Source organism: Curtobacterium uvaldense (assembly GCF_028307415.1).
In the GTDB taxonomy this organism is placed as follows: Bacteria; Actinomycetota; Actinomycetes; order Actinomycetales; family Microbacteriaceae; genus Curtobacterium.
In genome coordinates this window covers 1-56,410 of record NZ_JAQMHU010000007.1, presented here as the reverse complement: position 1 = coordinate 56,410, position 56,410 = coordinate 1, and the positions used below count along the sequence as shown (strand labels likewise).

The following is a 56,410-nucleotide window of genomic DNA, read 5'->3' as shown; positions in this document are numbered from 1 at the left end:
GCTGCACCGGTCCGATCCGGCCCGAACACGGGAGACCTCATGTCAGCGTTCCGCACGACCCGCACCACGGGTCGGCGCGCGCTCGTGGACATACGGTCGACCGCCCCCTGCGTGCACCATCACGCCCCTGTCTGACGAGAGCACTGCCCATCCGGGTGGTGCTCTTCGTGGTTCAGGGCGTGGTCACAGGTCGCGGTCCCCTGTCGACGTCGATCGACCCGACGCACCCGCAGCGCCTGGAAGCCGTCCAGGCACCGTCGGAAGGGAACCCATGCGCACTCTCGTCCTCAACGCCGGTTACGAGCCCCTCGCGGTGATCTCGGACCGACGGGCCCTCGTGCTGGTCATGAACCAGAAGGCCGCCGTCATCGCCGCCGACCTCGACCACCCGGTCTCGGGGTCCTCCGCGAGCTTCGATCGTCCGTCCGTCATCATCCTGACCCGCTACGTGCGGATCCCGCACGCGAGACTCGTGCCGGTCTCGCGACGCGGGGTCCTGCGGCGTGACGCCAACCGCTGTGCCTACTGCGACCGGCACGCCACCACGATCGACCACGTGCAGCCCCGGTCGCGCGGCGGCCAGGACTCGTGGGAGAACCTCGTCGCCTGCTGCCTGGCCTGCAACAACACGAAGGGCGACCGCACCCCGCAGGAGATGGGGTGGCGGCTGCGCTTCCGGCCGAAGGCGCCGCACGGTGCGTCCTGGGTGGTGCGGGGGATCGAGCGCCCGCAGTCGGAGTGGGACGAGTACCTGGTGGCCGCGTAGCGCCGGCCCGGCGTCGCGACGGACGGGAGGCGCGTGGCGGGGCCGCCCCGTGCCTCCCGTCCGTCGCGTAGTCTGGCCGCAGTGATCCGCTCATCGCTGTGACCCAGCTGCTTCGTCGCCTCGTCCAGGAGGCGGTGGTCGCGTGTGCCCTGCGGGTGGACTCCTCGGGAGTCCCCGCCGTCGCCACCTCCACCTCGACACACTGGACGACCACCGATGACCTCTTCCTCGTTCCCCGGACCCGACCGCGCCGACCTGCGCGCCGACTGCGGGTCCTGCGCGGCCCTCTGCTGCGCCGCGTTCGGCTTCACGCGGTCCGCTGACTTCCCCGTCGACAAGGCGCCGGGCGACCCGTGCCGGAACCTCGCCGACGACTTCTCGTGCACCGTCCACGAGTCACTCCGGCCACGCGGGTACCGCGGCTGCACCGTCTTCGACTGCGCCGGTGCCGGACAGCGCGTCACCGGACAGCTCTACGGTGGCGTGGACCGGCACCAGCGCCAGGACGTGCGGGTCGAGATGTTCGCCGTCTTCCGTGTCGTCCGACAGCTCCACGACCTCCTCTGGTACCTGGCCGAGGGCGCGGTCCGCAGGTTCCAGCCCGAGGCGTCGGCAGCGTTGGTGGAGCGGATCGAGGACGCGATCGGGCAGGGGCCGACCGTGGTCCTCGGGCTCGACCTGGTCGGGCTGCACGAGGAGGTCCGCGCGGTCCTGGTCGAGGTGAGCGCCGAGGTGCGGGGCGGGTACGCGACGGTCCTGCCCGCGGTCCTGTCGCCCGGGGCCGACCTGATGGGTCGGCGCTTCCACGGCGTCAGCCTGTGCGGAGCGGACCTCCGCGGCGCGTACCTGATCGGCGCTGACCTCTCGGGGGCCGACCTCGACGGAGTCGACCTGCTCGGCGCGGACCTGCGTGGTGCGCGCGTGCACGGGGCGGACCTCTCGGGCTCCCTCTTCCTGACCCAGATGCAGGTCAACGCGGCGCAGGGCGACGAGCGCACGCGGCTCCCAGTTGACGTCGTCCGCCCGTCGCACTGGGGCAGCGGCGGCGCGTAGCGTGCGAGCCATGAGCGAGACTCCCGTGATCGACGACGCCACGATCGGGGACCTCCGTGTCCGACTCCGCGCCACCCGCTGGCCGGACGCGCCCGCCGGCACCGGGTGGTCGCTCGGCGTCGACGTGGACGAGCTCCGGCCGCTGGGCGAGTACTGGGCCGACGGGTTCGACTTCGACGGGCACCGGGAGCAGCTCGCCGCGCTGCCGTCCGAGCGGCACGTCGTCGACGGCGTCCGAGTGCACGTGCTCCATGCGCGATCCGGCCGTCCCGACGCCCTCCCGCTGCTGCTCGCCCACGGCTGGCCGGACTCCGGATGGCGGTACCGCAAGGTCCTGCCGATGCTCGTCGAGGCCGGGTTCGACGTCGTCGTGCCGGACATGCCCGGGTACGGGTTCTCGGACGCGCCGCCGCGCGTGCTCGACGCCCGCGAGGTGGCCGGCATGTGGGCGACACTGATGACCGTCCTCGGGTACGACCGGTTCGCGGCCTCCGGCGGGGACATCGGGACGCACGTCGTCCGGTACCTCGCACTCGACCACCCCGACCGTGTGGTCGCCGTGCACCGGATCGACGGCGGGCTGGCGTGGCCCGGGATCGACACCACGGAGCTGTCCCCGGCGGAGCGGGCCTTCGTGCAGGCGACCGAGCGGTGGCGGACCGCCGAGGGCGCCTACGCGGTGATGCACCGCACGAAGCCCCAGACCGCCGCCGTCGGGCTGACCGACTCACCCGCGGGTCTCGCTGCGTGGATCGTCGAGAAGCTCCGGTCGTGGAGCGACTGCGGCGGCGACCTGTGGTCGGTGTACACGCGGGACGAGGTCCTGGCGCTGCTGACCGAGTACTGGGCGACGGCGACGATCGGGTCCTCCATGCGGATGTACCACGCGAACGCGGCGATCCCCGCTACGCAACTGCGTCGACGGGTGGAGGTGCCGTCGGGGTTCTCGGTGTTCCCGGGCGACATCGTGCGGGCTCCGCGGGAGTGGCTCGAGCGCACGACGAACCTCGTGCACCACCACGAACTCGACCGGGGCGGGCACTTCGCGCCGTTCGAGCAGCCGGAGCTGTTCGTGGACGAAGTCTGCGCGTTCCTGGAGCCGTACCGCCGCTAGAGTGGACGGGCCAGCCTCTGTAGCTCAATGGAAGAGCAGTTCCGTCCTAAGGAAACGGTTGGGGGTTCGAGTCCCTCCAGGGGCACCACGTCGAGATCGATTGCTGGGTTTCGCTAGAACCTTGAAAGCGGACGGGACGATCGGGCGAGCAGCAGCCATGCTTCATGGGAACTGTGATCAACATCCAGCGCATCACTCATGCGACATGAGCGCGGCCTTGTTTACTGAGCCATACTGGCCGTCTGACTAAGGGGGAGTTTTGACGAGCATTGACAACCACCGCCAAACCATTGCGGCAGCTGTGTTTCAGGTGCGACTGGGCGATTTCAAGGCGAGCGAAGTAGCGCTGACAGCCGCTATCGAAGACGTTGTGCGAAGTGTCCTCGCCGGGCATGCTCCAGCAGGTGCAGCTTCCGCTGAGTTCCGCGCAAGCGCCGAGAAGCACTTTGTGTTCTTCACGTCTGATAGAAGTTCCCTCGAATATGACGATGAGAACCTGATGTGGCAACTTGAAGCGGACATCGAGCACTTGCTCGGTCAGGAGATGTACGGCCGCCTGCGAGGAGCAAGCGTCGCGTTGTGAGCTGACTGACTCACTTCGTGGCGGTGCCGTCGTCAGGAGTCAGATGAAGCAGGCCCTGTGGCCTCGCGGGCAGCCGTCGCAGTCAATTCTCCACAACCGTCGCCCTGGACGGTAGCCCGGGCCCAGCGCCCCGTACGATTGACCCCGTGTCCAAGGTCCTGAGCAGTCTCCCCGTCGGCGAACGAGTCGGCATCGCGTTCTCCGGAGGTCTCGACACCTCCTGCGCGGTCGCCTGGATGCGCGAGAAGGGAGCGGTGCCCTGCACGTACACGGCCGACATCGGCCAGTACGACGAGCCGGACATCGACGCCGTCCCGGGTCGCGCGAAGGAGTACGGCGCCGAGATCGCCCGCATCGTCGACGCGAAGAGCGCCCTGGTCGAAGAGGGCCTCGTCGCCCTGCAGACCGGTGCCTTCCACATCCGCTCCGGCGGCAAGACCTACTTCAACACGACGCCGCTCGGCCGCGCGGTGACGGGCACGATGCTCGTCCGCGCCATGAAGGAGGACGGCGTCGACATCTGGGGCGACGGCTCCACCTACAAGGGCAACGACATCGAGCGGTTCTACCGCTACGGCCTGATGGCCAACCCGCGGCTGCGCGTCTACAAGCCGTGGCTCGACACCGAGTTCGTCGAGGAGCTCGGCGGTCGCAAGGAGATGAGCGAGTGGCTCGTCGCCCGTGGCTTCCCGTACCGCGACTCCACCGAGAAGGCCTACTCGACCGACGCGAACATCTGGGGAGCAACGCACGAGGCGAAGAGCCTCGAGGAGCTCTCGAGTGGACTGGACATCGTCGAGCCGATCATGGGCGTCGCCGCCTGGCGTGACGACGTCGTGGTCGCCACCGAAGAGGTCTCGGTCCGCTTCGAGGCCGGCCGCCCGGTCGCCATCAACGGCGTCGAGTACGCCGACGCCGTCGCGCTCGTGTACGAGGCGAACGCCATCGGTGGTCGCCACGGCCTCGGCGCGAGCGACCAGATCGAGAACCGCATCATCGAGGCCAAGAGCCGCGGCATCTACGAGGCGCCGGGCATGGCCCTGCTGCACATCGCCTACGAGCGTCTGCTCAACGCGATCCACAACGAGGACACCGTCGCGGCGTACCACAACGAGGGTCGTCGTCTCGGACGTCTGATGTACGAGGGCCGGTGGCTCGACCCGCAGTCCCTCATGCTGCGCGAGTCGCTGCAGCGCTGGGTCGCCTCCGCCGTCACCGGTGAGGTCACGCTGCGCCTGCGGCGTGGTGACGACTACACGATCCTCGACACCACGGGTCCGGCGCTGTCGTACCACCCGGACAAGCTCTCGATGGAGCGTGTCGGCGACGCAGCGTTCGGTCCGGACGACCGCATCGGGCAGCTCACGATGCGCAACCTCGACATCGCGGACTCGCGCTCGCGCCTCGAGCAGTACGCGGCGGCCGGGCTGATCGGCGGCGCGACGGGCGAACTCGTCGGCGAGCTGCAGTCGGGCGAGGCCGAGGAGATCCTCGGCGGAGCCGTCGTGTCCAGCGAGGACGAGGCACTCGGTCGCGCGACGGACGCCGCGTCCGAGGGCGCCGCCTTCGACTCCGGTACCGACTGACACACACCGCACCGACACGAACGGGAGCCCCTGCCGCGCGCAGGGGCTCCCGTTCGTCGTCCGTGGCGTGCGTCGGGAGAGGGCGTGTGGCTCTTCCGAGCCGCGTGCACACGCGTACTTCGACGTTGCGCGCGTCGAACGACGTGCGCGGTGTCGTCCTGTGCGCCTGCATCGGTCGCGGGTGCATCGGCCGACATCGCGCGGGTCGATCGACAGGTGCTTCGGCGCGGGACGTCCCGTGCATCGGGAGTAGGGGTGGGGTCGTGCGACATCACCGTCGTCGTGCGACAGCGGCGGTGTCGTTTCGGCCGATCCGGCTCGAGCAAGGTCGATTCGTGCGACATCACCGTCGTCGTGCGACAGCGGCCGCGTCGTACGACAGCGCCGCGCTGCCGCGACCAGCCGCCGACGCGCCCACACGACGGACGGGAGGCGCGGTACCGACCGGCACCGCGCCTCCCGTCCGTCCCGTGGGACCCGCTACCGCCGCTCGGCGGTCTCCGGCCGCTTCTGGCGCCACGGCTCCGCCGGCCGGTCCGGACCGCCCCACACCTGCACGGCGCCCCAGGCCGCCGCGAGGAGCGGCACCGAGATGATCGCGCCGGTGATGCCCGCGAGTACGGTGCCCGCGGTCAGGCCGATCAGGATCACCAGGCCGTGCAGCTTGAGCGTCTTGCCCATCAGCACCGGCTGCAGCAGGTTGCCCTCGAGCTGGTTGACGAGCACCACGATGCCCACGACGATCAGCGCGGCCACGGGGCCGTTCGCGACGAGGGCGACGAGCGCGGCGAGGATGCCCGCGGCGGTGGCGCCGACGATCGGGATGAACGCGGTGATGAACACGACGACGGCGAGGGGGAGCGCGAGCGGCACCCCGACGATCGCCAGCCCGACGCCGATGCCGATCGCGTCGACCGCCGCGACGCTCGCCGTGCCGCGGACGTAGCCGCCGAGGGTCTGCACGACGCGGTCACCGACGCGGCGTGCACGCTCGTACCGGGCGCCGGTGAACGGACGGAGCAGGAACTCCCAGATCGCCGGCCCGTCCTTGAGGAAGAAGAACAGCACGACGATCATCAGCACCAGGCCGGTCAGGAAGTTCGCGGTGGCCGACGCCCCGGCCAGGGCGCCCGACCCGAACTGCGAGCTGGTCAGGAAGTCCTGGACGCCGTTCACCACCTGGTCGACCTGCTGGTCGGAGATCGAGAACGGCAGGTGCGCGACGGTGTCCTGCAGCTGCTGGAAACCGCTGATCGCCGACTTCTGCAGGTCGGGCCACTGCGAGATGACCGCGACGACGATCAGCCAACCGACGAGGCCGAGCACGACGAGGACGCCGAGCAGGACCGCGAGGGTCGCGAGCACCGAGGGCACCTTGTGCCGTCGGAGCCAGGACACGACCGGGTGCATGGCGGACGCGATGATCAGGGCGAGGAGCACCGGGATCGTCACGACGCTCAGGGTCGCGGCGGCGTACACGATGCCGATCGCGATCACGAGCACGACGATCACCTGCAGGCACCGGGTCGCGAGACTGCCGAACCCGTCGGTCCACTTGCGGGCGAGTGGTCCCGGTGTCGCGTCGGACGTGGCGGGGTGGTTGCCGAACAGGGGCATGAGGCTCCTCGGTGGTGGTGCGGAGCCTCCACGCTACCGACGCAGCCGACCCGCGGTCCCGACGCAGCCGAGCCGCGGTCCCGACGCAGCCGACCCGCGGTCCCGACGCAGCCGACCCGCGGCCGGGGACGTCCGGGGACGCCGCTAAGCGCATCGACCTGGACGCGCTCCTGTCCCGCTTCTACGCTGGGGTCACCGGGTTCACTCACAGGGTCCCGTCGTCACGATGCCCTCGCGGTCCGCGGGGTCTGGCACAGCGGGACGGCCCGGTCGGATCCGAGGTGAGCAACACCTCGATGAAGGGCTGGTCCTCATGACCGCCACGTACCCGTGCTGCACGCACCTCGACTTCCCGGCGGGGCACACCCGCACCCCCGTCTCCACCTTCGCCGCCACGACCCTGCAGGTGCTCTCGTGACGCCCCGTCCCGTCGAGGACTGGCACCGTCACGGCATGCGCTCGCCCGAGGAGGTCGCCGAGCTGATCGCCGACCGCGTCGGTGGCACCTCGGATGCCTCCGTGCCCGCCGGTCCCGAGCACGACGAACCCTCGTACGCGGACTTCCTCGGCGAGCAGGTCTGACGCGGCCCCCGGACGGGGGCTCGCGCCGTCCTGCCTGCGCGCGGATGATCCTCGGCAGGGGCCGTGTGGCCCGTCCCGTCTCACCAGCGGGACCCGGATCAGGGAGGACCCGACGTGCACGACCACGACACCCATCCGTTCGACCGTCACGTCGGCCCGCCGCACGTCGAACGCTTCCGGCTCACCCGGACCGACGAGATGCTCCGTGTGGTCTGCACGTGCGCGATCGGTGCCGACCACGACAACACCATCCGGCACCCCGCCGCCCCGACGGTCGCCTGAGTCGAACGGGTGAACACCAGCCGCGTGCCTCCGGTGAATCCGGTCGCGCGCGACGGTGCGGCGGGATACTGGTCGGGTGCGTGAACTCCAAGCCACCATCGCTGCGGACCTCGACGTCCAGCCGACCATCGACCCCGAGCAGGAGGTCGCCCGCCGTGTCGCGTTCCTGCGTGACTACCTGACCACGACCGGCGCGAAGGGGTTCGTCCTCGCCGTCAGCGGCGGGCAGGACTCCACGCTCGCGGGACGGCTCACCCAGCTCGCCGTCGAGTCCCTCCGCGCCGAGGGACGCGAGGCCGAGTTCGTCACCGTCCGCATGCCGTACCGGGTGCAGGCCGACGAGGACGACGCGCAGCTCGCGCTGCAGTTCATCGCCGCCGACCCCGGCATCGTGGTGAACATCGAGCACGGCGTCGACGGCGTGGTGCAGGACACCGCGGCGTCCGGCGTCGCGCTCAGCGACTTCGTGAAGGGCAACGTCAAGGCGCGCATGCGCATGGTCGCCCAGTACGCCGTGGCCGGGCAGCGCGGACTGCTGGTCGTCGGCACGGACCACGCGGCCGAGGCCGTGACGGGCTTCTTCACGAAGTACGGCGACGGCGGCGTCGACCTCACCCCGCTGACCGGGCTGACGAAGAGCCAGGGGCGGCAGCTCCTCGAGCACCTGGGGGCGCCGGCTCGCCTGTACGAGAAGGCGCCGACCGCGGACCTGCTCGACGACCTGCCCGGGCAGACCGACGAGGCTAACCTCGGCCTGACCTACGTCGAGATCGACGCGTACCTGCAGGGGCACGACGTCCCCGACGAGGTCGCCGAGGCGATCGAGTCGCGCTACCGAGCGACCGAGCACAAGCGTCGCGTGCCCGCGACGCCCTTCGACAGCTGGTGGCAGCAGGGCGCGTAGCGCCACAGCGCTGGACCGGACGGGAGGCGCGGTGCAGGTCCCGACCTGCACCGCGCCTCCCGTCGTGCGTGCGACCGTGTCGCGTGGCCGGTCGGTCCTGGTGGCCGTCCGGTTCTCCACAGCTCCGGTCGCCGTCCTGCCGCTGCGGTCCCCGCGCTCCTAGGATGGGCGCAACGGAACAACAGATGCGGAATCCCGGTCACGACCGACCGTGCCGGGGCCGCTGGGGGGAATCATGGAAGTCCTGCTCGCACTCGGCGCCGTCCCGCTCGTCATCGTGGGGATCATCGTCCTCGCCGTGATCGCGCTCGTGTACGCCAAGCTCGTCTACCGCAACGCCGGTGCGGACGAGGCGATCATCATCACCGGGAAGCGGTCGCGGAAGGTCAAGAACCCCGACGGCACCGAGACCGTCGAGTCCGGCATCAAGGTCGTCCTCGGTGCGGGTGTGCTCGTCCGACCGTTCTTCGAGCGGGTGGCGAAGATCTCGCTGTCCTCGCGTGCGATCGACATCAACGTGAACGCGCAGGACTCCCGCGGCGTTACGATCGACGTCGAGGCCGTGGCGCTCGTCAAGGTGGGCGAGGCCGATGCGTCGATCCGTGCTGCTGCGCAGCGCTTCCTCGGCCAGGAGAAGAAGATCGACGACTTCGCGCGCGAGGTCCTGTCCGGTTCGCTCCGCGCGTCGATCGGCGCGACCGACGTGTCGACGATCATCCGCAACCGCGACCAGCTCACGGTGGCGGTCCTCGACGTCGCCAAGGACGCCCTGCACAGCCAGGGTCTCGACGTCGACTCGTTCGAGATCAAGGGCATCTCGGACCGCAACGACTACATCAGCGACCTCGGTCGTGCCGAGCGCGCCCGCGTCCGGCTCGAGGCGGAGAACGCCGAGGCCCAGGCCGACCGCGAGGCACGCGAGGCCCGGGCCACCGCCGACCAGGCGATCGCCGAGGCCGAGAACACCCTCGCCATCCGTCGTGCGGCGCTGCAGCTCGACGCCGACCGGGCTTCGGCCGAGGCCGCAGCGGCTGGTCCGCTCGCGCAGGCTCGCGCGTCGCAGGGCGTCGTCGAACAGGAGCAGATCACGGCGCAGAAGCGCGCCGAGCTCCGTCGTGCCGAGCTCGAGTCCGAGGTGAGCGCGGTCGCCGAGGCGAACGCGCGCAAGACCCGGGTGGAGGCCGAGGCTGCTGCGGCTGCCCAGGTCGAGACGGCCCGTGCGCAGGCCGAGGCCCGACGCATCTCGGCCGAGGCGGTCGCCGCCGAGGCCCAGGCCGAGGCTGCCGCCCGCAAGCTCGCCGCCGACGCCTCACGTGCGGAGGGTGAGGCCGCGGCCGACGCCATCCGTGCCAAGGGTCAGGCCGAGGCCGACGCGACGAAGGCCCAGGCCGACGCGCTCGCACAGCACTCCGAGGCCGTGCTCCGGGTGAAGGCGCTCGAGACGCTGCCGAGCATCGCCCGCGAGCTCGCGGCGCCGATGGGCAACATCGACAAGCTGACGGTCGTGTCCTCGGACGGCGCAGGCGCCCTGTCGAAGAGCGTCGTGAGCCAGTTCAGCGAGGTCGACGCGCTGCTCGGCACCACGGCCGGCTTCACGCTGAGCGACATCGTGAAGAGCACGACGACCGGCCAGGCCGCTGCCCGGGCGGTCGCGCGTGAACAGGACGCCGCGCCGGTCGACTGACGGACACTGTCGTGCGCACGGGCGCGGTCGGGTCAGCCCCGGTCGCGCCCGTCGTCGTCCCGGTGTCGCTGCTGGCCGCCAGCGTCCTCGCGCTGGTCCTCAACCGGGTCGCTGTCGGTGGCCGGGTCGCCGTCGGTGACCGGGTCGCCGTCGGTCGACTCCTGCGGCTGTCCCTGCAGCGCGTCCCGCTCGGCGGCCAGACGCTGCTGCCAGACGACGCTGCGAGCGGCGCCCTCGAGCACGTCCTCGACCTGCCCGCCGGTCTTCGCTGCGAGTGCGCCGCTCAGGCCCGCGGTGAGGGTGCCGCCAGCGGCAGCGAGGCGTTCCATGACCTCCTCCTGCCGGGGCGTGAGGGGTTCGTCGACCATGCTGTCCACGGTCTCGCGGATGTTCGCCTCGCTGGCGTCAAGCGAGGCGTCGTCCCCGGCGTGCAGTGCGGCGGCCTCGCCGACGACGACGAGTCCGAGCCGTGCGGCGTCGTCCTCGGGACGGGGGCGTTCGTTCTCGTCGGTCATGGCGGGGACGCTACGCCCCGGCCGATGTACGGCCGTCAGCACCCTGTCCCCCCTGCTCGGGGTCGACCGGTCGCACGGGACGACGAAGGACCCCGGACCGTCACGGTCCGGGGTCCTTCGTGGTGCCGCTCCGACACCCCCACGTCGGTCAGTGGCGCCTGCCGGTGGTCAGCGGCGCGCGCCGCGACCCGCGAAGCGCGTGTAGAGGAACAGCACGATGACGGCACCGATGATCGAGCCGATGATGCCGGCCGGCTGGAAGAAGCCGTCCATCGGGTCGTGCTGGAAGATGAGGAACCCGAGGAAGCCGCCGACGAACGAGCCGATGATGCCGAGCACGATCGTCATGAGGATCGACATGTGCTGCTTGCCGGGGATGATCAGCCGGGCGAGGGCGCCGGCGATGAGGCCGATGATGATGAGGCTGATGATGAGACCGAGCACGGTGTCCTCCTTGGGTCAGACCTGTCGCGGTCCGGGGGTGTCCGCGATCTGGGTCGGCCCCGATTGAACACCGCTCTTCCCCAGCATGTTCACAGCCTGCATGGAGGCGCAGGTACAGGCGAGGGTCACACCGCTCCGGACGACTCCAGCTCCGCCTGCAGCTCGGTGTCCGAGGGCTCCACGAAGTGCTTGCCGTTCGGCAGCACCACGACGGGGATGTTCTTGCGGCCGCTGATGGCCTCGGCCCGGTCGGCGGCGGACAGGTCCGCCTCGACGTCCACGTAGTCGTAGTCGACCCCGAGGCGGTCGAGGAGCGCCTTCGAGCGTCGGCAGTCGCGGCACCAGTCCGCGCCGAACATCGTCACCTTGTCGAACGTCGCATCAGTCATGTCCTCACAGTACGTCCGACGGCCGCGGGACATTCCCGCGTCACCGCCCACGCCCCGACGACGTGTGACCGCGTGACCGCGTGACCGTCAGCCCGCGCGACTCCGCGCCGACCCGCACGCCCTACGATGGCCCCATGCCGCAGCGACCCGACCCCGAGCGGGCCGCATGGGCCGCGGCAGCCGTCCGACGCTTCGCCGCGGCGACCAACCTCCTCGTCGCCGGCCGCACCGTCCGTGTGCTCGGCGGCGACCCGCGTGACGCCGCGGCGCTCGTCGCACTGCTCACCGGGCTCGGTGCACGCACCGCGGCGGACCCCGCCCCCGCGGACCACGAGCCGGTCGACGACGAGCCGATCGACCAGCTCTGGTGCCTCGGCGACCCGGACGAGTCGACCGCTGCCGTCGAGCGCGAGACCGACCGGCCCCGCGGCGCCACCCTCGTGGTGGTGGACGCCGGCCGGTACGCCCCCGCGGTCGACGAGGACGCCTTCGGCCCGGTCGCCCCGGCCCGCCCCGGGGTGCTCGCCGTCCCGACGCTCTCCGACGACGTGTTCCTCGTCTCCACCGGTCGGGAGCCCGAGGACGACCCCGCCGCCGAGGACCGCATCCGCTGGGCGCGCAGGTCGATGCCGGTCGCCCGTGCCGTCGCCGCGGAGCTCCGCGACGGCGGGCTGCTCCGCGGTACCCGGATCGGCGTCGCGATGGTGCTCGAGCCGAAGACGGCCGTGCTCAGCCTGCTCCTGCGCGACGCGGGCGCCGAGGTCGTCGTGTACGCGCACGCCGACGAGACGGACGACGCGGTCGCGGACGTGCTCCGCCGCGCCGGGATGCCGGTCCACGCGGACAGCACGGCCTCGCTCGCCGAGCAGCACCGTCTCGCCCTGGCGATGCTCGACACGCGTCCGCACGTGCTCCTCGACGACGGCTCGCACCTGATCCGCCTCGCGCACCAGGAGCGGCCCGAGCTGCTGCCGACCATGCTCGGCGCCGCGGAGGAGACGACGAGCGGCCTCCGACCCCTCCGCGTCATGGCCGAGCGCGGCGAGCTCGGCATCCCCGTGGTCGCCGTGAACGACGCCCGCGCCAAGACCTGCTTCGACAACCGCTTCGGCACCGGCCAGTCCACGGTGTTCGCGACGCTCGACCTGGTCGACCCGCTCCCGTCCGCCGTGCACCGGGTCCGGCCGGGAGGCACGGTGGTCGTCGCCGGCTTCGGTCCCGTCGGCGAGGGGGTCGCCCAGGTCCTCGTCGCGCTCGGCTTCCGGGTCACGGTCGCCGAGGTCGACCCGGTCCGCGCCCTGCAGGCGCGCTTCGCCGGGCACGCGGTCGCACCGTTCGTCGACGCGGTGCGCGACGCCGACCTCGTGGTGAGTGCCTCCGGGGTGGCGGACACCGTGGACCACACGGTCCTGCGCGCGTGCGCGGTCGGTGCGGTCGTGTCCGTCGCGGGGGGCGTCGACGACGAGGTCGCCCTGTCCGCGGCGGCCGCCGCCGGTGCGGTCCGGACGGCCGTGGCGCAGCACGTGGAGCGCCTGACCTGGCCGGACGGCCACCAGGTGCTCGTCCTCGCCGGGGGCAACGGGGTGAACACGAGCGCCGCCGAGGGCAACCCCGTCGAGATCATGGACCTGTCCTTCGCGGTGCAGCTCGGCGCCCTCCGGATGCTGCTCGAGCGCGGCGACGAACTCCCGCGCGCCGTCGTGCCGGTCGACCCCGCGGTGGACGAGGCGACCGCCCGCGTCGCGCTCGCCGCGTGGGGGAGCCGGGTCGCTCCTCCCGTCCGGATCGCCGAGCAGCCCGCCGACCGCGAGCCAGACGTGCGGACGCACCGGTTCGGGACACCCCGGTGACCGCGTCGCCGGTCGTGGTGCACTCGGCGCGCGTCGTCGTGCCGATGACGGCACCGCCGATCGCCGACGGGGCGGTCGCGGTGCAGGACGGACGGATCCTGCACGTCGGCGACCGGTCGTGGGTGGTCGACCAGCTCGACGCCGCCGGGCGCACGTGCACGGAGCGGCGCTGGCGGGGCGCGCTCCTGCCGGGTCTCGTCAACGCGCACACGCACCTGCAGTACACCGGCATGTCCGGTGTCGGTCAACGGCAGTACGCGGGTTTCGAGGACTGGGCGGCTGCGTTCAACGTGGACTACGCGCTCCCGCACGACTGGCGGGCGGAGGCGTCCGCGGGCGCCGTCGCATCGATCGCGGCGGGCGTCACGAGCATCGCGGACGTGGTGACCGACATCGAGGCGGCCGACGTCCTGGAGCAGCACCGCCTCGGCGGGATCGCCTACTGGGAGGTCATGGACTGGGAGAACGCGGCGTGGGAGTCCCACGGGCGCGACCAGGTGCTCGACGAGCTCGCACGGATCCCGACCACGCCCGGGGCGGGGCTGTCGCCGCACGCGCCGTACTCCCTCGACGTGGCACCGCTGCTCGAACTGCCGGACATCGTGCGCCAGCGGGGGCTCCGGCTGCACCTGCACCTGGGCGAGGCGGCGTTCGAGGGGGAGCGGGTCTCGCTCGGGCCGGTCCCGGGGCTCGAGGGCGTCGACGGCGTCGGGCACACCGCGGACTGGCACCTGGCGAACGTGCCGTCCTTCCGGGCCATGCGGGCGCTCGGCTTCGGCGCCAGTGCCACCGCGTTCGTCGACCGGCTGGGCGTGCTGGGCCCCGACTGCCACATCGCGCACGGCGTGTACGTGACCGCGTCCGACCGAGCCCTCCTGCGGGCACGCGGGACCACGGTCGCGCTCTGCCCCCGGTCGAACGCCGTCATCGGCCTCGACCCGCCGCCCGTCGCGGACTACCTGCGCGAGGGCAGCCCGATCGCGATCGGCACCGACTCCCTGTCGTCGTCGCCGTCCCTCGACCCGATGGCCGACGTCACCGCACTGCACCGCATCGCCCGCGCCCAGGGGTACGCGCACCGCGACCTGCACGAGCGGCTGCTGGCGGCGGCGACCCTCGGTGGCGCGCACGCGATGGGGACGGCGGTCGGGCCGGACCGCGTCGGACACCTCGCCGTCGGGGCACGAGCCGACCTGGCCGTGTTCGACGTCGACGCCCGGACCGTGCCCGACGCGTTCGCCGAACTCGTCGAGGACGGGGCCGGCCGCGCCGTCGCGACGATCGTCCGCGGCGTCGTGCGGGCCACCGACGGCACCGTGCACCCGCTCGACCCTGAGACCGCCCCCACCCGGGGCCCCGGTTCCGGGGACACCCGGGACCCCGTCCCCCACCACGTCCGTCCCCAGGAGGAACGATGACCGACACCGCACCCCGCCCCGGCATGGTCGCCCGCCGCACCGTCGGCGGCGAGCTGATCGAGTGGCTCGACGTCCCGCAGCGCGCGGCCGCCCTCGGCATGGAGCCGCACCCGGAGGGCGGTTGGTACGTCCGCACGTGGACCTCGCCCTCGACCGTCGAGACCCCCGCCGGCGAGCGCCCCGCAGCGACCCTCATCCACTTCCTGCTGCCCCCGGGCGAGGCCTCCGCCTGGCACCGTGTCGCGAGCGACGAGATCTGGATGTGGCACGGGCCGGACACCGTCGTGCTCGAGCTCGGCGGGTCCGGCGACCGCCCCGAGCCCGGGGACCGGATCACCCTCGGCCCGGACGCCGGCCGGCACCGGCTGCACGACGCCCAGGCCTTCGTGCGCGGTGGGGTCTGGCAGCGCACCCTGCCCGGCGACGGCGAGGTGCTCCTCAGCTGCATGGTGTCGCCCGGGTTCTCGTTCGACGACTTCACGATGGCGGGCGACACCGACGGCGACGCCGCGACCGCGTAGTCGACGGTCATCCGCGTCGCGGTGGTATCCCACGCGCCGGTACACTGCCTCCTGCCCGCTCCACCCCGCTCTGTCCCGCTGACGAAGGCCCTCCCGTGACCCGCACCCGCCGTCTGTCCCTCGCCGTCGCCACCGCCACGGTCGCCGCCCTCGCGCTCGCCGCCTGCTCCGCCGGTGGGAGCAGCGCCGGGAGCGACGGCACCGTCACGGACGGCAAGCTCACGATCGCGACCGGCCAGCCGGCCTACTCGCCCTGGGTGGAGGACGACGACCCGCAGTCCGGCAAGGGCTTCGAGTCCGCCGTGGCCTACGCGGTCGCGAAGGAGATGGGCTACGCGAAGGGCGACGTCGTCTGGAAGCGCAGCACCTTCGACAGCGCCATCGCCCCCGGCCCGAAGGACTGGGACCTCAACGTCCAGCAGTTCTCGATCGACGCGAAGCGCAAGAAGGCCGTCGACATGTCCACGCCGTACTACACGACCACGCAGGCCGTCGTGACGACGTCGGGGTCGAAGGCTGCGAAGGACACCACCGTCGCCGCACTGAAGGGCGACACGATCGGTGTCGCCTCGGGCTCCACGAGCATCAGCTCCGTGAAGGACGTGCTCGGCGTCACCCCGCAGGTGTTCAACTCGAACGACGACGCCGTGCTGGCGCTGAAGTCGGGGCAGATCGACGCGATCGTGACCGACCTGCCGACGGCGTTCTACATGGCCGCCGCACAGCTCGACGACGGCACGGTCTCGGCGCAGTTCCCCGAGGACGGCTCCGGCGACCAGTTCGGCTTCGTGCTGCCGAAGGGCTCCGCGCTGACGAGCAAGGTCGACAAGGCTCTCGAGGCCCTGGAGAGCGACGGCACGCTCGCCGACCTGCAGACGAAGTGGCTCTCCTCGGAGACGAACACCCCCGTCCTGAAGTAGTCCGGTGACCGCCCCAGCAGGTGCCGGCACCCCGGTGACCGCTCCAGCGCCGAGCCAGGTCGAGCTCGAACGACGGCTCTACCGTCGGCAGCGCGGCCGCCGCTCGGTCGTCGTCTCGGTCGTCTCGACGCTCGTCGTGATCGCGGTCGTCTGGCTCGGCGTCGTGAACACGCCCGGCTGGGCCGCGGTGCAGCAGTCGTTCTTCGACCCGCAGACGGCGATCGACACCTTCCCGGCCGTCCTGCTCGGGCTGTGGCTGAACATCCGGATCCTGTTCTTCAGCGCGATCGGCGTCGCCGTGCTCGGCACCCTGCTCGCCGTCGTGCGGGGGCTGCGGAACCCGGTGTTCTTCCCACTGCGGATGCTCGCCACCGCGTACACCGACCTGTTCCGGGGTCTGCCGCTCATCATCGTGCTCTACCTGGTCGGCTTCGGCATCCCGGGGCTCGGCATCTTCCCGCGGCAACCCCCGGAGGTCTGGGGCACCATCGCGATCGTGCTCACGTACTCGTCCTACGTCGCCGAGGTGCTCCGCGCCGGCATGGAGGCCGTGCACCCGTCCCAGCGCCTCGCAGCCCGGTCGCTCGGCCTGTCCCACGCCGGGACGCTGCGGCTGGTCGTGCTGCCCCAGGCGATCCGCAAGGTCACCCCGGCGCTCATGAACGACTTCGTCTCGATGCAGAAGGACGTCGGCCTGGTGTCGATCCTCGGCGCCGTCGACGCGGTGCGGAGCGCCCAGATCGCACAGGCCGAGACCTACAACTTCACGCCGTACCTCGTCGCGGGGCTGCTGTTCGTCGTGATCAGCCTCCCGCTCATCCGGGTGACGGATGCCATCGCTCGACGGCAGCAGCGTCGCGAGCAGATCGGGGGGACGGTGTGAGCGAGTCGGTGGTCCTGGAACTGCGCGGACTGCGCAAGACGTTCGGCGAGCACGAGGTCCTGCGGGGGATCGACCTGACCGTGCACCGCCACGAGGTCATCTGCGTCATCGGGGCGTCCGGCTCCGGCAAGTCGACACTGCTGAAGACGGTGAACCTGCTCGAGGGCATCGACGACGGCGAGATCCTGCTCCAGGGGACGGACATCGCCGACCCCCGCACCGACGTCGACGCCACCCGCGCCCGGATCGGCGTGGTCTTCCAGCAGTTCAACCTGTTCCCGCACATGCGGGTGCTCGACAACGTCACGCTCGCGTCCCGTCGGGTGCACGGCATCGCCCGGGCCGAGGCGGAGGCGACCGCCCGCCGACTGCTCGACCGGATCGGCCTGGGCGACTTCGCCGGGGCGTACCCGGACCGGCTCTCGGGCGGGCAGCAGCAGCGTGTCGCCGTGGTGCGGGCGATCGCGACGTCGCCGGAGCTGCTCCTGCTCGACGAGGTGACGAGTGCCCTCGACCCGCAGCTCGTCGGCGAGGTGCTCGACCTCGTCCGCGAGCTCAAGGAGCAGGGCGCCACGATCCTGATGACCACGCACGAGATGTCGTTCGCCCGGAACGTCGCCGACCGCATCGTGTTCCTGCACCAGGGCGAGGTGGTCGAGCAGGGCGCACCGGCGGACGTGCTCGACCGACCGCAGCACCCGGCGCTCGTCGAGTTCCTGTCCCGCGTCCACGCCTGACCCCGCGTCCACGCCTGACCCGGGTCACACGGCGAGCAGCACCTTGCCGATGACCTCGCCGTCGCGGACCCGGCGGTGTGCCTCCGCTGCCTCGGCGAGCGGGACCACCGAGTCGACGATCGGTCGGAGGCTGCCGTCGGCGACGAGCGGCCAGACGTGCTCGCGGACGGCGGCCACGATCGCGGCCTTCTCGTCGAGCGGCCGGGCTCGGAGCGTCGTCGCGCTGATGGTCGCGCGCTTCCGCATCATCGCGCCGAAGTCGAGTTCGCCCTTCTGCCCGCTGCCGGCGGCGATCACGGCGATGTGCCCGTTCGGGGCGAGCACCTCGAGGTGCTTCGCGAGGTAGTCCGCCCCGACGACGTCCAGCACGACGTCGACCCCGCGGCCGTCGGTGAAGTCGAGGGCGCGCTCGACGAAGTCCTCGGTGCGGTGGTCCACCACGAGATCGGCGCCGAGCTCCCTCGAAGCACGCACCTTCCGCTCCCCGCCGCTCGTCGCGATCACCCGGGCACCGAGCGCCTTCGCCCAGACGACCGCGTGCGATCCCATGCCGCCCGTGCCGCCGTGCACCAGCAGGGTCTGCCCGGGCCGGAGCCCCGCGAGCATCCCCACGTTCGAGTACACCGTGCACGCGGCCTCGGGCAGTCCCGCGGCCTCGACCAGGTCCACGCCGTCGGGCACCGGCAGCACCTGGGCCGCGGGCACGGCCACGAGGGTCGCGTAGCCGCCACCCGACAGCAGCGCGCACACCCGGTCACCCACCGCGAACCCGTCCACGCCGTCGCCGAGCGCGCGGACCGTCCCGGAGACCTCGAGGCCCAGGACCTCGGACGCGCCGGGCGGCGGCGGGTAGTTGCCCGCCACCTGCTGCAGGTCGGCGTTGTTCACCCCGGCCGCTGCCACCTCGACGAGGACCTCGCCCGGCCCGGCGACCGGGTCCGGGTGCTCGTCGAGTCGGAGTCCGCCGTCGTGTGCCGTGATCGCCTGCATGCCCTCGACCGTACGCCCCGCGGCAGGGCAGACCGGCACGGCTCGTGGCACGGCAGGCCCGACGGACGCCGTGTACCGTCGGTGCCGATCCGCGCCGCTCCGTCGCGCGGGCACGACCAGGGGGGACGTCCATGTCCAGGAAGACCATCGCCGTCGCGACCGCGGCACTCGCCGTCGCACTGCTCGCCGGCTGCTCGAACGGGGGCTCCGGGAACGGCGGCGCCGAGGGCTCCGGTTCGTCGGCCTCCTCGGCCCCGAGCTCTGCGGCGCCGCAGGCCGCGTCCCAGAGCAAGGCCGAGGCGTGCAACGCGTTCCAGTCGAAGGTCGAGGACGCCGCGAAGGGCCTGCAGTCGCAGGTCACCGAGCTGCAGTCGGACCCGCAGGCAGCCGTCGCGAAGCTCGAGGAGTTCGACCAGTCGCTGTCCGACGGCGTCGACGCGGTGCAGAACGCCGACGTCAAGCCGAAGGCCGAGGCGTTCCGGTCGGCGTACACCGACATGCTGACGCAGATCAAGGCGATCACGGCGGACCCGCAGTCGGCGGACCTGTCGGCGTTCTCGGACACCACGCAGAAGGTCCAGGACGCGGGGACCGAGTTCCAGCAGGCCTGCACGTCCTGACCGCCGCAGCACGACGACGCCCCGTCCACCGATCGGTGGACGGGGCGTCGTCGTGCGGGTGCTCCGGCCCGTCAGGCCGCCGGTCGAGCAGCGTCGAGCCGGGCGACGTCCTCGTCGCGGAGCTTCACCGTCGCCGCGACGACCGAGTCCAGGATCGACTGCGGCCGCGACGCACCCGGGATCGGGATCACCACGTCGCTCTTCTGCAGCTCCCACGCCAGCGCCACGACCTGCGGCGACACGTCGCGCTCGCGGGCGATGACGGCGAAGTCCTCGTACGCGGTCCCCAGGTCGGCGGCCTTCGCGATGCCACCGAGGGGGCTCCACGGCAGGAACGCGATGCCGAGCTCGTCGCACAGCTCGAGCTCCGGCTCGCTCGACCGGAACGCCGGTGAGAACTGGTTCTGCACCGAGACGAGGCGGCCGCCCAGGACCTCGTTCGCCTCACGGATCTGGTCGGGGTCGGCGTTCGAGATGCCCGCCATGCGGATGACGCCCTCGTCGAGGAGCTCCGCGAGTGCCCCGATCGAGTCCGCGTAGGGCACCGACGGGTCCGGCCGGTGGAACTGGTACAGGCCGACGGCGTCGACACCGAGGCGCTTCGCCGAGGCCTTCGCGGCCTCCTTGAGGTACTCCGGTCGGCCGTCCTGCGCCCACGCGCCCGGTTCCGGCCGCAGGTGGCCGCCCTTCGTGGCGACGAGCACCGCGTCGGTGTCGCCGTGGAACTCGCGGATCGCCTTCGCGATGAGCTCCTCGTTGTGCCCGACCTCGTCCTTGGCCGCCTGGTGGTAGGCGTCCGCGGTGTCGATGAGGGTGACGCCCGCCTCGAGGGCGGCGTGGATGGTCGCGATCGCCTGTCGCTCGTCGGGCCGCCCCTCGATCGACATGGGCATCCCGCCCAGTCCGATCGCGCTGACCGACACGTCTCCGATGACTCGTTGCTTCATGCGCCCAGCTTGCGCCGGTCGACCGGGGCGACGCCCAGCGTGCGCGGACGGGACAGGCCGACGGGACCGCCGGACGGGAGGCCCGTGGCGGCCCCGCCACGCGCCTCCCGTCCGGCGGACGCCGCGCTAGGGGAGCTGCAGTGCGGTCACCTGGCCGGCCCCCGTCGCCGGGTCGGTCGCCTGCGCGAACACGACCCCGCCCCCGGTGACGACCACGATCGCCAGGACGAACCCGAGCGCGGCGATCCACCACGACGAACGACGACGCACCCAGGCGCCGACCGCGAGCACGACCGTCGCGACCCCGATGACGAAGGACCCGCCGACCGCGATCGCGGCGCCGCCGAGGAAGCGGCCCGGCGAGCACCCCGTGGCCGCGTCGCAGCCCGCGGTGGCCGAGACGACCGCGATGATCCCGACCACCAGGGTGAGGAGCGTCAGGAGGGCACCGGCTGCGAGCAGGAGGACGGTCGACACCCGGTCGGCGACCCGGCCCGCGGGGAACAGCGTCGTGCCGCCACGCGCCCACGCGGCGCGTTCGGTGCTGCCCGGGCCGGACTGGGACGGACCCGAGGGTGAGGACTGCGGCGGACCGCCGGACGGGTGCGACCAGGTCATGCGACCGGTCTACCGTGCCTCGACGCCGAACGCCCGGGCGAGCCGCTGGATCTTCTGCGCGCGGCCGAGTCGCGGCAGGTCGGAGCCGTCGCGGATGACCTGCCCGCGGGCGTCGAAGTCGTCGAGGAAGTCCTGCGCCCAGGCGACGTCGGTCGGCGTGGGGGAGATGACCTCGTTGATGACCGGCAGCTGCTCGGTGTCCAGGCAGAGCTTGCCGGTCAGGCCGAGCGACACCGCCACCTGGGACTGCTCGCGGAGGATCGCGTGCGCCGAGCCGACCGTCGGGCCGTCGATCGGACCCGGCAGGTCGCCCACGCGCGAGGCGACGACGAGCCGGGAGCGCGGGTAGGCCATGGCGAGCGTGTCGGCCGAGGTGCCGGTGTCGCGGCGGTAGTCACCCGAGCCGAAGGCCAGGCGGAAGGCGCCCTGTGCCTTCGCGATCGACGTCGCCTCCTCGATGCCGAGCGCCGACTCGACCAGGGCGATCACCGGGGTGTGGCCGCCGAGCCGGTGCCACGTGTCGGTGACCTGCGCGGGGGACTCGGTCTTCGCGAGCATCACGCCCTGCAGGCCCGGGAGGCCGCGGAGCTCCTCGACGTCGTCCGCCCAGAAGTCCGTCGTGACGTCGTTGATCCGGACCCAGGCCTCACCGCCGCCCGCGAGCCACGAGGCCACGGTCGTGCGGGCACCCGGCTTCGCGGCGGGGTCGACGGCGTCCTCGACGTCGAGGATGATCTGGTCGGCGCGCGACCGCTGTGCCCGCTCGAACCGGTCGGCGGCGGTGCCGGGCACGAGGAGCCACGACCGGGAGATCTCGGCGGGGACCGACCGACGCCGGTCCGGCCGGGCCGACGAGGGTGCGGGGGCGGACGGGGCGGTGCGGTCGTCGATGGCCATGCCACGTTGCTACCACACCGGCCCGTCGGACCCCGTACCGGGCCCGCACGGAAAGCCGGAAACGTCGGGTCATTGCCAGGGAGGCCGCCCGCTTCCGCCTACAGTGTCGGATGTGTGGCGAGACAGGGTGACCGACGGCGCGGACGACGCGGATGACGACGTCCCCGTCCAGGGTGCCGACGCGCCCGAGGACGGGCGCGAGCAGCGGGAGGGCGACCGGAGCGACGAGCCGGACCGCACCCTGCGGCCGGAACTGCAGCTCACGAGCCCGCAGGCGATCAGCCTGGGCGACCCGCGCCTCCAGGCCGGCAACGCCGCCGAGCCCACGTGGGACGCCTGGCGGACGCAGCTGACCGGTGTCGGCGGGACGAGCCCCCTCACGCACTTCAGCGACCACCCGCGTGCCCGGATCGAGCTGTCCACCACGCACCCCGGCGGACTCGCGCAGTTCATCACCGGCAAGACGACGCTGCTCTCGAGCCTGATCCGCGACGAGGTTGCGCTGCGCGCCGCGCGTGTCGCGGCCGCCCAGGTCGAGGCGAAGGGAACCGAGCTCGCGACCGTGCGCGGGATCGACGCCGTGAAGCTCGGCATCGGCATGGCCGACTGGCAGCACGGCGACGAGCACTTCCGCGGCCCGGTGCTGCTCCGCCCGCTCGCGATCCGTCGGCACGGCCGTGACTTCGAGGTGCGCCTGCTCGGCGAGCCGGTGCTCAACCCCGGGCTGGCCGACGCGCTGCACGAGCAGTACGGCGTCATCCTCGACGCCCAGTCCTTCGTCGCGCTCGCGCAGCAGGACGGTTCGTTCACCCCGAACCCCGTCATCGACCGGCTCCGCGGGCTGACCGCGCACATCCCCGGCTTCTCGGTGCACGCGCGCCTGGTCGTCTCGACCTTCGCCGAGGTCGCCAGCGGCATGGTCGAGGACACCGGCGACCTGTCCCACCCGGTGCTCGACGCGCTCGCCGGCAACCCGAGCGCGAAGTGGCAGGTCGAGCAGTCCTACCACCCGGTCGAGCAGACCCCGTCGGACGAGCGCAGCCCGGAGACCGACACGCTGCTGCTCGACGCCGACGACGAGCAGGAGAACGTGATCGCGCAGATCACGGCGGGCAACTCGATCGTCGTGAAGACCCTGCCGGGCACCGGCGGGACGCAGACGATCGTCAACGCGCTCGGCGGCCTCGTCGCGGCGAACAAGCGCGTCCTCGTCGTGAGCCCGCGGCGGGCGACCCTGCGGGGCATCGCCGCACGCTTCGCCGAGGTCCAGCTGCCGGGCGTCGCCGTCACGCCGGGCACCCTGCGCCGTGACGTCGTCCGGGGCATCGCGCGCAACGAGAAGGCCGCGCGTCCGAACCTCCGCGAGGTCGACGACGCCCTGGTCCGGCTCCGCAAGGTCCTCACCGACTACCGCGGCTCGCTGACCCGCGTCGACCCGGACTTCGGCGTCTCGGTGCTCGACTGCCTGGTCGAGCTGTCCCGGCTGTCGCTCCTGCCGGTGCCGCCGTCGACGACCGCCCGACTGTCGAAGCGGTCCGTGACGAGCATGGTCGAGGGCCGTTCGCGCGTCGCCGAGACCATGGTCAGCGCGGCAAACCTCGGCGAGTTCCGCTACGGCCCGGACGACTCGCCCTGGTACGGCGCCAAGTTCGGTTCGAGCGACGGCGCGCAGCGGGCGCACAAGACCGCGAAGGACCTCGACGCCGACGGCCTGCCGACGCTGCTGCGCCGTGCGCACGACCTCGTGGCGTCGACCCACATGCGGCAGTTCACGACGATCAACGAGCTCGGCATCTACCTCCGCCTGCTCACCGAGATCCGGGACACCCTCGACCGCTTCCTGCCCGTCGTCTTCGACCGGTCGGTCTCGGAGCTCGTCGCCGCGACGGCCCCTCGTGGCGAGGGCGCCCCGATGTCGTCGACCAACCGTCGTCGGCTGAAGAAGCTCGCGCGTGAGTACGTCCGACCGGGCGTGCACGTGTCCGACCTGCACGAGGCGCTGACCCGTGTGCAGCAGCAGCGCGTGCTCTGGCAGCGCTACGTCGCGGCCGGCGTGAACCCCGAGGTGCCCACGGGCATCGGGGACGTGCAGGTGCTCTTCTCGAACGTCGTGCAGGACCTCGCCCGACTCGACGAGCCCCTCGGCCGGACCGAGCGGGACCGCCAGCTCGCGAACCTGCCGATCGACGAGCTCGTCCCGACGGTCGCCCGCCTGGCCGAGGAGTCCGACGTCCTGCACAACCTGCAGGAGCGCACCGAGCTCATGCAGACCCTGCGGGACCTGCAGCTCGAGCCGCTCATCACCGACCTGGCACACCGCCACGTGCCGGACACCCAGGTGCCGGCCGAGCTCGAGCTCGCCTGGTGGCAGTCCGCGCTCGAGACGATGCTCGAGTCCGACCGGGCGCTGCTCGGCGGCAACACCGACATGCTCGACCGGGTCGAGGCCGACTTCCGGCTCGTCGACGACGCCCACGCGGCCGGGGTCTCCCAGGGCCTGGCGTGGCAGCTCGCCGAGAACTGGAAGGTCGGACTGGTCGACTGGCCGGACGAGGCGACGTCGCTGAAGACGCAGCTCAAGGAGGGCGCGATCACCTCGCGCCTGCTGCAGGACTCCGCGCCGCACCTGTCCCGGTCGATCGCGCCGGTCTGGCTCGCCTCGCCGTACGAGGTCCCCGAGATCGCCGACACGATGCCGTTCGACACGGTGATCCTCGTCGACGCCGGTGCCGTCACCATCGCCGAGACCGTCGGCGCCGTCCGTCGCGCTCGCCAGACCGTCGTGTTCGGCGACCCGGTGACGCAGACCCCGTCGCCGTTCCGGATCGCGGTCGACCCCGACCACCGGGCACTGCAGGTGGACGAGGGCACGCTCGACGCCCTGCACGCCGACTCCGCGCTCGCGAAGCTGTCGACGCTCCTGCCGACCCTGTCGCTCACGCGGTCGTACCGCGCCGGCGGCGAGGACCTCGCCGAGCTCGTCAACCGCCGCTTCTACGGCGGCCGCATCGAGTCGCTGCCGTGGGCCGGTTCGTTCCTCGGCCACGGCTCCATCGCGATCGACTACGTCAGCGACGGCAAGGCCGTGCCGGACCCCGAGTCCGGGGCGGTCGAGAGCGTCGACGCCGAGGTGGACCGCGTGGTCCGGCTCGTCACCGAGCACGCCCGCACCCGCCCGACCGAGTCGCTCATGGTGATCACGGCGTCGGCGAAGCACGCGGTGCGCGTCGAGCAGGCCGTCCTGACCGCGGCGCAGGGCCACAAGGACCTCACCGAGTTCGTCATCGGCGACCGCGCCGAGCCGTTCATCGTCGCGACGCTCGAGCAGTCCGTGGCACAGAGCCGCGACCGCGTCGTGTTCTCGATCGGGTACGGCCGGACCCCGCACGGCCGCGTGCTGCGCGACTTCGGTCCGCTCGGCAAGCCCGGCGGGGAGCGTCTGCTCGCCGTCGCGATGACCCGAGCGCGCCGGTCGATGGTCATCGTCACGTGCTTCCAGCCGTCGGACATCGAGGCCGAGCGGATGGGCCACGGCACCGTCGCGCTGGCCGAGATCCTCGCCGAGGTCCGCGCGCGCACCGCCGCCGAGTACGTGCCCGACGACTCCGACCCGCTGCTCGTCGACCTCGCCCGACGACTCGAGATGCGCGGCATCCCCGTCGCACTCGGTCACCGGGGCAAGCTCGGCCTGGTCGCGGCGCACGGCGGCGTCTGCGTCACGATCGAGACCGACGCGTCGCTCGTCCGAGGTTCGCTCCGCGAGTCGCTGCGGCTCCGTCCCGAGGTGCTCCGCCGACTCGGGTGGCACTACGTGCGCGTGCACGCGTTCCAGCTGTTCTCCGACCCGGACCGCGTCGCGGACACCGTGGCGTCGGTGCTCGGCGTCGACCGTGGAGCGACGCAGGAGATCTCGATCCCTCCGATCCCCGCACGCCGATGACCCGGTCGGAGACGCATCCCCGCGTGCCCGCTCCGGGCCCCGCTCGCCGGTGAGCGGGTCCCGGCGCGCGTCCCGCGCGGCCGGTCCGGTGACGGCGGGGACGGACCAGCTGGTGGGCTCGTGGACGCGGGCCGACGACGTGACGGAGGTCGAGCCTCCCGTCCGTTCCGCAGATGACGGTGGCGGAACCGGCACCGACACGACCGACCGGCCGGGAGGCTCTCCCCGCCGCACCAGGCGCGTCACCACCGCGCCGGTGCCGGGCTACGACCCGGCCGCGCCGCCGGAACCGGCCCGCCACCGCGACGGGGAGAACGACGCCCAGCTGCTGCGCGACGTGCCCCCACACTGGTGACGGGTAGCCTGGGGTCGATGACTGACACCGCGCGACGGCGACCCGACTGGCAGACGTGGCCGAACCTGATCACGCTGGTGCGCTTCCTGCTCATCCCGGTGTTCATCGGCTTCGTCGTGGCCGGCCACCCCGGCTGGGCGCTCGTCACGCTCGTCGTCCTCGGTGTCAGCGACTGGGCGGACGGCTTCATCGCGCGTCGGTTCGACCAGGGCTCGAAGCTCGGCAAGGCGCTCGACCCGATCGCCGACCGCCTGGCGATCATCGCCATCGTGCTGTCGCTCGTGCTCGTCGGCCTGCTGCCGTGGCCGAGCGTCGCGATCATCGTCCTCGTGGACGCGGTGCTCGCGCTGCTGTCCGGCCTGTGGTTCCGCGGCAACCCGGACCTCGACGTCACGTGGACCGGCAAGGTCCGATCCGCGCTGCTCTTCGTCGGTCTGCCGCTGCTGCTGTTCTCGTCGACGTCGTGGGCATCGCAGCACGACTGGATCCGGGTGCTCGCGCTCGTCTTCGTCTGGGCGGGCACGATCGGCCACGTCGTCGCCGGCGTGCAGTACGCCCGGGCCCTCGCCGCGAAGCACCGCGCGACGGCCCGCACCGCCTGACGCGGACGCGCGCGGCGCGGGCGTCCGGCCCGCGCCGTCCGGCCCCGTCGAACCAGGAAACCGACGTCGAACCGGCCCCGGAGGCTGGTTCGACGTCGGTTCCGTGGTTCGGGACGCCCGCGGCTAGAGCTTCGTCGAGCCGCTGATCCCCGGTCCCTCGGGAGCGGTCGACGGGGCGACGTGCGCACCGCCGCCCGACGCCACCGCGTCGCCGTTCTGCGTGCGGAGCAGGTCGCGGATCTCGAGCAGCACCTCGACGTCGGTCGGCGGGACGTCCTGCGGCGTCTGCTGCTCGTCGTTCTTCACCCGCTCGAAGGCGAGCTTCTTGAGCCGGTTGACCGGGACCACCAGGGCGAAGTACACCACCGCCGCGACGATGACGAAGTTCAGGACCGCGCCGATGATCGCGCCGAACAGGATGTCCGCCGAGTCCCCGGAGACGGTGGGGATCGACACGACGAGTGCCTTGTCCAGGCTCGACGCGTTGAAGACCGCGCCGATCAGGGGGTTGATGAGCGAGTTCACGATCGCGGTGACGATCGCGGTGAACGCCGCACCGATGACGACCGCGACGGCCAGGTCGATGACGTTCCCGCGGAGCAGGAACTCCTTGAAGCCCTTCACGTGAGCCTCCTTCCGTGTCGAGGAGACCCCACCGTACCGACGGAGACGAGCCCTCGTCAGGAGGCGCTGGGCGCGGCCGGCTTCGACTCGGTCTTCTTCGGCTCCGCCTTCGCCGGCGTGCTCGACGACGGCGAGGACGACGAGGACGACCCCGACGACCCCTCGGCCTTCGGCGTCGACCGCGAGTCGGTGCGGTAGAAGCCGCCGCCGTTGAAGGTGACGCCGACCGGCGAGAACACCTTGCGCAGCGCACCGCCGCAGACGGGGCACTCGGTCAGGGTGGCGTCGGAGAACGACTGCTTGACGTCGAAGGCGTTGTCGCACTCGGTGCAGCGGTACGAGTAGGTGGGCACCCTAGCTCCGGAAGGTGATGATGCGCGACGGCGTGATGATGCCGTCGACGGGTTCGTCGTGGGCCTCGCGCGGGACCTCGTCGAGGTACTCCGCGTCGAAGATCACAGCATAGACGGGCGGCCGGTTCGCCATCGACCCGAGCGTCTTGTCGTAGTAGCCGCGGCCCCAGCCCATCCGGCATCCGTCGTGCCCGACCGCCGCCGCCGGGGTGAGGATCGCGTCGACGTCCCCGAGCGCGAGCGGGGAGAGCACCTCGCCGACGACCTCGGGCATGCCGTGCAGGCCCTCGTGTTCGGAGACCCCGTCGTCGACTGCCCAGTCCAGCAGGCCGTCCTCGCGGGTGATCGGGAGCAGCACCCGGACGCCGTGCTCCTGCGCCCAGCGCAGGAAGGGTCGGACGTCCGGCTCGTCGGGCGCCGACAGGTAGAGCGCGAGCGAGCGCAGCTGCCGTTCCTCCACGAAGCGCTGCAGCGTCGACGTCAGGGCGGTCGTGTCGGTGTCGCGCTCCGTCGTGGTCCGGGTGCGCCGCCGCTGCCGGAGCTCGGCTCGCAGGGCGCGCTTCTCGTTCCCGAGGTCGGCGGTCATGGCGGGGAGTCTACCGAGCGCGGGTTTGCGGCTTCCCGCCGTGGGGCGCGGGATGCCGTGTCCTCCGAAGTGCCCATGCCGGGACCCAGTGGGCGTCCGGTACGTTCGCTGACATGGGCTTCCAGATTTCGAAGGCGGTGATCCCGGCCGCAGGCCTGGGCACGCGCTTCCTCCCCGCGACCAAGGCGATGCCGAAGGAGATGCTCCCGGTCGTCGACAAGCCGGCGATCCAGTACGTGGTCGAGGAGGCCGTGGGCGCCGGGCTGACCGACGTGCTCATGATCACCGGGCGCAACAAGAACGCGCTCGAGAACCACTTCGACCACGTGGCCGAGCTCGAGGAGACCCTCAAGAAGAAGGGCGACCACGAGAAGCTGCAGAAGGTCAACCAGTCGACCGACCTCGCCGACATGCACTACGTCCGTCAGGGCGACCCGCTCGGCCTCGGCCACGCCGTGCTCCGCGCGAAGATGCACGTCGGCCGCGAGCCGTTCGCCGTGCTGCTCGGCGACGACATCATCGACGCCCGCGACCCGCTGCTCAAGCGCATGATCGAGGTCCAGGGCGAGAAGAACGCCACGGTCGTCGCCCTGCTCGAGGTCCCCGAGTCGCAGACCCACATGTACGGCATCGCCACGGTCGAGGAGACCGACACCGACGACGTCGTGAAGATCACCGGCCTGGTCGAGAAGCCCCCGCAGGGCGAAGCCCCCTCGAACCTGGCCATCATCGGTCGCTACGTCATCCGCCCCGAGGTCTTCGACGTCCTCGAGAAGCAGGAGCCGGGCAAGGGTGGCGAGATCCAGCTCACCGACGCGCTCATGAAGATGGCGGGCGCCGAGGAGTGGACCGGCGGCGTGTACGGCGTCGTGTTCCGTGGACGCCGGTACGACACCGGTGACAAGCTGGACTACATCAAGGCGATCGTGCAGCTCGCCTCGGACCGCGACGACCTCGGCCCCGACCTCAAGGCCTGGCTGAAGGACTTCAACGCGGGAGAGTAGCCACCCCGTCACGAACGGGTCCGGGGTCCGCCCCGGGCCCGTTCGTGCGTCCACCCGGTCGAGCGCCGGGCACCGGAGGAACCACAGCGATGACGACGATCCCGACCCTGTCCCACGGGCGGGTCACGATCCGGCCCCTCCGGCTCCGCGACACCCGTGACCTCGACGTCGCCCTCGCCACGAACCGCTCGTGGCTGCGGACGTGGGAGGCCACCAACCCCTCCGGACACGTCTCCACCGACGTCCGCGGCAGCATCCGGGCACTGCAGGCCAACGCCCGCGCCGGGCTCGGTCTGCCGTTCGCGATGGAGCTCGACGGTCGCTTCGTCGGCCAGCTCAACGTGTCCGGCATCACCTACGGCTCGCTCGCCAGTGCGTCCATCGGCTACTGGGTCGTCGAGGGGGCGGCCGGGCACAACGTCACGCCGATCGCGGTCGCGATGGCGGTCGACCACTGCTTCCGGGTCGTCGGCATCCACCGCATCGAGATCTGCATCCGTCCGGAGAACGCGCCGAGCCTGCGGGTCGTCGAGAAGCTCGGCTTCCGGTTCGAGGGCCTGCGCCGCCGGTACATCCACATCAACGGCGACTGGCGCGACCACTTCTGCTTCGCCCTCGTCGCCGAAGAGGTGCGCGAGGGCGTCCTCGACCGCTGGGTCGCCGGTCGCGTCCCGCACGGGGCGGGCAGCGTCCCGGCCTCCGCCCGTGAGGAGGCGGCGACCCCGCTCGACACCCGACCGCGCATCTGACGGTCGTCCCGTCGTCCTGTCACGTCGGCCTGGAGGCGCGACCCGCGTCCCACGGATTCGGTCGCGACTCGCGCAACACGCGTCCGGCAATGGGCGGTCCGGGGAACGCGCACCCCTACCGTGTCCCCATGGCAGGTATCGGCTCCTGGGGCGGCGGCATCGTCCTGCTCATCGCGGCCGTGCTCTGGGTCGTCTACCTCATGCCGTCGTGGGCGGCTCGTCGGCAGTACCTCGCCACCGAGCGGAACGCGATCCGGCTGCAGCAGACGCTGCGCATCCTCGCGCAGACCGCCGAGCTCCCCGACGAGGTCCGGGTCGAGATGAACGCGAAGTCCCTGGCCGAGGCGCAGCGCGTCGCCCGGTCGGAGGAGGCGAAGCGGGCCGCGATCGTCCGAGCGCACGAGGCCGCGCGGCAGCGTGAGATCACCCGGCGCCTCGCGGAGCAGCAGCCCCAGCTCGAGCGGGTGTCGTCCGTCCCCGCACTCACGGCCATGCGGATGCGCCGCTCCCGGCTCGGTGCGACCCTCTTCGGCGCGCTCGGTGTCCTCGTCGCGGCGGTCGTCTTCGTCGCGGCCCCGGGCGCCTGGCTCGTCGGTGTCGCCGGGCTCGTCGCCGCCGGTGGGTCCGCGGCGGTCCTGGCGCAGCTGCACCAGGTCGCCCAGGCGCGGAAGGCGCGTGCCGCGGCGGGCGCTGCGGCGGTGACCCGTGCCTCCCGGCCGTCGACCGCGTGGACGGACCCGGCACCGCCGCTGTCCACCGAGCAGCCCGCCGAGCCGACGCGCGACCGGAGCTGGACGCCGGCCAGCGTGCCGAAGCCCCTGTACGTCGAGCGCCCCGCGGCGCCCGCGCCGTCGCCGGAGTCGTCCGCCGAGCTCGCTGCCCGGCTGCGCGAGCGCGTGGCCGAGGCGAAGGCCGAGGCCGAGGCCGAGGCGGCTGCCATCCGGGCGGGGGAGACCGACCCGACGCTCGCGCGGGTGTCCCGGATGCGGTCCGACGTCGAGGAGGCCGCCGCCTCACTCTCCGCCCACGACCAGGGCCGTCTCGCCGAGCGACTCGGGCTCCGTGCCCCGGCCGGGGAGGCGGCGCCGTCCCGCCCCGCCGGATCGCCTGCCGCCGGATCGCCTACCGCCGAGCCCGCCGTCGCCGCCGAGCCCGAGCAGCCGGCGACGCAGAGCCGCTGGGCCGGCATGGGGGTCATCGACGACGAGGCGTACCGGCAGACCGACCTCGACGCGGTCATGCGTCGACGCCGCGCGGTCTGACACCGTCCACGCGCGGCACGCCCGGGCGTGGCGGGCCGATTTCGGTTCGCGCTCCCGGTGGTGCTAGTGTGGTGGAGCACTTGGGGCTATGGCGCAGTTGGTAGCGCGTCTCGTTCGCAATGAGAAGGTCAGGGGTTCGAATCCCCTTAGCTCCACCAAGCAGCAGCGAAGGGCCACCCGATCGGGTGGCCCTTCGTCGTTCCTCCGCGAGCGCGTCAGCTCGGCACGCTGTCCGTCAGGACGCCGGCCTGCGCGAGCGACGCGTGGATCGCGTTCGCGGCCTGCTCGAACGCCCGGTTGCCGCGGGCCACGCCGAGTGCGCCGCCCTTGACCGCGGACCGGCCCGAGCCGCGGAGCAGTCGCGCGACGGTCCGGCCGTCGGGCGCGACCATCAGCTGCACGTCGAGCCGGGTGTGGAACGTCCGGTCGTTCAGGAAGCCGCCGACGAGCAGGGTGAGGCCCAGGCTGCCGCGGGTGCCCAGCAGCGTGCCCTGGTCGCCGTCGGTGATCGTGTAGCCCTCGCGGACGAGGGCGTCACGGACGATCGTGCGGGTGGACTCGGGGTCGGCGGCGACGAAGAAGTCGTGGCTCTCGGGCATGTGCGGGTCGATCCTTCCGGTGGATGGTGTGCTGCCAGCGATCCTGCCGTACCGTCGCCTACCCTGGTCCGGTCATGACTGCCTCGTTCACGCGCCGTTCCCTGCTGTCGCTCGCCGGCGTCGCCGGCATCGGGGTCGCCGTCGCGGCCTGCTCCCGCGCCGACGACGCGTCGTCGGGCGCGACCACCCGCGCCGGCGACGGGCCGAGCGGCGCGTCGCCCGGGTCGTCGTCCTCCGGCTCGTCGAGCGCCCGCCCCGCGGCGACCGCGGTCGAGCCCGCGCAGGTGCCGCTCGCCGGTGGTGTCACGGTGACGGTCACGGGGACCGGCCTCGCCGCGGTGCAGGGGGTCACGGTCGGCGGGGTCGCGGCGCGGGACGTGCAGGCCTCGGCGACGACCGTGACCTTCACGGCGCCGCACCAGGCGATGTACACGGCGGGGTCGGCTGACGTCGCGCTCTTCACGTCGGCGATCGAGCCGAGCCCGTCGGCGAACCGGTCGTCGGACGGCAACGGCAGTGCCGCCAACGACGGGCAGGCCGGCGCCACGCAGGACCAGGCCACCGCGACGCCGACCCCGACGGCCGCGCCGGTCCCGGACGCCTCGACCGCGGTCGCGACGACCTCGGTGGCCTACGCGGCACTGACGGACGTCGACCGGCAGCTCGAGTACGCGATGCGGTACTGGGCGGACTACAACCTCGCCGAGTACGGCACGATGAACCCGATCGGCGGGGACTGCGCGAACTACGTCAGCCAGACGCTGATCGCCCGTGGGTGGGAACAGCGCGACGACTGGTACAGCCGGTCCGGCGGTGCGCAGCACAGCGCCACGTGGACGTACTGCCCGGCGATGGACCCGTGGATGACGGCGAACGCGGCGACCTTCGGGTTGACGCGACGCTCCCTCGACGAGCGCAGCAAGGTCAAGGTCGGCGACATCGTGTTCTACGACTGGAACGACAACCGATCGCCCGACCACGTGACGATCGTGTCCGAGGTGTTCACGGAGCCCGACGGCACGATCCGCATCAAGTCGGCGAGCCACAACCAGGACGGGCCCTACCGCGACCTGGACGAGATGATCACCGTGCAGCACCCCGGCGGCACGGCCTGGTTCCACACGTTCGACGCGTAGCGGCGACGCGGCGCGGTCACCCGCCCTGCCGCCCCGTCGGCGCCGGTCGGCGCCGGTCCCGCGGGCCGATCGCGTTGCGCCGGCGCCGGTCATGCCGGCCGATCGCGTCGCGCCGGCGCCGGTCGTGCGCACAACCGGGAGCACCTCGCGCCACGTGATCACGTGGCGCGAGGTGCTCGCCGTTGTGCGGCGGCACCCGACACCGCGTTCCGACGGGCCGCCGCGACGCGACGTGACGCGGCGCCGCGCCCTGGCCGCTGCCGCCGCGCCCCGGCCGCCGACGCTCAGGGGTACCCGAGGAACCAGAGCAGCACGATCGCGACGGGCTGCAGGCACACGCCGACGACCAGCCACACGGTCGTCCGTCGCCGCGTTCCCGTGAACACGTCGGCCCCGAGCAGCGGTGCCGTCGGCATCAGCAGGCGCGGCAGGCTCTGCTGCGGCAGGAACACGGCCACCAGGTACAGCGCGTACGCCGCGGTGAACGACACGACGTCGACGCCGAGCGCCCGTGCGCCCGGTCGGGTCCAGGACCACACCGCCCCGGCGAGGACCACGACCACGAGCACGACGCCGAGCGGGCCGAGCCACGTGGAGGCCATCGTGAACCACGGCGTGAGCGGCGCGAAGTGCTGCCGACCGACGAACCCGACCCACCACGACAGCTCGGTCGCGAGGTACGCGTCCGGCCGTCCGGTCGCCGCCGACGCCACGACGGGCCACGCCAGCCCCGCCGCCGCGACCCCGAGCCCCGCGAGGACGATCGCCACGGCATCCCGCACCGGCAGCGCCCGGCGTTCCTGCACGAGCCGGACGACCAGGTGCACCGCGAGGGCCACGGCGAGCGCGAGCACCCCCGGCTTCGTGAACGCGGCGACGAGACCGAGCGGCAGCACGAGCCAGTACCGCCGACGCACCAGGGCGAGCAGTGCGCCGAAGAGCAGGAGCAGGAACGTGCTCTCGGCGTACGCCACCTGCAGCAGGAACCCGGTCGGCGCGAACGCGAAGAGCGCCGTCGCCCGGGTCGCCCGCCGCTCGTCGGTCACCGCGCGCACCAGGCGCCAGAGCACGATGCACGTGCCGGCGCCCGCGAGCGTGGCGACGAGCACGCCTGCGGCCCAGAAGGACCCGCCGACGAGCGGCTGGACGAACCGTGCGAGCGCCGGGAACACCGGCAGGAAGGCCCACGGGTTCGGCAGCACGTGACCCGCCGCGTCGGTGGGCAGCGTCGTCGGGTAGCCGTGCTCGGCGATGGTCCGGTAGAACGACGCGTCCCACGACCCGAGGAACGCCGTGAACGTCCCCTCGCGTCGGACCGACGCGAACCGCCACCCGTGCGCGGTGGCGAGCAGCCAGACCGTGAGCAGCAGGACGGTGCTGACCACGCGGGAAGCCAGCCACACGACGAGCGGAGCGGTCCACCCGCCGTGCCGTCCCTCCAGGCCGACCGTGAGCACACGACGGACGCGGGACGGCAGCCCCGGCCGGGAGGCACGGGTCGTCTCCGCCAGGTCGGTCACCGCCCGAGTCTCCCACCTCCGCAGCCGCCGCCCGTTGTCCGGTCACCGCACCTCCAGGATCCGTCCGGGCGACGGGCGTTGCATCGAGCACGTTCCCTGGAAACCACCAACAGGAGGAAGCATGCCCTTCGTCACCGTCGGCGCCGAGAACGGCCACGACATCGAGCTCCACTACGACGACCTCGGCGCGGGCGACCCGGTCGTCCTGATCCACGGCTGGCCGCTGTCCGGCCGCTCGTGGGAGGGCCAGGTCCCGGCACTCGTCGAGGCCGGCCACCGCGTCATCGCCTACGACCGCCGCGGGTTCGGGCAGTCGTCGCAGCCGTGGGGCGGCTACGACTACGACACGTTCGCCGCGGACCTCGACAAGCTCATCACCGAGCTCGACCTGACGAACGTCACCCTCATCGGGTTCTCGATGGGCGGCGGCGAGCTCGCGCGCTACGTCTCGACCTACGGCACCGCGAAGATCAAGAAGCTCGTCTTCGCCAGCGCGGTGCCGCCGTACCTGTGGAAGTCGGACGACAACCCGGACGGCGCGGTCGACCAGGACCTCGCCGACTGGTTCGCGAACGGCATCACGGGCGACCGTCCGGCGTTCCTGCACCAGTTCGTCGACATGTTCTACACGCCGGGCGGCGAGCCGGGCCTGCTCAAGAAGCCGCTCGTCAGCGAGGACCAGCGCGCCTACGACCTGGCGATCGCCGAGCTCGCCTCGCCGAAGGGCACGCTCGACTGCACGGTCGCCTTCGCGACGACGGACTTCCGCGACGACCTGACGAAGGTCGACGTCCCGACGCTCGTCATCCACGGCGACTCGGACGGGATCGTGCCGTTCGAGGCGTCCGGTCAGCGCACCGCGGCGGCCATCCCGAACGCGCAGACGCACGTCATCGAGGGTGGCCCGCACGGTGTGCTCGCCTCGCACAAGGACGAGTGGAACGAGGCGGTCCTGCGCTTCCTGGCGTCCTGACCCCTCCCCCTTCCGCAAAACGCAACGTGGGCGGTTCCTCGCAGCGGTGTACCGCTGCGCAGGACCGCCCACGTTGCGTTCCGCGGGTCGCGGGGTGCCGACCGCGGCGTCAGCGCCCGGTGACCGCGGCGCGGATGCGCTCGATCGGGACCTTCGCGGTGCGGTCGGCGTTGAGCAGGCCGTTCGTCTCCTGCATCGTGTCCGTCAGCTGCGTCCAGCACGAACCGGCCAGGAACGAGCTCGCCCGGACCCCGTCGTAGAGCGCCGTGATCCGCGCCACCCAGTCGTCGCCGTCGACGGCCGAGGTGTAGCCCCACCCGTCCTCGCGCTTCGCCCCGGGCTGGAAGTCCACGCCGCCGAACTCCGTCAGCATGACCGGCTGCCCCTGGTCCGTCGCGCCGCCCACCAGGATCCGACGATCAGCGGGCCCGCGCCCACCGAGCAGTGCCGTCCGTGCGGCGTCGTCGGTGTAGGTCGCGGCGAGCCGGGGGCCGTCGCCCTCGTAGTCGTGCACGGTGACGATGTCGGAGTTCGTGTGCTCCCAGCCGTCGTTCGAGACCACCGGCCGGGTGGGGTCGAGCGCCCGGGTGACGTCGGCGAGTGATCGGGCGTATGCCTGCTGCGCCGGGTCCGTCGCGATGTGCTGCACGCCCCAGCTCTCGTTCGCCGGCACCCAGGTGACGATGGACGGGTGCGAGGCGTCGCGTTCGACGGCGTCCATCCACTCCCGCACGAGCCGCTGCACGGCGAGCGGGGAGAACGCGTACGCGCCGGGTGCCTCGCCCCAGACGAGCAGCCCCAGCCGGTCCGCCCAGTACAGGAACCGCGGGTCCTCGATCTTCTGGTGGTTCCGCGCGGCGGTGAAGCCGAGCTCCTTGATGAGCTCGACCTCGCGGCGCAGGGCCTGCCGTGACGGTGCTGCGAGGTGCGACTCCGGCCAGTAGCCCTGGTTGAGGACACTGCGGACGTCGTAGGCGCGGCCGTTCAGCAGGAAGGCGCCGCCGTCGATGCCCACGGTGCGGACGCCGAAGTACGACGACACGGCGTCCAGGGGCACGTCGCCCTCGGCCGGCAGCAGCGTGACGACCGCGTCGACCAGGCGCGGGGTCTCGGGGGACCACACCAGCTCGTCCTCGGCCTGACCGTTCTGCTGCCGGGCGACGGGCACGACGACCTCGACCTCGTGCGCGGTCACGGGCAGGACCGTCTCGACGGTCGCCAGGTCCTCGTCGCCCCCGGACCAGTGCGCCGCGACGCGGACCCGCGCGCCGGCGGGGCGCTCTCCGGCGAGCCGGACGGTCAGCCGCACCGTCGCGTGGTCGACGTTCGTCCAGCGCAGGGCCCCGATCGACGCGGTCGGCACGGCCTCGAGCCAGACGGTCTGCCAGATCCCGGTCGTGCGGCGGTACCAGATGGCGTGCGGGTGCTCGTGCCAGTCCTGCTTGCCGCGCGGCTGGGTGACGTCGTGGGGGTCGTCCTCGGCGCGGACGACCAGGGTGTGCGTCACGTCCGGCTCGGTGCCGAGCGCCTCGGTCACGTCGAGCGTGAAGGGGGTGTGTCCGCCCTCGTGCTCACCGATGAACTGCCCGTCGACCCAGACCCGCGCGCGGTGGTCGACGGCGCCGAAGTGCAGCAGGAGCCGGGGTGCCGCGTCGCCGTACCCGGCGGCGTCGAGCTCGGCGCGCGTGATCGTCCGGGCGTACCAGACCACGGGGTGGAACCCGGGCTCGTCGATGCCCGATGCCGGCGACTCGGGTGGGAACGGCACCGTGATGTCCCGGGCGTCCGGGAACCCGGAGCGCCAGGTCGGGTCGTCGCCCGTGTTCCGGAACGACCACGTCCCGTCGAGGTCGGCCCACGCGCCGCGCAGCATCTGCGGTCGGGGGTACGAGCCGTCCTGGTCGGAGGCGCGAGGGAGCTGGGGCAGGAGGGCGGCGACGGTGCCGTCGAGCGAGGTCATGCAGCCATGCTGGTCGCTCCGTACATCGTTGTAAAGCGGCGCGCGCCAACCGGTGCGCGCCGACCGGTGCGCCACGACTCGGGGCGCGCCCCGGGACCGGCGCGTACCGTTCGCTGCATGAGCGCCGAGGCACCCGAGCACGTCGACGACCGCACGCTGGAGGGCTGGATCGCACGCCAGCGCTGGTACGCCGCGAAGGGTGGGACCCCGGCGCTGAACACCATCGCCGAGACCGACGGCACGCGGTTGGTCCTCGACGACGCCGCGACCGGGCCCGTCCTCTACCAGGTACCGGTCGTCGCGGGCCCTGGCGGGGGAGCCGTCGACCCGGTCGACGCCACCACCGACACCGTCTGGGTGCAGCAGCTCGCGGCGCGCATCGACGCCGACCCCTCGAGCCTCCGGCCGATCGGCGAGGTCACCGCGTCCCGGGTGCTGTCCGGCGAGCAGTCGAACACCTCGGTCATCTGCGACACCGCGTCCGGCGACCGGGTCATCACCAAGGTCTTCCGGGTGCTCCACCATGGTGACAACCCCGACGTCACCACGCAGCTCGCACTCTCCGCCGCGGGCAGCTCCCGCGTGCCGACCGTGTACGGCGCCCAGCAGGCGAGCTGGCCCGACCCCGGCCGTCCCGACGGCACGGCCACCGGACACCTCGCGTTCGCCCAGGAGTTCCTGCCCGGCCTCGAGGACGCCTGGCGCGTGGCCCTCCGCGACGCCAGGACCGGCACCCCGTGGGACGAGCAGGCCGCCGCGCTCGGCGAGGCGCTCGCCGAGGTGCACCGCACGCTCGCCACCGCCCTGCCGACCGAGCCCGCCGACGATGCACGACGGGACGCTGCGGCAGCGACGATGCGCGGCCGGCTCGACGCCGCCGTGCGCGAGGCCCCGACCGTCGAGCCCCACGTCGACGCGATCCGTGCCGTGTACGACCGTGCCGCCGCGTCGCACTGGCCGGACCTGCAGCGCATCCACGGTGACCTGCACCTCGGGCAGGTGCTCGCCGCGCCCGAGCCCCGCGGGTGGGTGTTCCTCGACTTCGAGGGCGAGCCGCTCCGCCCGCTCGCCGAGCGGTCGCTGCCCGACTCGACGCTCCGCGACGTCGCCGGGATGCTCCGGTCCTTCGACTACGTCGCCGGCGCGCTCGCGCACGACGCCGAGTTCGTCGACGCGGGTGCCTGGGCGCAGGCGGCACGGCAGGCGTTCCTCGACGGGTACCGCCGGGGGACCGGTGACGACCTGACCGACCACCGCGCACTGCTCGACGCGTTCGAGCTCGACAAGGCCGTGTACGAGGTGGTCTACGAGACGCGGAACCGGCCCGACTGGGCCGGCATCCCGCTGGCTGCGGTCGCGCGGCTGGCGGCGGACGGCGCGGCCTGATCCTCCGACCCCCGGCGTGACCCGCTGACGGACGGGAGGCGCGGTGCCGGCCGACACCGCGCCTCCCGTCCGTCACGTGGTGACGACGACCGTCGTCGTCAGTTGACGGGGCCCGTGTACTTCTCGCCCGGCCCCTTGCCCGGCGCGTCCGGGATGCTCGACGCCTCGCGGAACGCGAGCTGGACCGAGCGCAGTCCGTCGCGGAGCGGACGGGCGTGGTGGTCGCCGATCTCGGTGGCCGCCGCCGTCACGAGCCCGGCGAGGGCCGTGATGAGCTTCCGCGCCTCGTCGAGGTCGGTCTGCTCCTGCGGGTCGTCGGCGAGCCCCACCTTCACGGCGGCTGCGCTGAGCAGGTGCACGGCGACGGTGTTGATGAGCTCGACCGCGGGCACCTCGGCGATGTCGCGGGCCTCGCCGCCGGCTGCGGTCTCGTCCTGCGTGACCTGCGGGGTGTCGTTCTCGGGGGTGTCGGGCACGGTGCTCCTCTGCTAGACTCATCGGCGGCAGATGCTGCCCGTGTGCCCAGATCGTCTCCACAGGAGTCGGACCGAGCCCCGGACGGCGTCGTAGAAGAGGAGTCTCTCCCACCCGCGGCCGTGCACCACAGGCTACCGGGTCCCAACCGCTCCGTCGGGTCAGCAGTGCGATCGTCAGACCGCACCGCGTCCCGGCAGGCCAGCCCCGCGGGGCCGGTGTCGGGCGGCTGCCGAACGGGTTCCGATCCGTGCGTCAGATCTCCTCTCTCGTGCCGTCGTCCAGCGCAGCAGCGCCGGACGGCCACCACTTGATTGAAGGAGCTCCGCATCACCGATCCCCGCACCAACGACCGAATCCGCGTTCCCGAGGTCCGACTCGTCGGCCCCCAGGGTGAGCAGGTCGGCGTTGTCCCGATCGCCATGGCTCTGCGTCTCGCGCAGGAAGCCGAACTGGATCTGGTCGAGGTCGCCCCGAACTCGAAGCCGCCCGTGGCCAAGATCATGGACTACGGCAAGTTCAAGTACGAGGCAGCGCAGAAGGCCGAGGAAGCGCGCCGCAACCAGGTGAACACCGACCTCAAGGAGGTCCGGTTCCGCCTGAAGATCGACGTGCACGACTACGAGACCAAGCGCAAGCGCGCCGAGGGCTTCCTCCTCGGCGGCGACAAGGTGAAGGCGATGATCCTCTTCCGTGGGCGCGAGCAGTCGCGTCCGGAGCAGGGTGTCCGTCTCCTCCAGAAGTTCGCCGAGGAGATCGCCGAGTTCGGCGTCGTCGAGTCGCGTCCGACCCAGGACGGCCGCAACATGACGATGATCATCGCCCCCCTCAAGAACAAGTCCGACGTCAAGGGCGAGCAGAACGCGAAGCGTGCTGCGCAGAAGGCCGAGCGTCGTGCGTCGGAGCACGCGGCGAAGGGCAAGGAGGCCGACGAGGCCACCGAGTCCGCGCCGGCCGAGGCTCCCGCCGAATAGGTCCTCCCCGGACCACCCCGCGACGACGCGGCTCCCCACCCACCCCACGGAAAGGCACCACGATGCCCAAGCAGAAGACCCACTCCGGGTCGAAGAAGCGCTTCAAGGTCACCGGCAGCGGCAAGATCATGAAGCAGCAGGCCGGTATGCGTCACAACCTCGAGGTCAAGAGCGCCAAGCGCAAGGCCCGCCTCAACGAGGACCAGGTCCTCGCGAAGGCCGACGCCAAGAACGTCAAGAAGCTTCTCGGCCACTGAGCCGGCGGAACGTAAAGGAACAGATCAATGGCACGTGTCAAGAGAGCGGTCAACGCCGCCAAGAAGCGTCGCGTCATCCTCGAGCGCGCCGAGGGCTACCGCGGCCAGCGTTCGCGCCTGTACCGCAAGGCGAAGGAGCAGGTCACCCACTCCCTCGTCTACGCGTACCGTGACCGTCACGCGAAGAAGGGCGAGTTCCGTCGCCTGTGGATCCAGCGCATCAACGCCGCGTCGCGTGCGAACGGCCTGACCTACAACCGCCTCATCCAGGGCCTCTCCCTGGCCGGCGTCGAGGTCGACCGTCGCATCCTCGCGGACCTCGCGGTGAACAACCCCGAGACGTTCGCGGCGCTCGTCGAGACCGCCAAGAAGGCCCTGCCGGCCGACACCTCGGCCCCCAAGGCCGCGTAGTCACGCCAGCTCCCGAAGCCCCGATCCGTCCACGGAGCGGGGGCTTCGTGCATGCTGCGACACTTGACGCGTGAGCGATCTCCTCGAGAACCCGAAGTCCGGACGCGTCAAGGCCGTCGCGGCACTCGCCAAGAAGGACGTCCGTGCCGACACCGGACTCTTCCTGCTCGAGGGCCCGCAGGCCGTGCGCGAGGCGATCGAGTACCGCCCGGAGCTGCTCCGCGAGCTCTACGTGACGCCGACCGCCGCCGCACGGTACGGGCTCGACGACGCACCGGTCGACACGTGGTTCGTCACCGAGCAGGTGCTCGACACGATGGCGGACACCGTCACGCCGCAGGGGGTCGTCGCGGTGTGCCAGCAGTTCCCGACGTCGGTGAAGGACGTCTTCCCGGACGCCGGACCCGGCCTGGAGGCGCAGGGCGCGTCCGCCACGGACGGCACGCTGCCCGGGCTGGTCGCGATCCTCGAGCAGGTCCGGGACCCGGGGAACGCCGGCACGATCATCCGCGCCGCCGACGCGGCGGGCGCTGACGCGGTCGTGCTGACCGGTCGTTCGGTCGACCCCTACAACCCGAAGGTGGTGCGGTCCACCACGGGCTCGCTGTTCCACGTGCCGGTCTCGGTGGGCGTGACGCTCGCCGACGCCGTCACACGCGCGAAGGCCCTCGGGTACACGGTCCTCGCGGCCGACGTCTCCGGCGACGACCTGCCGGACGTCCGGGCCGACGGCATGCTCGACGGGCCGACCGCGTGGGTCTTCGGCAACGAGGCCCGGGGCCTCACATCCGAGGACCTGGCGCTCGTCGACCGGGCCGTGAAGGTCCCGATCTACGGTCGGGCCGAGTCGATGAACCTGGCGACGGCCGCGTCCGTCTGCCTGTACGAGTCGGCGTTCGCGCAGCGGGTGGCGTCCTCCTCCACAGCGCGCTGACCCGTCCTGCTCTTCCACCGTCCGTCCAGTGCAGGACGGCGGTATCCCGGGGGCCGGTAGGCTTGGGCCTCGTGTCAGAACACCTCGAGATCAGCGAAGCGGCCGTCGCCGACGCGGTCGACCGGGCCCTCGCCGCGGTCCGCGCGACGACGACCGTGGCCGAGCTGAAGCAGGCCAGGGCGGAGCACACGGGCGAGCAGTCGACGCTCGCGCGGATGAACGCGTCGATGCGCAGTGTGCCGAAGGAGCAGAAGGCCGAGGCCGGCAAGCTCGTCGGCCAGGCGCGCGGTCGGGTCAACGCCGCCGTCGCCGAGCAGGAGTCCGTCCTCGCCGAGGCCGAGGAACGCGCCCGGCTCGAGGCCGAGCGCGTCGACGTCACCGCACTGCCGGTCCGTCGGGCGCCGGGCTCCCGCCACCCGCTCTCGGTCCTCAACGAGACCGTCGCCGACATCTTCGTCGGCATGGGGTGGGAGGTGGCGGAGGGCCCCGAGCTCGAGCACGAGTGGTTCAACTTCGACGCGCTGAACTTCGACCCGGACCACCCCGCACGGGCGATGGCCGACACGATCTTCGTCGAGCCGGTCGACCGGCACCTGGTCATGCGCACGCACACCTCCCCGGTGCAGGTGCGCTCCCTGCTGTCCCGGGAGCTGCCGCTCTACGTGATCGCCCCGGGACGCGTGTACCGCGCGGACGAGCTCGACGCCACGCACCTGCCGGTCTTCACCCAGGTCGAGGGCATCGCGATCGACAAGGGCCTGACGATGGCGCACCTCCGCGGCACGCTCGAGCACTTCGCGCGCCAGGTCTTCGGCGCCGGGGCGCAGATCCGCCTGCGTCCGAACTACTTCCCGTTCACCGAGCCCAGCGCCGAGATGGACGTCTGGCAGCCGAACGCCAAGGGCGGCGCGCGGTGGGTCGAGTGGGGCGGCTGCGGCATGGTGAACCCCAACGTCCTGCGTGCGGCCGGCATCGACCCGGACGAGTACCAGGGCTTCGCGTTCGGGATGGGCATCGAGCGGACCCTGCAGTTCCGCAACGGCCTGAACGACATGCGTGACTTCCTCGAGGGCGACATCCGCTTCTCGCAGCAGTTCGGAACGGTGGTCTGATGCGCGTCCCACTCCGTTGGCTCGGCGAGTCCGTCGACCTGCCCGACGACGTCTCCCTCGAGCACGTCCACGCGGCCCTCGTGTCGGTGGGCTTCGAGGAAGAGGACGTCCACACCTACGACCTCACCGGCCCGATCGTCGTCGGCCGCGTGCTCGAGCGCGAGCCCGAGCCGCAGAAGAACGGCAAGACGATCAACTGGTGCCAGGTCGACGTGGGCGAGTCCGAGCCCCGCGGCATCGTCTGCGGTGCGCACAACTTCGACGTGGGCGACCTCGTCGTCGTGACGCTGCCCGGCGCCGTGCTGCCCGGGCCGTTCCCGATCGCCGCGCGCAAGACGTACGGCCACGTGTCCGACGGCATGATCGCCTCGGCCCGTGAGCTCGGCCTCGGCGACGAGCACGACGGCATCCTGCGCTTCGCCGACCTCGGCATGGACCCCGAGGTCGGGGCCGACGCGATCGCGCTGCTCGGCCTCGACGACGCCGCGGTCGAGATCAACGTGACGCCGGACCGCGGGTACGTGATGAGCATGCGCGGCGTCGCCCGCGAGTACGCGCACGCCACCGGTGCCGGCTTCCGCGACCCGGCGGCGCGCGTGACGCCCCGCTCGGGCGAGGGGTTCCGCGTCACGATCGACGACCAGGCCCCGGTCCGCGGTCGTGTCGGTGCGCACACCTTCGTCACCCGCGTCGTCCGTGGCATCGACCCGACCCGGACGACCCCGGCGTGGATGGTCTCCCGCCTGGCGCTGGCCGGCGTCCGCTCGATCTCGCTGCCCGTCGACATCACGAACTACGTCATGTTCGAGCTCGGCCAGCCCCTGCACGGCTACGACCTGGCGAAGGTCCGCGGTGGCCTCGGCGTGCGTCGCGCGGCGGTGGGGGAGACCCTCGTCACCCTCGACGACACGACCCGCACGCTCGACCCCGAGGACCTCGTCATCACCGACGACGACGGCCCCGTCGGTCTCGCCGGCGTGATGGGCGGTGCACGCACCGAGATCTCGGACACGACGACCGACGTGCTGATCGAGGCCGCCGGCTTCGACCAGGTCTCGATCGCCCGGACGGCCCGCCGGCACAAGCTGCCGAGCGAGGCCTCGAAGCGCTTCGAACGCGGGGTCGACCCGCTCGTGGCCGAGGCCGCTGCGAACCGTGCCGTCGAGCTCCTCGTCGAGCTCGCGGGCGGCACGGCGGACACCCTCGGCTCCACGCTCGTCGACGCCGAGCCCCGCCCGACGATCACGATGCGGGCGTCGCGGCCTGCCGACCTCGTCGGTGTCGAGTACACCGACGCCGAGGTCATCGACACGCTGCGCGCCATCGGTGCGACGGTGGACGTCGACGGCGAGGTGCTCGTCGTCACGCCGCCGTCCTGGCGACCGGACCTGACCGACGACACCACCCTGGTCGAGGAAGTGGCCCGCATCGTCGGCTACGACCGCATCCCGAGCGTGCTGCCGATCGCCCCGCCCGGACGCGGTCTGACCCGGCACCAGCAGGCCCGTCGGCGCGTGTCCGCCGCCCTCGCAGCGGACGGCCTCGTCGAGGTCGTCACCGCGCCGTTCGTCTCGCAGACCACGCAGGACGCCTACCCGGGCATCGACGGCGACGGTGGTCCGAGCGTCGTGCTCGCGAACGCGCTGGACAGCGAGCAGTCGCTGCTCCGTCGCAGCGGGCTCCCCGCGCTCGTCGACGCCGCCCGCCGCAACGTGTCCCGCGGCCTCGTCGACGTCGCCCTGTACGAGACCTCGCGCGTGTTCCTGCCGACGACGGACGTGCAGCTCGGCACCGACGCCGTGCCCGCCGGCGCCGAGCGGCCCGACCCCGACACCCTCGGTGTGCTCGACGCGTCGCTCCCGCCGCAGCCGTTCCACGTCTCGGCGTTGCTGACCGGCAACCGCGTCGTGAAGCAGCCCGGCGTGCAGCCGGAGCCCTACGGCATCGCGGACGCGCTCGACGTCGCCCGGGCCGTCGCCTGGGCGGTCGGTGTGGAGCTCCGGGTCGCACAGACGAGCCACCCGTCCCTGCACCCGGGGCGTGCGGCCGCGCTGCTCGTCGGTGACACCGTCGTCGGTGTCGCCGGTGAGCTACTGCCCGTCCTCACCGAGGCCGCGGTGCTGCCGCGCGTCGTCGCCGTCGTCGAGCTCGACCTCGACGCCCTGGTCGCCGCGGCACCGGAGCTCGTGTCGGTGGCGCCGATCGTGTCCTACCCGGCGGCGACGCAGGACCTCTCCCTCGTGGTCGCGGTCGACGTCCCGGCGGGTGACGTGCTGGAGGTCGTCCGCTCTGGCGCCGGAGAGCTGCTGGAGTATGCTCGGCTCGTGGACGACTACCGGGGCACGGGCGTGGACGAGGGACAGAAGTCCCTGACGTTCGCGCTGCGCTTCCGCGCCACGGACCGCACGCTGACCGCTGCCGAGGCCTCCGAGGCCCGTGACGGCGCCGTCCGACGTGCCGGCGAGCGATTCGGGGCGACCCTGCGCGACTGATCCACCGGATCAGCACCGCCCGGGGCCGCCGCCTCCGACTCTCTCGACGACCAGTCCGACCAAAGGTGGAACCCATGTCCGTATCCGTCGCCGTGGCGGGAGCCTCCGGCTACGCGGGCGGAGAGCTCCTGCGCGTGCTCGCCGCCCACCCAGAGTTCGACGTCAGGACGGTGACGGCCTTCTCGAACGCGGGGCAGCCGCTCATCGCGACGCAGCCGCACCTGCGGTCGCTGGCACACCTGACGCTGGTCGAGACGACGGCGGCGACCCTGCGCGGACACGACGTGGTGTTCCTCGCGCTGCCGCACGGGCAGTCCGGGGCGATCACCGCCGAGCTCGACGAGGACACCCTCGTCGTCGACTGCGGCGCGGACCACCGGCTCACGGACCTGGCTGCGTGGGACGCGTTCTACGGCGGCGAGCACCACGGCGCGTGGACCTACGGCCTGCCGGAGCTGCTGCACGCCGCGCCGGCGCCCGGGACGGCGGAGGAGTGGCGGGACGTCGACGACATCGCGGGCCTCGGGCGGCAGCGCACCGAGCTCGCGGCGACGAAGCGGATCGCGGTGCCGGGCTGCAACGTCACGGCGGTGACGCTCGGGATCCAGCCGGGTGTCCAGGCCGGGCTCGTCGAGACGGACGACCTCGTCGCGGTGCTGAGCGTCGGGCCGAGCGGAGCCGGCAAGAAGCTCGCGACGACCTACCTCGCCTCGGAGATCATGGGCTCCGCGAGCGCCTACGCGGTCGGCGGCACCCACCGGCACATCCCGGAGATCCAGCAGAACCTCGTGGCAGCGGGGGCCGGTGACGTCCGGATCTCGTTCACGCCCGTGCTCGTGCCGATGTCGCGCGGCATCCTCGCGACGACGACCGCCAGGCTCTCGCCCGGGGTCAGCGCGCGCGACGTCCGGATCGCCTGGGAACAGGCCTACGCCGACGAGCCCTTCGTGCACCTGCTCCCGGAGGGCGAGTTCCCCCGCACCGCGGACACCGTCGGCGCGAACACCGCGCTCGTCGGCATCGCCGTGGACGAGGCCGCGGGCCGGGTGGTCGCCGTGAGCGCCCTCGACAACCTGGCCAAGGGCACCGCCGGCGCGGCCGTGCAGTCGGCCAACATCGCCCTGGGCTTCCCCGAGACCCTCGGCCTCAGCGTGGACGGAGTCGCACCGTGACCGACGAGACCTCGACGGACCAGCCCGACACGGGCCTCCAGGGCGTGACCGCCGCTGCGGGCTTCCGCGCGGCCGGCGTCACCGCCGGACTCAAGACGAGCGGGAAGCCCGACGTCGCCCTCGTGGTGAACGACGGCCCCGACGCGACCGCGGCCGCCGTGTTCACCAGCAACCGCGCCCAGGCGCACCCGGTGATCTGGTCGCGCCAGGTCGTCGGCGACGGTGTCGCCCGGGCCGTGGTGCTCAACTCCGGCGGCGCGAACTGCTTCACCGGACCCTTCGGCTTCCAGACCACGCACATGACGGCGGAGGCGGTGGGTGCCGCGCTCGGCATCGGTGCAGGCGACGTCGTCGTCTGCTCGACGGGCCTGATCGGCCGCGGTGACCAGACGTTCCGTGACGGCGTGCTGCGCGGTGTCGACCTGGCCAGCGCCGCGCTGGCGGCCGACGGCGGCCCCGACGCTGCGGTCGCGATCATGACCACGGACACGACGCCGAAGCAGTCCGTCGTGACCGAGGACGGCTGGACGGTCGGCGGCATGGCCAAGGGCGCCGGCATGCTGGCCCCCGGGCTCGCGACGATGCTCGTCGTCATCACGACCGACGCCGTGCAGACCGCGGAGCAGCTCGACCAGGCGCTCCGCGCGGCGACCCGCGTGACCTTCGACCGCGTCGACTCGGACGGCTGCATGTCGACCAACGACACCGTCGTGCTGCTGTCCTCCGGTGCGAGCGGGGTGACCCCCGAGGTCGGCGACTTCCAGGAGGCACTGACCGCGGTGTGCGCGGACCTCGCCCGGCAGCTCCAGCAGGACGCCGAGGGCGCGAGCCACGACATCACGATCGAGGTCACCGGCGCGGTGTCCGAGGACGAGGCCGTCACGGTGGGGCGCAGTGTCGCCCGGAACAACCTGTTCAAGGCCGCGGTCTTCGGCAACGACCCGAACTGGGGCCGCGTGCTGGCGGCGATCGGGACCACCGACGCCGAGTTCGACCCGTACGCGGTCGACGTCAGCATGAACGGCGTCCGCGTCTGCCACGCCGGCGCCCCGGACCGGCCGATCGACGAGGTCGACCTGACGCCGCGCGACACCCACGTCCTGATCGAGCTCGGGGTCGGCGTGCACGCGGCGACGATCCTGACGAACGACCTGACGCACGACTACGTCCACGAGAACAGCGCGTACTCCAGCTGATGAGCGACGACCTGACCAAGGAAGAAGAGCACGAGCTCGCCGCCGTCAAGGCCGCGACGCTCATCGAGTCCCTGCCGTGGCTGAAGCGGTTCTCGGGCAAGACCGTCGTCGTGAAGTTCGGCGGCAACGCCATGGTGAACGACGACCTGAAGCGGGCGTTCGCCGAGGACATGGTCTACCTGCGCTACGCGGGACTCCACCCGGTCGTGGTGCACGGCGGTGGGCCGCAGATCTCGGCGGCGCTGAAGGAACAGGGCATCGCGTCCGAGTTCCGCGGTGGCTACCGCGTGACGACGACCGAGGCGATCACGGTCGTCCGCGACGTGCTCGCCGGCGAGGTCAACCGCGAGATCGTCGACCTCGTCAACGAGCACGGTGACGGTCTGGCCGTCGGCGTCTCCGGCGACGGCGGCTCGCTGTTCACCGGTGAGAAGAAGGGGGTCGTCGTCGACGGCGAGTACTTCGACCTCGGCCACGTCGGCGACATCACGCACGTCGACCCGTCCGGCGTCCTCGCGGCGATCGAGGCCGGACGCATCCCGATCGTGTCGAGCATCGCGATCGACGACGCCCACCCGGACCAGGCGCTGAACGTCAACGCCGATGCCGCGGCCGGTGCGCTGGCCATCGCGCTCGGTGCCGCCAAGCTCATGATGCTGACGGACGTCCCCGGCCTCTACCGCAACTGGCCGGACCGCGACTCGATCATCGACCTGATCGCGGTCGACGAGCTCCGGGCGCTGCTGCCGAGCCTCGAGTCGGGGATGATCCCGAAGATGACCGCGTGCCTCGACGCCGTGGTCGGCGGGGTCGGCGGCGCGACGATCATCGACGGGCGGATCCCGCACTCGATCCTGCTCGAGGTCTTCACCCTGCGCGGTGCGGGCACCGAGGTGATCCCGGACCCGAGCCGTCGCACCGAGAACCAGAACACCCACGCCGAGGTCGGCCGACGGGTGCCCGAGTCCGCGGCGGACCCGGGCCGACACGCGGCGACCGACGCCGCCGTCACCGACACCACCGTCACCGACACCGCCACGACGCAGAAGGGGAACGAGCAGTGAGCACCGAGACGCACACCCAGACCTGGAACGACCGGTTCGGGGCGTCGCTCATGCGATCCCTGACCCCGCCGAAGATCATGCTCGACCACGGTCAGGGCTGCCGCGTGTGGGACGTCGACGGCAACGAGTACCTCGACTTCCTGGCCGGCATCGCGGTGAACTCCCTCGGCCACGCCCACCCGGCCCTCGTCGAGGCCGTCGCCGACCAGGCGGCGAAGCTCGTGCACGTCTCGAACTACTTCGCGACGCCGCCGCAGCTCGAGCTCGCCGAGCGCCTCAAGCGCATCACCGGTGCGGGGGACGCCGGCCGCGTGTACTTCGGCAACTCCGGTGCCGAGGCGAACGAGGCCGCGTTCAAGCTCGCGCGGCTGAACAAGGGTGCGGACGGTCGCAAGACCCGGATCCTCGCGCTGAAGCAGGGCTTCCACGGCCGGACGATGGGTGCGCTCGCGCTCACCGGCAAGCCCGCGCTGCAGGAGGACTTCCTGCCGATGATCGCCGGCGTCGAGCACATCGACTCGACGGTCGAGGCGCTCGAGGCGGCCGTCGACGACACCGTCGCCGCGCTCATCCTCGAGCCGATCAAGGGCGAGGCCGGCGTGGTCGACCTGCCCGAGGGCTTCCTGCAGGCCGCGCGTCGCCTGACCGAGGAGCACGGCGCGCTGTTCATCCTCGACGAGATCCAGACCGGGGTCGGCCGCACCGGCAACTGGTTCACCTTCCAGGGCCACGGGTTCACGCCGGACGCCGTCACGATCGCGAAGGGCATCGCCGGTGGGTTCCCGATCGGCGCCCTCGTGACCTTCGGCTGGGCGTCCGAGCTGTTCTCGGCCGGCCAGCACGGCTCGACCTTCGGCGGCAACCCGCTCGGCACCCGCGTCGCGAACGCGGTGCTCGAGGAGATCGAGCGCGCCGACCTGGTGGCCGGCGCGGTCACCAAGGGCGAGCGCATCCGTGCCGGCATCGCGGCCCTCGGTTCGCCGCTGGTGCAGGAGGTCCGGGGCACGGGCCTGCTCGTCGGCGTCGGCCTGACCGCGCCCGTCGGCCCCGCCGTCAACGCCGCCGCCCTCGAGCGCGGCCTCATCATCAACGCCCCGAACGAGTCGAGCCTGCGCATCGCGCCGCCGCTCATCGTGTCCGACGCCGAGATCGACGAGTTCGTGTCGATCCTCGGCCAGAGCCTCGCGGCCGTCGCCGCCGAGCAGGAGACCTCCGCATGACCCGCCACTTCCTCCGTGACGACGACCTGACCCAGGCCGAGCAGTCCGCGATCCTCGACCTCGCCGCCCAGATGAAGGGTGACCGCTGGGGCGAGAAGCCCCTCGCCGGGCCGCAGACCGTCGCGGTGATCTTCGACAAGTCGTCCACCCGCACCCGGGTGTCCTTCCACGTCGGGATCTCCGACCTCGGCGGCAGCCCGCTCGTGATCACGACGGCGAACAGCCAGCTCGGCGGCAAGGAGACCCCGTCGGACACCGCCCGCGTGCTCGAGCGCATGGTGTCGGCGATCGTCTGGCGCACCTACGCCCAGTCCGGACTCGAGGAGATGGCGGCGGGCACCCGCGTCCCGGTCGTCAACGCCCTGTCGGACGACTTCCACCCGTGCCAGCTCCTCGCCGACCTGCTCACGATCCGCGAGCACCGCGGCACCCTCGCCGGGCAGACCGTCGCGTTCATCGGCGACGGCGCGAGCAACATGGCGCAGTCGTACCTGCTCGCGGGGGCGACCGCGGGCATGCACGTCCGCGTCGCCGCTCCGGCGGCGTTCAGCCCGGACGCCGCGGTCGTCGCCGACGCCGAGCGTCGTGCGGCCGAGACCGGTGGCTCCGTCCTGGTCGTCACCGACCCGGTGGCGGCGGTCGCCGGCGCCGACGTCGTGGTCACCGACACGTGGGTGTCGATGGGCAAGGAGGACGAGAAGCAGTCCCGACTCGACACCTTCGCGGGGTACCGGGTGGACGACGAGCTGATGGGGCACGCCGCCGACGACGCCGTGTTCCTGCACTGCCTGCCGGCGGACCGCGGGTTCGAGGTGACCGCCGAGGTCATCGACGGGCCGCGCAGCATCATCTGGGACGAGGCGGAGAACCGGCTGCACGCGCAGAAGGCCCTGCTCGCCTGGCTCCTGGCCGCGAACGCGACCGGCAGCCCGGCCGCCTGACCCCGCTCGACTGGAGTCCCGTGACCGATCGCATCGTCGTCGCCTGCTCCGCCGGGGTGGACCCGGCGGCAGCCGTCGAGCACTTCGCCGTCGACCACGAGGTCCTGGCCCTGGTGGTCGACCTCGGCGGTCGGTCCCGCGAGGTCGACGCCGTGCGGGACCGGATGCGGGCCGCCGGTGCGGTGGACGCCGTGGTGGTCGACGCGAAGACCGAGTACGCCGACCGGTACGTCGTCGCGGCGGTCCGGGCGAACGCCGGCGGCCCGGGTCGCCCGCTCGTCCCGGCGCTGCGGCTGCCGATCGTCGCCGACCACCTGGTCCGCACGGCCCGGCAGCTCGGCGCGGTCGCCGTCGCGCACCTCACGAGCGCCCCGGACGAGGTCGCCCTCACGACCACGATCGCCGGGCACGACCCCGACCTCCGGGTCCTCCCGGTGCCGACGGCCGTCGTGCCGGCCGGCGGTACCGAGCACGACGTGTGGGGCCGTCTCGTCACCGAGCCGGACCTCGAGGACCCGTGGGCCGCGGTCGACCCTGCGGACTGGGCGCGCACGGCGGACGTCTCCGCCCAGCCGGACACCGAGCCCGACGAGGTCACCGTGACCTTCGAGCACGGCGTCCCGGTCGCCCTCGACGGGCAGCGCTTCCCGGTCCTCCGGCTGCTGCGCGAGCTCGACGCCCTCGCCGGCCGCCACGGGGTCGGTCGGCACGACCTGGTCGTCGACCTGCTCGACGGCCGCAAGGCCCGACGTGTGGCGGAGACACCGGGTGCGACGGCGCTCGTGGCCGCGCACCAGGACCTCGAACGGATCACCCTCGAACGCGAGGTCCTGCGCTGCAAGCAGGGCGTGGACCGCGAGTGGGCGGAGCTGGTCGACGAGGGTCGCTGGGCGAGCGGACTCCGCCGCGCGCTCGACGCCTTCATCGAGGAGACGCAGCGGCACGTCTCCGGTGACGTCCGGCTCCGGTTGCACGGCGGGGTCGCGAGTGTCACCGGGCGCCGGTCGGAGCAGAGCCTCTTCGACTTCGAGCTGGCCGGGGCACCGGCCACCGGGAGCGTGTCGTTCGCGAGCGCCCGGGCCCGACCGACGCGGACGGCCACGCGGCGCGACCGCGCGAACTGACGCCCCACCGGCACCACGCAGCACCGCCCCCACCAGCACCACGCAGTACCACCCCCCGAAGCACCGCCCACGAACCGAGCACGACCGACCCGTACCCCCAGGCAGGACGACATGACCGACGCGACGCAGCCGAGCAAGACCGACGCCACGAACACGGGCGCCCTCTGGGGTGGCCGCTTCGCCGACGGCCCCAGCGCCGAACTCGCCGCGCTGTCCCGGTCGACGCACTTCGACTGGCAGCTGGCCCCCTACGACATCGCCGGGTCCCGCGCCCACGCCCGTGCCCTGCACACCGCCGGCTACCTGACCGAGGACGAGCTCGAGCGCATGACCGCCGGCCTCGACCGCCTCGAGACCGCCCACGCCGACGGTTCCCTGCAGCCGGACGACGGCGACGAGGACGTCCACGGTGCCCTCGAGCGCCTGCTCATCGCCGACCTCGGCCCGGAACTCGGCGGCAAGCTCCGCGCCGGCCGGAGCCGCAACGACCAGATCGCGACCCTGGGCCGCATGCACATGCTCGACCACGGCCGGCGGATCGGGCGCCTCGTCATCGACCTCGTCGACGCGATCTCGCAGCAGGCGAGCGAGCACCCGGCGGCGATCATGCCCGGCCGCACGCACCTGCAGCACGCCCAGCCGGTGCTCCTCGCCCACCACCTGCTCGCGCACGCGTGGCCGCTCGTCCGGGATCTCGAGCGGCTCCGCGACTGGGCCGACCGTGCGAGTGTCAGCCCGTACGGGGCCGGCGCCCTCGCGGGCAGCTCGCTCGGTCTCGACCCGACGGCGATCGCGCACGAACTCGGCTTCGCCCGCCCCGCCGACAACTCGATCGACGCCACGGCCGCCCGCGACGTCGTCGCCGAGTTCGCGTTCGTCCTCGCACAGGTGGGCATCGACGTGTCCCGTCTGGCCGAGGAGATCATCCTCTGGAACACCAAGGAGTTCGGTTTCGTCCGGCTGCACGATGCCTTCTCGACCGGGTCGAGCATCATGCCGCAGAAGAAGAACCCCGACATCGCCGAGCTCGCGCGCGGCAAGTCGGGTCGGCTCGTCGGCAACCTCACCGGCCTCCTCACGACCCTGAAGGGCCTGCCGCTCGCGTACAACCGCGACCTGCAGGAGGACAAGGAGCCGGTCTTCGACTCGGTCGCCCAGCTCGAGGTGCTGCTGCCGGCCTTCACCGGCATGGTCGCGACGCTCGCCTTCGACACGGAGCGGATGGCCGAGCTCGCGCCGCAGGGCTTCTCGCTCGCGACCGACGTCGCGGAGTGGCTGGTCCGGCAGGGCGTGCCCTTCCGCGACGCGCACGAGATCTCGGGGGCGCTGGTCCGGTACTGCGAGGAGCGCGGGATCGAGCTCGACGAGCCCGGCGACGACGAGTACCGCGCCGTGTCCGAGCACCTCACGCCCGAGGTGCGCGGCGTCCTGACCATCGAGGGCAGCGTCGCGTCGCGCGCCGGTGTCGGCGGGACGGCGCCGGAGCGCGTCGCCGAGCAGCTCGCCGCCCTGACCCGTCGCGTCCACGACCTGACCGAGGGCGCGCCCTTCACCCGATGAGCGACGCGCTCCTCGCGCTCCTGGCCGAGCCGGCTCCGGTGTGCGCGCCGGCGCTGCTCGGCGCGACGATCACCGGGCGTGGTGTGACACTGCGCATCACCGAGGTCGAGGCCTACTGGGGCCCGACCGACCCAGGGTCGCACGGCCATCGCGGCCCGACACCGCGCAACCGGCACCTCTTCGGGCCGCCGGGCACGCTCTACGCGTACCGCTCGTACGGCATCCACACCTGCGTGAACGTGGTGAGCGGCCCGGAGGGCACGTCGTCCGGCTCGCTCCTGCGCGCCGCCGAGGTCGTCGACGGCATCGAGGTCGCCCGGGCTCGCCGCGGTCCGTCGGTCGCCGACGTCGCCCTGGCCCGCGGTCCGGGCAACCTCGGGCAGGCTCTCGGTGCCGTGCTCGGCGAGGACGACGGCACGTCGCTCCTCGACGGCTCGGGACCGTTCCGGCTCGTGCTCGCACCCGGTCTGGAGGCGCGGCTCGCCTCCGCCGACCCGGCGGACGTGGTCGCGGAGCTGCTCGCCGAGACGGTGGCCGGCCCCGCGGGGACGGCTCCGGTCCGGCGGATCTCGCGCGGACCGCGCACCGGCGTCGCCGGTGTCGCCGGCGGCGCGTCCTTCCCGTGGCGCTCCTGGCGCACCGGTGAGCCGACGGTGTCGCCGTACCGACGGCACCGGCGCGCGGTCGACTGACGGGGCCGCGCCGATCCTCCCGGCCGTCGCCCGGTGGCTACGATGGTCGGGTGTCCAGCGCAACCGATCCCGATGTCCTGACACGCCAGCAGAACGACCCCACCTTCGCCTCGGTGTGGGACGAACTGCGCTGGCGCGGTCTGGTGCACGTCTCCACCGACGAGACGGCACTCCAGGAGGCCCTCGACGGCGGGACCGTCACGTACTACTGCGGTTTCGACCCGACCGCACCCTCGCTGCACTGCGGCAACCTGCTGCAGCTGCTCACCATGCGCCGGCTGCAGCTCGCCGGGCACCGGCCGCTGGCGCTCGTCGGTGGGTCGACCGGCCTGATCGGCGACCCGCGTCCCACCGCGGAACGCACGCTGAACACCCCGGAGACGGTCGCCGAGTGGGTGAGCCGACTGCAGGCGCAGGTGTCCCGGTTCCTCAGCCCCGACGGCGAGAACGGCGTGCGGCTCGTCAACAACCTCGACTGGACGGCACCGCTGTCCGCGATCGACTTCCTGCGCGACATCGGCAAGTACTTCCGCGTGAACGCCATGCTGAAGAAGGACGCCGTCGCCGCACGCCTGAACTCCGACGCGGGCATCAGCTACACCGAGTTCAGCTACCAGATCCTGCAGGGACTGGACTACCGCGAGCTCTACCGGCAGTACGGCTGCACGCTGCAGACCGGCGGTTCGGACCAATGGGGCAACCTGACCTCCGGCACCGACCTGATCCGTCGCACCGAGGGGGTGTCCGTGCACGCGCTCGGCACCCCGCTCATCACGAACTCGGACGGCACGAAGTTCGGCAAGAGCGAGGGCAACGCGATCTGGCTCGACGCCGAGATGACCTCGCCGTACGCCTTCTACCAGTTCTGGCTCAACACGGCGGACGCCGACGTGGTCGCCCGGCTGCGCGAGTTCACGTTCCTCGATCGTGCGGAGATCGGTCGACTCGAGCAGGCGGTCGCCGACGAGCCGTTCCGGCGCGAGGCCCAGCGGACCCTGGCGTTCGAGGTCACGTCGCTGGTGCACGGAGCGGCGGCGACCCGGGCGACGATCGACGCCTCGGCGGCGCTGTTCGGCAACGGCGACCTGGCCGCGCTCGACGAGGCGACGCTGCGTGCCGCGGTCGCCGAGCTCCCCGGCACGGTGTCGCTGCCGGGCGAGGCCGACGTCGCTCGCGCCCTCGTCGACACCGGACTCGTGAAGTCGCTCGGCGAAGCGCGCCGGGCGGTCGACCAGGGAGGCGTGTACGTGAACAACGTCCGCGCCGACGACGCGACCGCGCAGCTCGCGAGCCTCGCGCTGCCCGGCGGAGTCGTGGTGCTCCGACGCGGCAAGAAGACCCTGGCGGGCGTCACGCTCGGCTGATCGATCCACCCTCGGTGCACCCGGTGCCCGGTCTCCCGACGGAGACCGGGCACCGCTGCGTCCGGAGGAGTTGCACAGTGCGACACGCCCGGGAGTGGGGCGCGGTTGGCGCTCCCGCCCAGCGCTGCGTAGAGTTCTTACTCGTCACCCCAAAGGTGCGGCGGAGCGGCTGGAGCGAGAGCCCAGAGCCTGCCGGCCTCAAGCGGGACCATCCTCCACCGAAGTTCAGATCAAGCCTTGTGCTCGATCGCTTCGACGCTTAGGATGACTACTCCACCGGCCCTCTCCCTCGGGATGAGCCACAGGACCTCGGTCCGACGCGATGCCGGTGGTACCAAGAACACAATGCCCCTCTGGCGGAGCTCCTTCGTGGAGTCGAGTGGGGGGTGCGTCTGGTCCTTGAGAACTCAACAGCGTGCACATTGTCAATGCCAATTATTTTGACCCCGTGCGA

The 56,410-nt window shown here is 72.4% G+C and carries 53 protein-coding genes, 2 tRNA genes and 1 pseudogene; 41 read left to right on the top strand and 15 right to left on the bottom strand.

Annotation, left to right across the window (positions count from 1 at the left end; genetic code table 11):
* The first annotated feature begins 271 nt into the window (after positions 1 to 271).
* The 6 genes from PIJ49_RS06070 (at position 272) to argG (ending at position 5,102) form a co-directional block, all read left to right on the top strand.
* The gene (locus PIJ49_RS06070; protein ID WP_066656516.1) at positions 272 to 766 is read left to right on the top strand and encodes an HNH endonuclease; all 495 of its coding nucleotides are present in this window, start codon (positions 272 to 274) and stop codon (positions 764 to 766) included.
* A gap of 216 nt (positions 767 to 982) precedes the next feature.
* Entirely contained in the window at positions 983 to 1,819 is an 837-nt protein-coding gene (locus PIJ49_RS06065; RefSeq protein WP_066656515.1) for a pentapeptide repeat-containing protein, read from the top strand.
* 10 nt (positions 1,820 to 1,829) lie between these two features.
* Positions 1,830 to 2,933, top strand: coding sequence for an epoxide hydrolase family protein (locus PIJ49_RS06060; protein WP_271826088.1), 1,104 nt, complete (start codon positions 1,830 to 1,832; stop codon positions 2,931 to 2,933).
* A 13-nt stretch (positions 2,934 to 2,946) separates the two neighbouring features.
* Positions 2,947 to 3,021: transfer RNA gene (locus tag PIJ49_RS06055), tRNA-Arg, on the top strand.
* 171 nt (positions 3,022 to 3,192) lie between these two features.
* Positions 3,193 to 3,516 carry a hypothetical protein gene (locus tag PIJ49_RS06050; RefSeq protein WP_144411381.1) on the top strand — a complete coding sequence of 108 codons (324 nt, stop codon included), beginning with the start codon at positions 3,193 to 3,195 and terminating at the stop codon, positions 3,514 to 3,516.
* Positions 3,517 to 3,662: 146 nt separating this feature from the next.
* Positions 3,663 to 5,102, top strand: a complete 1,440-nt coding sequence (gene argG / locus PIJ49_RS06045; protein ID WP_066656513.1) for an argininosuccinate synthase — start codon at positions 3,663 to 3,665, stop codon at positions 5,100 to 5,102.
* Between the two features lie 480 nt (positions 5,103 to 5,582).
* On the opposite strand, the gene PIJ49_RS06040 is transcribed toward argG, so the two are convergent.
* A complete protein-coding gene (locus PIJ49_RS06040) occupies positions 5,583 to 6,719 on the bottom strand; it encodes an AI-2E family transporter (protein ID WP_271826087.1) in 1,137 nt (378 codons plus the stop codon).
* A gap of 453 nt (positions 6,720 to 7,172) precedes the next feature.
* Between PIJ49_RS06040 and PIJ49_RS06035 the strand changes: the two genes are divergently transcribed.
* The 4 genes from PIJ49_RS06035 (at position 7,173) to PIJ49_RS06020 (ending at position 10,171) form a co-directional block, all read left to right on the top strand.
* Positions 7,173 to 7,301 carry a hypothetical protein gene (locus PIJ49_RS06035; protein WP_268746754.1) on the top strand — a complete coding sequence of 43 codons (129 nt, stop codon included), beginning with the start codon at positions 7,173 to 7,175 and terminating at the stop codon, positions 7,299 to 7,301.
* 114 nt (positions 7,302 to 7,415) lie between these two features.
* Positions 7,416 to 7,583, top strand: coding sequence for a hypothetical protein (locus tag PIJ49_RS06030; protein WP_158407773.1), 168 nt, complete (start codon positions 7,416 to 7,418; stop codon positions 7,581 to 7,583).
* Between the two features lie 76 nt (positions 7,584 to 7,659).
* Positions 7,660 to 8,487 carry an NAD(+) synthase gene (gene nadE / locus PIJ49_RS06025; protein WP_066656508.1) on the top strand — a complete coding sequence of 276 codons (828 nt, stop codon included), beginning with the start codon at positions 7,660 to 7,662 and terminating at the stop codon, positions 8,485 to 8,487.
* 235 nt (positions 8,488 to 8,722) lie between these two features.
* The gene (locus tag PIJ49_RS06020) at positions 8,723 to 10,171 is read left to right on the top strand and encodes an SPFH domain-containing protein (protein ID WP_066656505.1); all 1,449 of its coding nucleotides are present in this window, start codon (positions 8,723 to 8,725) and stop codon (positions 10,169 to 10,171) included.
* A gap of 32 nt (positions 10,172 to 10,203) precedes the next feature.
* Here PIJ49_RS06020 and PIJ49_RS06015 read toward each other — a convergent pair whose 3' ends face one another.
* From PIJ49_RS06015 to PIJ49_RS06005, 3 genes are all read right to left on the bottom strand, one after another.
* Positions 10,204 to 10,686, bottom strand: coding sequence for a hypothetical protein (locus PIJ49_RS06015; RefSeq protein WP_271826086.1), 483 nt, complete (start codon positions 10,684 to 10,686; stop codon positions 10,204 to 10,206).
* Positions 10,687 to 10,854: 168 nt separating this feature from the next.
* Positions 10,855 to 11,130 carry a GlsB/YeaQ/YmgE family stress response membrane protein gene (locus PIJ49_RS06010; protein ID WP_066656492.1) on the bottom strand — a complete coding sequence of 92 codons (276 nt, stop codon included), beginning with the start codon at positions 11,128 to 11,130 and terminating at the stop codon, positions 10,855 to 10,857.
* A 125-nt stretch (positions 11,131 to 11,255) separates the two neighbouring features.
* The gene (locus PIJ49_RS06005; RefSeq protein ID WP_066656489.1) at positions 11,256 to 11,519 is read right to left on the bottom strand and encodes a glutaredoxin family protein; all 264 of its coding nucleotides are present in this window, start codon (positions 11,517 to 11,519) and stop codon (positions 11,256 to 11,258) included.
* 134 nt (positions 11,520 to 11,653) lie between these two features.
* On the opposite strand from PIJ49_RS06005, the gene PIJ49_RS06000 reads away from it, so the two are divergent.
* From PIJ49_RS06000 to PIJ49_RS05975, 6 genes are all read left to right on the top strand, one after another.
* Positions 11,654 to 13,369 (top strand): adenosylhomocysteinase, encoded by a 1,716-nt coding sequence (locus PIJ49_RS06000; protein WP_271826085.1) that lies wholly within the window; start codon positions 11,654 to 11,656, stop codon positions 13,367 to 13,369.
* The gene (locus tag PIJ49_RS05995; protein ID WP_334212820.1) at positions 13,366 to 14,787 is read left to right on the top strand and encodes an amidohydrolase family protein; all 1,422 of its coding nucleotides are present in this window, start codon (positions 13,366 to 13,368) and stop codon (positions 14,785 to 14,787) included. The genes PIJ49_RS06000 and PIJ49_RS05995 overlap by 4 nt, the downstream gene beginning before the upstream one ends.
* Positions 14,784 to 15,308, top strand: a complete 525-nt coding sequence (locus PIJ49_RS05990; protein ID WP_271826084.1) for a cupin domain-containing protein — start codon at positions 14,784 to 14,786, stop codon at positions 15,306 to 15,308. Before PIJ49_RS05995 ends, PIJ49_RS05990 begins: the two co-directional genes overlap by 4 nt.
* Positions 15,309 to 15,403: 95 nt before the next feature.
* The gene (locus tag PIJ49_RS05985; RefSeq protein ID WP_066656483.1) at positions 15,404 to 16,228 is read left to right on the top strand and encodes an ABC transporter substrate-binding protein; all 825 of its coding nucleotides are present in this window, start codon (positions 15,404 to 15,406) and stop codon (positions 16,226 to 16,228) included.
* Positions 16,229 to 16,232: 4 nt separating this feature from the next.
* Positions 16,233 to 17,111, top strand: a complete 879-nt coding sequence (locus PIJ49_RS05980; RefSeq protein ID WP_066656480.1) for an amino acid ABC transporter permease — start codon at positions 16,233 to 16,235, stop codon at positions 17,109 to 17,111.
* On the top strand, positions 17,108 to 17,848 hold the full coding sequence (locus tag PIJ49_RS05975; protein WP_066656477.1) for an amino acid ABC transporter ATP-binding protein: 741 nt from the start codon (positions 17,108 to 17,110) through the stop codon (positions 17,846 to 17,848). The genes PIJ49_RS05980 and PIJ49_RS05975 overlap by 4 nt, the downstream gene beginning before the upstream one ends.
* A 24-nt stretch (positions 17,849 to 17,872) precedes the next feature.
* Here PIJ49_RS05975 and PIJ49_RS05970 read toward each other — a convergent pair whose 3' ends face one another.
* Entirely contained in the window at positions 17,873 to 18,838 is a 966-nt protein-coding gene (locus PIJ49_RS05970) for an NAD(P)H-quinone oxidoreductase (RefSeq protein ID WP_271826083.1), read from the bottom strand.
* Between the two features lie 131 nt (positions 18,839 to 18,969).
* Here PIJ49_RS05970 and PIJ49_RS05965 point away from each other — a divergent pair, with 131 nt between their 5' ends.
* Positions 18,970 to 19,458, top strand: coding sequence for a hypothetical protein (locus PIJ49_RS05965; RefSeq protein ID WP_271826082.1), 489 nt, complete (start codon positions 18,970 to 18,972; stop codon positions 19,456 to 19,458).
* 71 nt (positions 19,459 to 19,529) lie between these two features.
* Here the strand turns inward: PIJ49_RS05965 and PIJ49_RS05960 are convergent, their stop codons facing one another.
* The 3 genes from PIJ49_RS05960 to PIJ49_RS05950 all read right to left on the bottom strand — a co-directional run bounded on the left by PIJ49_RS05960 (position 19,530) and on the right by PIJ49_RS05950 (position 21,920).
* Positions 19,530 to 20,405, bottom strand: coding sequence for an aldo/keto reductase (locus PIJ49_RS05960; protein WP_066656468.1), 876 nt, complete (start codon positions 20,403 to 20,405; stop codon positions 19,530 to 19,532).
* A 126-nt stretch (positions 20,406 to 20,531) separates the two neighbouring features.
* Positions 20,532 to 21,023 carry a DUF6264 family protein gene (locus tag PIJ49_RS05955; RefSeq protein WP_066656466.1) on the bottom strand — a complete coding sequence of 164 codons (492 nt, stop codon included), beginning with the start codon at positions 21,021 to 21,023 and terminating at the stop codon, positions 20,532 to 20,534.
* A gap of 9 nt (positions 21,024 to 21,032) precedes the next feature.
* Positions 21,033 to 21,920 (bottom strand): HpcH/HpaI aldolase/citrate lyase family protein, encoded by an 888-nt coding sequence (locus tag PIJ49_RS05950; RefSeq protein WP_200884115.1) that lies wholly within the window; start codon positions 21,918 to 21,920, stop codon positions 21,033 to 21,035.
* A 112-nt stretch (positions 21,921 to 22,032) separates the two neighbouring features.
* Between PIJ49_RS05950 and PIJ49_RS05945 the strand changes: the two genes are divergently transcribed.
* A complete protein-coding gene (locus PIJ49_RS05945) occupies positions 22,033 to 25,860 on the top strand; it encodes an ATP-binding protein (RefSeq protein ID WP_081985099.1) in 3,828 nt (1,275 codons plus the stop codon).
* A 372-nt stretch (positions 25,861 to 26,232) separates the two neighbouring features.
* Entirely contained in the window at positions 26,233 to 26,817 is a 585-nt protein-coding gene (locus PIJ49_RS05940) for a CDP-alcohol phosphatidyltransferase family protein (RefSeq protein WP_251160892.1), read from the top strand.
* Positions 26,818 to 26,940: 123 nt separating this feature from the next.
* Here PIJ49_RS05940 and mscL read toward each other — a convergent pair whose 3' ends face one another.
* From mscL to PIJ49_RS05925, 3 genes are read right to left on the bottom strand one after another with little or no spacing between them, the layout of a single operon-like run.
* Positions 26,941 to 27,441 (bottom strand): large conductance mechanosensitive channel protein MscL, encoded by a 501-nt coding sequence (gene mscL / locus PIJ49_RS05935; RefSeq protein ID WP_066656454.1) that lies wholly within the window; start codon positions 27,439 to 27,441, stop codon positions 26,941 to 26,943.
* A 56-nt stretch (positions 27,442 to 27,497) separates the two neighbouring features.
* Entirely contained in the window at positions 27,498 to 27,794 is a 297-nt protein-coding gene (locus PIJ49_RS05930) for an FmdB family zinc ribbon protein (protein ID WP_251155753.1), read from the bottom strand.
* A gap of 1 nt (position 27,795) precedes the next feature.
* Entirely contained in the window at positions 27,796 to 28,380 is a 585-nt protein-coding gene (locus tag PIJ49_RS05925) for a 5-formyltetrahydrofolate cyclo-ligase (protein ID WP_066656450.1), read from the bottom strand.
* Positions 28,381 to 28,493: 113 nt separating this feature from the next.
* Here PIJ49_RS05925 and galU point away from each other — a divergent pair, with 113 nt between their 5' ends.
* The 4 genes from galU (at position 28,494) to PIJ49_RS05905 (ending at position 31,553) form a co-directional block, all read left to right on the top strand.
* Positions 28,494 to 29,384 carry a UTP--glucose-1-phosphate uridylyltransferase GalU gene (gene galU, locus PIJ49_RS05920; protein ID WP_066656448.1) on the top strand — a complete coding sequence of 297 codons (891 nt, stop codon included), beginning with the start codon at positions 28,494 to 28,496 and terminating at the stop codon, positions 29,382 to 29,384.
* A gap of 89 nt (positions 29,385 to 29,473) precedes the next feature.
* Positions 29,474 to 30,133, top strand: a complete 660-nt coding sequence (locus PIJ49_RS05915; RefSeq protein WP_066656446.1) for a GNAT family N-acetyltransferase — start codon at positions 29,474 to 29,476, stop codon at positions 30,131 to 30,133.
* 128 nt (positions 30,134 to 30,261) lie between these two features.
* Positions 30,262 to 31,395 carry a hypothetical protein gene (locus PIJ49_RS05910; protein WP_271826081.1) on the top strand — a complete coding sequence of 378 codons (1,134 nt, stop codon included), beginning with the start codon at positions 30,262 to 30,264 and terminating at the stop codon, positions 31,393 to 31,395.
* An 82-nt stretch (positions 31,396 to 31,477) separates the two neighbouring features.
* Positions 31,478 to 31,553 (top strand) — tRNA-Ala (locus PIJ49_RS05905).
* A 57-nt stretch (positions 31,554 to 31,610) separates the two neighbouring features.
* Here PIJ49_RS05905 and PIJ49_RS05900 read toward each other — a convergent pair.
* Positions 31,611 to 31,994: a hypothetical protein gene (locus PIJ49_RS05900; protein WP_271826080.1), complete on the bottom strand. Its 384-nt coding sequence runs from the start codon at positions 31,992 to 31,994 to the stop codon at positions 31,611 to 31,613.
* Positions 31,995 to 32,068: 74 nt separating this feature from the next.
* Here PIJ49_RS05900 and PIJ49_RS05895 point away from each other — a divergent pair, with 74 nt between their 5' ends.
* A complete protein-coding gene (locus PIJ49_RS05895; RefSeq protein WP_271826079.1) occupies positions 32,069 to 33,130 on the top strand; it encodes an amidase domain-containing protein in 1,062 nt (353 codons plus the stop codon).
* Between the two features lie 284 nt (positions 33,131 to 33,414).
* Here PIJ49_RS05895 and PIJ49_RS05890 read toward each other — a convergent pair whose 3' ends face one another.
* Complete coding sequence (locus PIJ49_RS05890) at positions 33,415 to 34,650, bottom strand: putative hexosyltransferase (RefSeq protein WP_271826078.1); 1,236 nt, start codon at positions 34,648 to 34,650, stop codon at positions 33,415 to 33,417.
* A gap of 121 nt (positions 34,651 to 34,771) precedes the next feature.
* Between PIJ49_RS05890 and PIJ49_RS05885 the strand changes: the two genes are divergently transcribed.
* Entirely contained in the window at positions 34,772 to 35,623 is an 852-nt protein-coding gene (locus PIJ49_RS05885) for an alpha/beta fold hydrolase (protein WP_271826077.1), read from the top strand.
* Positions 35,624 to 35,732: 109 nt separating this feature from the next.
* On the opposite strand, the gene PIJ49_RS05880 is transcribed toward PIJ49_RS05885, so the two are convergent.
* Positions 35,733 to 37,583: a glycoside hydrolase family 2 protein gene (locus tag PIJ49_RS05880; protein WP_271826076.1), complete on the bottom strand. Its 1,851-nt coding sequence runs from the start codon at positions 37,581 to 37,583 to the stop codon at positions 35,733 to 35,735.
* A gap of 117 nt (positions 37,584 to 37,700) precedes the next feature.
* Between PIJ49_RS05880 and PIJ49_RS05875 the strand changes: the two genes are divergently transcribed.
* Positions 37,701 to 38,969: a phosphotransferase gene (locus PIJ49_RS05875; RefSeq protein ID WP_271826075.1), complete on the top strand. Its 1,269-nt coding sequence runs from the start codon at positions 37,701 to 37,703 to the stop codon at positions 38,967 to 38,969.
* Positions 38,970 to 39,067: 98 nt separating this feature from the next.
* On the opposite strand, the gene PIJ49_RS05870 is transcribed toward PIJ49_RS05875, so the two are convergent.
* The gene (locus PIJ49_RS05870) at positions 39,068 to 39,370 is read right to left on the bottom strand and encodes a DUF1844 domain-containing protein (protein WP_066658711.1); all 303 of its coding nucleotides are present in this window, start codon (positions 39,368 to 39,370) and stop codon (positions 39,068 to 39,070) included.
* A 387-nt stretch (positions 39,371 to 39,757) separates the two neighbouring features.
* Here PIJ49_RS05870 and infC point away from each other — a divergent pair, with 387 nt between their 5' ends.
* The 15 genes and pseudogenes from infC (at position 39,758) to tyrS (ending at position 55,956) form a co-directional block, all read left to right on the top strand.
* Positions 39,758 to 40,417, top strand: coding sequence for a translation initiation factor IF-3 (infC, locus tag PIJ49_RS05865; protein ID WP_271826074.1), 660 nt, complete (start codon positions 39,758 to 39,760; stop codon positions 40,415 to 40,417).
* Between the two features lie 62 nt (positions 40,418 to 40,479).
* Positions 40,480 to 40,674 carry a 50S ribosomal protein L35 gene (gene rpmI, locus PIJ49_RS05860; RefSeq protein WP_022903519.1) on the top strand — a complete coding sequence of 65 codons (195 nt, stop codon included), beginning with the start codon at positions 40,480 to 40,482 and terminating at the stop codon, positions 40,672 to 40,674.
* A 27-nt stretch (positions 40,675 to 40,701) separates the two neighbouring features.
* Positions 40,702 to 41,085: a 50S ribosomal protein L20 gene (gene rplT, locus PIJ49_RS05855; protein WP_066656427.1), complete on the top strand. Its 384-nt coding sequence runs from the start codon at positions 40,702 to 40,704 to the stop codon at positions 41,083 to 41,085.
* A 70-nt stretch (positions 41,086 to 41,155) separates the two neighbouring features.
* Entirely contained in the window at positions 41,156 to 42,019 is an 864-nt protein-coding gene (locus PIJ49_RS05850; protein WP_066656424.1) for a TrmH family RNA methyltransferase, read from the top strand.
* A 71-nt stretch (positions 42,020 to 42,090) separates the two neighbouring features.
* Positions 42,091 to 43,131: a phenylalanine--tRNA ligase subunit alpha gene (gene pheS, locus PIJ49_RS05845; RefSeq protein ID WP_066658706.1), complete on the top strand. Its 1,041-nt coding sequence runs from the start codon at positions 42,091 to 42,093 to the stop codon at positions 43,129 to 43,131.
* A complete protein-coding gene (gene pheT, locus PIJ49_RS05840; protein WP_271826073.1) occupies positions 43,131 to 45,623 on the top strand; it encodes a phenylalanine--tRNA ligase subunit beta in 2,493 nt (830 codons plus the stop codon). The genes pheS and pheT overlap by 1 nt, the downstream gene beginning before the upstream one ends.
* Before the next feature lie 74 nt (positions 45,624 to 45,697).
* Positions 45,698 to 46,795: an N-acetyl-gamma-glutamyl-phosphate reductase gene (locus PIJ49_RS05835; RefSeq protein ID WP_271826072.1), complete on the top strand. Its 1,098-nt coding sequence runs from the start codon at positions 45,698 to 45,700 to the stop codon at positions 46,793 to 46,795.
* The gene (gene argJ, locus PIJ49_RS05830; RefSeq protein WP_251155764.1) at positions 46,792 to 47,991 is read left to right on the top strand and encodes a bifunctional glutamate N-acetyltransferase/amino-acid acetyltransferase ArgJ; all 1,200 of its coding nucleotides are present in this window, start codon (positions 46,792 to 46,794) and stop codon (positions 47,989 to 47,991) included. The genes PIJ49_RS05835 and argJ overlap by 4 nt, the downstream gene beginning before the upstream one ends.
* Positions 47,991 to 48,893 (top strand): annotated as a pseudogene (gene argB / locus PIJ49_RS05825) (acetylglutamate kinase); the annotation flags it as partial. The gene argJ and the pseudogene argB, both read left to right, overlap by 1 nt.
* A gap of 158 nt (positions 48,894 to 49,051) precedes the next feature.
* A complete protein-coding gene (locus PIJ49_RS05820; RefSeq protein ID WP_066656412.1) occupies positions 49,052 to 50,275 on the top strand; it encodes an acetylornithine transaminase in 1,224 nt (407 codons plus the stop codon).
* Complete coding sequence (argF, locus tag PIJ49_RS05815) at positions 50,272 to 51,216, top strand: ornithine carbamoyltransferase (RefSeq protein WP_251160882.1); 945 nt, start codon at positions 50,272 to 50,274, stop codon at positions 51,214 to 51,216. Before PIJ49_RS05820 ends, argF begins: the two co-directional genes overlap by 4 nt.
* A gap of 20 nt (positions 51,217 to 51,236) precedes the next feature.
* Positions 51,237 to 52,340, top strand: coding sequence for an argininosuccinate synthase domain-containing protein (locus tag PIJ49_RS05810; RefSeq protein WP_251155765.1), 1,104 nt, complete (start codon positions 51,237 to 51,239; stop codon positions 52,338 to 52,340).
* 111 nt (positions 52,341 to 52,451) lie between these two features.
* Positions 52,452 to 53,900: an argininosuccinate lyase gene (argH, locus tag PIJ49_RS05805; RefSeq protein ID WP_271826071.1), complete on the top strand. Its 1,449-nt coding sequence runs from the start codon at positions 52,452 to 52,454 to the stop codon at positions 53,898 to 53,900.
* Positions 53,897 to 54,592 carry a DNA-3-methyladenine glycosylase gene (locus PIJ49_RS05800; RefSeq protein ID WP_271826070.1) on the top strand — a complete coding sequence of 232 codons (696 nt, stop codon included), beginning with the start codon at positions 53,897 to 53,899 and terminating at the stop codon, positions 54,590 to 54,592. Before argH ends, PIJ49_RS05800 begins: the two co-directional genes overlap by 4 nt.
* A gap of 50 nt (positions 54,593 to 54,642) precedes the next feature.
* Positions 54,643 to 55,956, top strand: a complete 1,314-nt coding sequence (gene tyrS, locus PIJ49_RS05795; protein ID WP_209685498.1) for a tyrosine--tRNA ligase — start codon at positions 54,643 to 54,645, stop codon at positions 55,954 to 55,956.
* Positions 55,957 to 56,410 lie beyond the last annotated feature (454 nt).

What these genes read in the sequence shown, in the direction of transcription:
- PIJ49_RS05900 (WP_271826080.1), bottom strand. Translation starts at nt 31,994, where the DNA reads ATGCCCGAGAGCCACGACTTCTTCGTCGCCGCCGACCCCGAGTCCACC.
- PIJ49_RS05885 (WP_271826077.1), top strand. Translation starts at nt 34,772, where the DNA reads ATGCCCTTCGTCACCGTCGGCGCCGAGAACGGCCACGACATCGAGCTC.
- rpmI (WP_022903519.1), top strand. Translation starts at nt 40,480, where the DNA reads ATGCCCAAGCAGAAGACCCACTCCGGGTCGAAGAAGCGCTTCAAGGTC.
- PIJ49_RS05950 (WP_200884115.1), bottom strand. Translation starts at nt 21,920, where the DNA reads ATGGCCATCGACGACCGCACCGCCCCGTCCGCCCCCGCACCCTCGTCG.
- PIJ49_RS05895 (WP_271826079.1), top strand. Translation starts at nt 32,069, where the DNA reads ATGACTGCCTCGTTCACGCGCCGTTCCCTGCTGTCGCTCGCCGGCGTC.
- PIJ49_RS06040 (WP_271826087.1), bottom strand. Translation starts at nt 6,719, where the DNA reads ATGCCCCTGTTCGGCAACCACCCCGCCACGTCCGACGCGACACCGGGA.
- PIJ49_RS05835 (WP_271826072.1), top strand. Translation starts at nt 45,698, where the DNA reads ATGTCCGTATCCGTCGCCGTGGCGGGAGCCTCCGGCTACGCGGGCGGA.
- pheT (WP_271826073.1), top strand. Translation starts at nt 43,131, where the DNA reads ATGCGCGTCCCACTCCGTTGGCTCGGCGAGTCCGTCGACCTGCCCGAC.
- PIJ49_RS06060 (WP_271826088.1), top strand. Translation starts at nt 1,830, where the DNA reads ATGAGCGAGACTCCCGTGATCGACGACGCCACGATCGGGGACCTCCGT.
- PIJ49_RS05915 (WP_066656446.1), top strand. Translation starts at nt 29,474, where the DNA reads ATGACGACGATCCCGACCCTGTCCCACGGGCGGGTCACGATCCGGCCC.
- PIJ49_RS05800 (WP_271826070.1), top strand. Translation starts at nt 53,897, where the DNA reads ATGAGCGACGCGCTCCTCGCGCTCCTGGCCGAGCCGGCTCCGGTGTGC.
- PIJ49_RS05925 (WP_066656450.1), bottom strand. Translation starts at nt 28,380, where the DNA reads ATGACCGCCGACCTCGGGAACGAGAAGCGCGCCCTGCGAGCCGAGCTC.
- PIJ49_RS05960 (WP_066656468.1), bottom strand. Translation starts at nt 20,405, where the DNA reads ATGAAGCAACGAGTCATCGGAGACGTGTCGGTCAGCGCGATCGGACTG.
- PIJ49_RS06015 (WP_271826086.1), bottom strand. Translation starts at nt 10,686, where the DNA reads ATGACCGACGAGAACGAACGCCCCCGTCCCGAGGACGACGCCGCACGG.
- PIJ49_RS06070 (WP_066656516.1), top strand. Translation starts at nt 272, where the DNA reads ATGCGCACTCTCGTCCTCAACGCCGGTTACGAGCCCCTCGCGGTGATC.
- PIJ49_RS06020 (WP_066656505.1), top strand. Translation starts at nt 8,723, where the DNA reads ATGGAAGTCCTGCTCGCACTCGGCGCCGTCCCGCTCGTCATCGTGGGG.
- PIJ49_RS05970 (WP_271826083.1), bottom strand. Translation starts at nt 18,838, where the DNA reads ATGCAGGCGATCACGGCACACGACGGCGGACTCCGACTCGACGAGCAC.
- PIJ49_RS05910 (WP_271826081.1), top strand. Translation starts at nt 30,262, where the DNA reads ATGGCAGGTATCGGCTCCTGGGGCGGCGGCATCGTCCTGCTCATCGCG.
- PIJ49_RS05875 (WP_271826075.1), top strand. Translation starts at nt 37,701, where the DNA reads ATGAGCGCCGAGGCACCCGAGCACGTCGACGACCGCACGCTGGAGGGC.
- PIJ49_RS06035 (WP_268746754.1), top strand. Translation starts at nt 7,173, where the DNA reads ATGCGCTCGCCCGAGGAGGTCGCCGAGCTGATCGCCGACCGCGTCGGT.
- PIJ49_RS05880 (WP_271826076.1), bottom strand. Translation starts at nt 37,583, where the DNA reads ATGACCTCGCTCGACGGCACCGTCGCCGCCCTCCTGCCCCAGCTCCCT.
- rplT (WP_066656427.1), top strand. Translation starts at nt 40,702, where the DNA reads ATGGCACGTGTCAAGAGAGCGGTCAACGCCGCCAAGAAGCGTCGCGTC.
- argH (WP_271826071.1), top strand. Translation starts at nt 52,452, where the DNA reads ATGACCGACGCGACGCAGCCGAGCAAGACCGACGCCACGAACACGGGC.
- PIJ49_RS05940 (WP_251160892.1), top strand. Translation starts at nt 26,233, where the DNA reads ATGACTGACACCGCGCGACGGCGACCCGACTGGCAGACGTGGCCGAAC.
- galU (WP_066656448.1), top strand. Translation starts at nt 28,494, where the DNA reads ATGGGCTTCCAGATTTCGAAGGCGGTGATCCCGGCCGCAGGCCTGGGC.
- argF (WP_251160882.1), top strand. Translation starts at nt 50,272, where the DNA reads ATGACCCGCCACTTCCTCCGTGACGACGACCTGACCCAGGCCGAGCAG.
- PIJ49_RS05965 (WP_271826082.1), top strand. Translation starts at nt 18,970, where the DNA reads ATGTCCAGGAAGACCATCGCCGTCGCGACCGCGGCACTCGCCGTCGCA.
- PIJ49_RS06000 (WP_271826085.1), top strand. Translation starts at nt 11,654, where the DNA reads ATGCCGCAGCGACCCGACCCCGAGCGGGCCGCATGGGCCGCGGCAGCC.
- PIJ49_RS06065 (WP_066656515.1), top strand. Translation starts at nt 983, where the DNA reads ATGACCTCTTCCTCGTTCCCCGGACCCGACCGCGCCGACCTGCGCGCC.
- PIJ49_RS06005 (WP_066656489.1), bottom strand. Translation starts at nt 11,519, where the DNA reads ATGACTGATGCGACGTTCGACAAGGTGACGATGTTCGGCGCGGACTGG.
- PIJ49_RS05955 (WP_066656466.1), bottom strand. Translation starts at nt 21,023, where the DNA reads ATGACCTGGTCGCACCCGTCCGGCGGTCCGCCGCAGTCCTCACCCTCG.
- PIJ49_RS05990 (WP_271826084.1), top strand. Translation starts at nt 14,784, where the DNA reads ATGACCGACACCGCACCCCGCCCCGGCATGGTCGCCCGCCGCACCGTC.